We start from the raw sequence: 57,671 nt of genomic DNA, 5'->3' as shown, positions 1-57,671 counted from the left end.
AGTTCAGTTATAAAACGATCCTTGTTTTCACTGATATATGCCGATATGTCTTGCATTTAGTATAATTTAAATTGGATTCAAAGTTACAAAAAAGATGTTTTTTTGCTGCCTGATTATTTAGTGAATAAGATTTTTACTATATATTTGCACTCCTTTTGCAGAATTGTTGCAAAGAGGATACATTTTGAAGTATGCAGGCGTGGTGGAATTGGTAGACACGCTAGACTTAGGATCTAGTGCCTTGCGGTGTGAGAGTTCGAGTCTCTCCGCCTGTACAAAAGAAACCCTGACTTTTCTGTCAGGGTTTTTTGTTTTCTACAACATTTAAATTGTTTGGTTATCGTAGTAATAGAGGGTAATCTATCAATTAGAAGATTTTTCATTTTTTAATCGACTCTTGTCGCCAACTTTTCGTTTCAGAAGTAGCGATAACTAACCCGTTGTAAAGTTGAATTACGCTCTGCCCAATGCAAATCTTAATTCTATTGCCTTTTTCTTAAATACAACGTTATAATTCTTTTTTCGACTTGTCCAAATTGAAAGTTAAATTGTGTAATAACAATTCTTTCAACTCAATACCCAGTCTAATTTAGAAACTAAAGTTATACTGAGTTTGGTTAAGAGAAGCTACCGTAGGAGCAGGAGTATAGAATTATTAAAGAGGGGCTACCCTTAATATTTGGGGGAATGGAAAAAATTAGCAGTGTCTAGAATAAGTAATTAGAAGTTAATATTACTTGGAATTGAACGCTTAACCAATATCTATTTTATTAAAAATCGGGTCATTTTTTTTCATCAAAATATTTGTATATTTGGCGCACCAGTTTGGTTTTCCAATTTGGCGCACCAGTTGAATACTATTTATTATTTGGAGTGGAGCTTAATATTTCGAGTTTAAAACAAGTCATGTTTTTAGAGAGAAAATTGAAGCGAAGCATAACACGCTTTTTTTTCTTGCCTAATCTATTAATTAATATTAAATGAAATCTAAACACATAAGAATTAAAGATAATATTGAGGTCCAGAATATGATTATTTCAAAAATTAAGGATTTCATTAATTTAAAAAACTTGGAACCTGATGACAAACTACCATCGGAACGAGTATTATCAGAAAAGTTTAATGTAAGTCGAAGAAATATTGGAGAGGCAATTCAAAAACTAGAGTCCTATGAATTGGTAAAATCAGTCCCACAATCGGGGACTTTTTTGGCGGGTATTGGGCGAATTGCTATGAATGGTATCATAGAAGATATTATCGCATTGGAAAAGCAAGATTTTCTTTCTTTGGTGGAGACAAGATTGATGTTAGAGGCTAAATCAGTCAGCTTAGCTGCTGTTAGAAGAACAAACGATGATTTAAAAAATATTGAAGCTGCTTTAAGTAGATATAAAACTAAAATTCTCAGTGGGAATGATGCTTTGCAGGAAGATTTATTATTTCATTTGGCAATAAGTAAGGCAAGTAAAAACAGCTCTATTAATGCTTTCATGTTAAAAATTACCCCTAAAATCATTTCAACTTTTGAGAAGACGCGTGTAAATGATGAAGAAGGTTTTGCATTTGAAGTTGCAAAACATGAAGCCATTTTTCAAGCGATAAAAGATAAAAATGCTGAAGCAGCACTGAAGGCTATGGAATTTCATTTCGAAATGCTAGTTAATTTTTGCAAGGACTTTAGATAAAGGACCATGTACTCCTCAAACTAGAGCATTTCATAGTAGTTATCCATTCAACTGAAACAATATTTATGATTTCATTTTACGACAACATGGTCATTGTGGCCTACTTTATCTTGATGATTACCGTTGGTGTGGTATTCAAAAGAATGAATAAGAATACCAGTGACTATTTTCGTGGAGGGGGTAGTATGCTTTGGTGGCTAGTTGGGGCGACTACCTTCATGTCTTTTATTAGCGCGGTAACCTACACCGGTGCAGCAGGTAAAGCTTATGAAACCGGTACGTTCATTTTTATTGTCTACATGGCGAACGGAGTTGGGTTCTTTATAAGCTTTCTATATTTTTCAAAGCGTTTTAGACAAACTCGTGTGGTAACCGCCATAGAAGTGGTTCGCGAACGTTTTGGTAAAGCCAACGAACAATTTTTCACATGGATGGTCGTGCCTTTCGGGGTAATCCACGGTGGTGTTTGGTTGTACAGTTTAGGCATTATTATTTCTACCGTTTTTGGGGTCAGCATGGAAATGACAGTTCTCGCAGTTGGTGTTACCGTATTGGTGATATCCCTGTTGGGTGGTTCATGGGCGGTTGTAGCTAGTGATTTTATGCAGTTGATGATAATGGTGCCCGTTGCTATTATATTGGCGTTTTTGTCGTTGCGAGAACTAGGGGGAGTAGGCAACTTCATTGAGCAGCTACCAACCTCACAATACAATTGGTCAGAATTGGCCGATAGCAAAATTGTTTGGCTTTGGTTTATAGCATCGTTTTGCAAGCAGTTTTTTTCGGTTAATAACACCAATGACGGCTATCGGTTTTTGGCAGTAAAAGATTCTGAACAGGCTCGAAAAGCTTCGTTAATGGCATCTCTCTTGTTTTTTACAGTAACCATTATATGGTTTATTCCCCCAATGGCTGCGTCTATTATGTTTCCTGATATATCAGCCGTTGACTCCCTTAAACCCCTTGGTGAAAAAGCCGTAGATGGTATTTATTTGGCAATGGGAATTGAACTGCTTCCGGTTGGAATGATTGGAGTAATGATTTGTGCCATTTTTGCAGCTACCATGTCGTCTATGGATAGTACCCTAAACCGTAACGCCGGTATCTTTGTACGCAATTTCTATAAACCCATCCTTAGAAAATCAGCCAGCGATAAAGAGCTATTTCGAGTGTCAATGATTACCACGGTAGTGTTAGGGTGTTTGGTAATTCTTTCCGCAATTTTCTTTAGCGAGCTAGAAGGAATAAATCTGTTCGATATCAACATGCGACTGGGCGCAATGATTTCGCTTCCTTTTATGATTCCGTTGACTTGGGGTATTATTTTTCAAGACACCCCGCGATGGGCCGGATGGTCAACCGTTTTATTAGGAATGTTGATATCATATGTAATTCAAACACACATAGGTCCTGAAGCATTATTAGAATTTATAGGTGTAGATACGCCATGGTCTGCTCGTGAGTTAATTGATGTCATGTTCTTTTCTAATGTATTCGCGGTCATCATAATTTGTAGTATTTGGTTTTTGGGATCGCGGTTGTTTAGAAATACTTCTCCAGAGAATTATCATGAAGAGGTTGAACAATTTTTCGAAAAAATTAATACGCCTATTGATTACGAGAAAGAAAACGGTCATAAAGGGTATGATCAACAACAGTTTAAGATTTTGGGCAATATGTGTCTAGTTTACGGTACATTTTTGTTCTCATTGGTATTCATACCGAACGATTTTACCGGAAGGCTTTGCTTCGTTTTTATTGGCGGAATCATGCTTACTGTAGGATTCATTTTTAAGAAAAAATACAAAAAAGGTAAATTGAAATTATAATAAATGTTAGGATGAAAATAAAGGATATAAAAGTTTTTGTTTGCTGTCCGGGGCGCAACTTTGTTACTGTTAAGATTACTACAGAAAAAGGCACATATGGGTTAGGTGACGCTACTCTAAATGGTAGAGAAATGGCTGTTGTTGCGTATATAGAAGAACACATTACCCCGTGCTTAATAGGAAAAGATGCCCATCAAATCGAGGATATTTGGCAGTATTTATACAAAGGAGCCTATTGGCAAAATGGAGCTGTGAGTATTGCCGCCATTGCTGCTATTGATATGGCACTTTGGGATATTAAAGGTAAAATGGCCAATATGCCAGTTTATCAGCTACTTGGTGGCAAAAGCAGAAAAGGGGTCACAGTATACGGTCATGCGAATGGTGAAAGTATAGAAGAGGTTTTAAAGAACTTAGGTTCTATGATCGAGGATGGATACAAAGCGGTTCGCTTACAATGTACCATACCCAATACAAAAGGAACCTATGGAACTATGGAGGGCAAAAAAAACTATTACGAATTACAAGGCAATCGACCGCTACCACCAGAACAAGAATGGTCTACTACTAGATACATGAATTTTATTCCTGAACTTTTCAAACAGGCAAGAGAAAAATTTGGCTATGAAATAGAACTTTGCCATGATGTGCATAGCAGATTAACCCCTATTGAAGCATCTCGCTTATGCAAATTATTAGAGCCGTATAAATTGCTTTTTATTGAGGATGCTGTAACTACCGAAAATGCAGAAGGATATAAAGTCATTCGAGAACATACGGACACACCTTTAGCCACTGGTGAAAAATTCAACACCCTTTGGGATGCCAAAGAGATGATTGAAAACCAATGGATAGACTATGTCAGAACTGCTGTTACCCATGGTGGCGGCCTAACACCTTTAAAAAGATTGGCAGATTTCGCTTCACTATACCATGTACGTATGGCGCCACACGGAGCACCAGATCTTTCACCAGTCTGCTTAATGGCCCATATGCATTTTAATCTTTGGGCATCCAATTTCGGTGTACAGGAATTTGTTGGTTTCGGCACACCTGAACTTAATGAAGTGTTTAGCTACAAAATTGAACTAAAAGAAGGGCTACTCTATATGGATGACCAACCGGGTTGGGGCGTTGATTTCAACGAAGAAGCAGCTAAAAAATATCCTTACAAACGATCATATCTTCCAGTAAATCGATTGGAGGATGGTACGCTTTGGAATTGGTAAAACACAACCGACAGAAGAATTAAAAAAATAAAAGTGCACTAAAAGGACAGAAAGTTTAAAACATAAACATAGCGGGATGATAATAACATTTAGCGCTACTATGTTGCTAATGGCTCTGATTCCAAATCCGCTATGGAGAAGTATGATATTTGCAATTTGTTCACTTATCATATTTGTTATTAAATGAGTAAATAAGCGAAAAGTGGAGGTGCTTTAACGACTTAATTATTAATTTAAAAATTAAATGAAATGTTCTACGACAATCTAGTAATTGGGCTCTATTTTGTATTAATCCTTGCCATTGGAATCGTTTTTTCGCGAATGGCTAGTAAATCTACGAGTGATTATTTTCGAGGTGGCGGAAGAATGTTATGGTGGATGGTGGGTTCTACCGCCTTTATGGCACAGTTTTCGGCCGTAACTTTTACTGGCGCAGCAGGCAAAGCCTATAATGATGGTTTTGCAATTACAGCGGTTTATATTGGTAATTGCTTTGCATTTTTTTGTGCATGGAAGTTCTTTTCTTATAGATTCCGACAAATGAGAGTGGATACGCCTTCCCAAGCCATTAAAAGACGATTTGGCTCGGAAAATGAACTATTTTTTTCATGGGCCTTAATTATGTTATCCTTTCTAAATGCAGGTGTTTGGTTAAATGCACTTGGGGTTTTTTCAAGTGCAGTTTTTGAATCTGATATAGTTATAACAACTATTGCAATTGGTCTAACCGTCCTTTTTGTATCTGTATTATCTGGAGCTTGGGGTGTTGTTGCCTCAGACTTTGTTCAAAGTTTGATAGTTGTTCTAGTATCAGTAGCCTGTGCAGTCGTAGCCTTGGTGAAAGTTGGTGGCCCCATTAAGATGATAAATGATTTTCCAGGAGACTTTTTAATGGGGCCAGATATGAACTACCCCATTTTGTTGATAGGTACCTTTATCCTGTTTTTACCAAAAATGATAATTTCAATGATGAATCTGAATGAGTCATTTCGGTTTCTTAATGCAAAAGATTCCATCAATGCCCGTAAAGCGAGTTTAATGGCAATGGCTTTAACTGCAATGGGTATAGTTCTTTGGTTCATTCCTCCTTGGGCATCAGCTAGTCTTTATCCAGATGCAACCGCTGGTTATGCTGAACTTGGTAGTAAGGCAGCAGATGCAATTTATTTAGAGTTTGCTCGTAGGGCCATGCCTGTCGGAACTGTGGGGTTAATGATGGCTAGCCTTTTTGCCGCTTCTATGTCTTCTATGGACTCAGCACTTAATAAAAATGCTGGAATTTTTGTACGAAGCATCTATCAGCCTTTTCTTGCTAAAAGGAATAAGCAAACGGATGACAAAAAGTTAATGACAGTAAGTAAGTTGGTGAGCTTTGTAAGTGGGAGCATTGTTATCGTCACTGCGCTCTATTTTTCTTCATTGAAAGAACTTAGTATTTTCGAACTGATGATATCTGTTTCTACTATGGTCCAAATGCCGATGATGGTGCCGCTTATGCTCGGCCTAGTAGTAAAAAAGACGCCTTCTTGGGCACCATGGGCCACTATTGTAGTAGGTCTATTTGTTTCTTGGTTCATAATGAATGTGTTTACCGCAGAAGTATGTGGAGGCTTATTTGGTATCGAATCACTTACTAAACGAGAAATAGCTGACTTGAATATTATTTTAACAATAGCAAGTCATATATTTATCACTAGTGGTTTCTTTTGGGCAACCTCTCTATTTTACAAAGAATCTAAAGACAAATATAAAATCGAAACGGAGCACTTTTTTCAAGATTTAGAAACACCTGTTGTTGCAAGTGAAGATAGTGAAGTTGATAGGCAGCAACGTAATAAGTTAGGCGCCATTGTAATGGTCATGAGTGCAGGTATTTTTCTTATGGCATTAATACCAAACCCAATTTGGGGCAGGGCCATATTTATAGTTTGTGCCCTTTTAATTTTCATTTTTGGTTTTATGTTAAAACGCAGTGCAAAGAATGAAATTTCACCATCCAACCCAACTTAAAAAAACGAATATTTTATTTTAAAAACCAAGGAAAATGACCATATTCAAATTTGAAAAATTAGTAGAATTTACTTCAACAATATTAGAAAAAGCTGGACTAGAATCTGAAAAGGCAAAAATAGCATCCGGGATTATAGTTACCGCCGATGCTATGGGTCACAATACGCATGGAATAGCATTTTTACCTATTTATATTAAGGCATTGAAAGAGGGCGTAATGAATCCGAACGGACAACCCGAAGTATTAAAAGACACTGGGCCAATATTAGCATGGCAAGGAAAGCGTTTATCAGGTATTTGGTTGCTCGACACGGCTTTAAAGTTAGCAGCGAAACGGGCAAAGAAATTTGGTCTTTGCACCATAACCATTCAAGAAGCACATCATACAGGGTGTCTTGCTGCTTTTTTGCCTCAAATAACAGAACAAGATTTACTAGTTAAGATAGCGGTATCGGGTCCTTCAGGTAAAAACGTTGTTCCATTTGGTGGGAAAACTCCCGTTTTAACTCCCAATCCTATGGCTGTTGGTATTCCGACAAACGGTACCCCAATATTAATAGATATGTCTTGCTCGATTACAAGCAACACGATGGCTATGAAACTGCGGGAAGAAAATAAAAAATTTCCCGGTAAGTGGGCACAAGACGCCGATGGCGTTGCAACCGATGACCCTCTGGCTTTGTTGAATGGAGGTAGCCATCTTATGCTGGGTGGCAAGGAATATGGACATAAGGGCTTTGCACTCTCGTTAATGATTGAAGCATACACACAAGGTTTAGCTGGTTATGGTCGTGCGGACAAACCAACAGGATCCCAAGGAAATGTTTTTATTCAGATAATTGATCCAGAGGCATTTGCTGGAGTTGATGCTTTCAAACGACAAACAAGTCACCTTGTGAAAGCCTGTCTTGAATCTGACCCCGTTGACCCGGACAGACCTGTGCGCTTGCCTGGGTCTTCGGCCATGAAAGGTTTAATCGATGCCAAGCAAAACGGTGTAAAACTATCAAAAGCGATAGTGGCTAAATTAGAAACACTAGCTGAAGAATTTAATGTGGCGCTTGAGGGTTGAGCGGTATGATTAGCAAATTAATGGATGTTTTCTAACTGTTGTTTATAAGGTACCGAATACCATTATGATGCGAATTTCAAAAAATTAGAATACGATTTCTAATAGTTAGCTTTGGCTCATGTGGCTTAGGGAATGTTACCCTCAAACATGCCACAGATGATAGTGCAGGTGGAGAGAAGCATATTTTATAGTAACTCGCCATGGCGAACTATTACTTAGAAAAATCAGGTAGTGGACTCTCAAGTGTGATGGATAAAGACGGAGTTAATTGGATTGGCTTTCACAATGAAGAAGTTTTTGCGAATAAGGTACAAGTAACAATTCTTATTAAAGCGAAAAAAAGTCTTTCCGTTCCAGTTTCGCACGAAATCCTTGGAGCCGCACAAAAGCCCAAGGGGTAAAAAATCACTTGCCCTTTTTTCTCCCTGCTACAAAAAAAATCGAATATTTTCATATTCCTTAGATTTTTTAAACACCATATTAGACCAGATAAAATTACGTATTGGTTCCAAATAACCTCATATAGTTTGATAAGTTTTATAGTGTTAAGATATTTTGAGAATTTTTAATATAAATCGGAACTTAGGATCTAGTGCCTTGCGGTGTGAGATTTCGAGTCTCTCCGCCTTTACAACGAAAAGCTTCTCTTTATTGAGGGACTTTATTTGGTTGTAATAAAGCTGAAAGATTCTTAGTTATAAAAGTTTCTAGTGGAATATAAATTCTATTATCTTAGTCGAGATGGAAATAATTATACTTCTGTCCTAAGTTTAAATAATATTAATTATGAAATTGCTATATCTATTTAGTTTCTTTTGTTTCATTTCTCATATTGATGCTATTGCCCAAAATATCCATAAAAATAGAGTGGTTATTCTTACCGATATTGAGGCAGACCCTGACGACACTCAATCGTTAATTCGTTTGCTATTATATTCCAATCAAATAGATATAAAAGGTATTGTGGCTACTACGTCTTGTTGGCAACGTAGTAATGTTGCTCCGGAATCGATAGAAAGGGTTATTAATAATTATGATAAAGTTCAAGGAAACTTATTAAAGCATGAATCTGGTTATCCTACTGGGGAAAAATTGATGTCTTTAATAAAGAAAGGACTTCCAATATATGGTATGAAAGGTGTAGGAGAAGGAATGGATTCTGAAGGTTCTGAATGGATTATTAAAATTCTAGAAGAAAAAGACGACCGACCGTTGTGGGTTTCCGTTTGGGGTGGCGCAAATACTTTAGCCCAGTCGTTAGATAAAATTAGAAAAACCAAAAGTAAGAAAGAGGCGAAAAGATTAATTTCAAAACTAAGAGTTTATGCGATATCTGATCAGGATGATAGTGGAATTTGGATTCGAAATAATTTCCCAGCATTGTTTTACATTGTTACTCCTGGTGATTTTTATGCTGAAGCAACATGGACAGGTGTAAACACTTTTGTTAAGGGAATTGATAATAGTAAAATTAGTAATTCTTGGATGGCAGAAAATATTCAACAAGCACATGGGCCATTAGGTGCTATGTATCCAGATGTTGCTTATGGTGTAGAAGGAGATACTCCTGCTTTTTTGTCACTAATTCCGAATGGATTAAACGAGTCTGAACATCCAGATTGGGGTTCTTGGGGTGGAAGATATAGCTTGTATAAACCAGCTTTTTCAAAAGCTAAAGAAGGGAAGTCAATTGTAGAGATTGCGCCGGAAACAAGAGCTATTTGGACCAATACGAATGATTTGTATATACCAGCAGTGTCGAAAGATTATGGTAGAGCAAAAGTTCCGGATACCGTATCTTTTAATGATAATAAAGTAACCTTGTGGCGTTGGCGAGATGATTTTCAAAATGATTTTGCTGCACGAATGGACTGGTGTTTCATGAATTATGAAGAAGCAAATCACCCACCAGTTCCGGTTTTGTCTCATTCAGATAGGTTGACTGTGAAATCTGGGAAATTAATTAGCATGGATGCTTTAAATTCAACTGATCCAGACGGAGATAATCTAAGTTATTGGTGGTTTTATTATGCTGAAGAAAGCACGTACAAAAAAGAAATTGTTTTAGATGCTCAAAATATTCATCTTTTAAAATTTGGAGCTCCTAAAGTAGATAAAAAGGAGACACTTCACTTTATTTTAAAGGTATCCGATAAGGGTTCACCTTCATTATCTAGATATAAGCGAGTAATAGTAGATGTAATTCCATGAAATTAAAAATTGGTTACTATACTTAATATCATAGAATTGAAAGTTATTCAAACTTCGGAAGTATCAATAGTGGTATTTTAGTTTTGTATACCATATTTTTTATTACGGCTTCTCTAGTAAGGTTGTTAAAAAAACCATGCGTAGTTTTTAACAAGGCAATTAAACCAATATTGCTGTTTTCTTTTTCAAGTTTAATTAATGTTGACGATACGGAGCCTTGAGGATCTACTTCAAAAAATTGATGAGTTGTGTCTTTTAAAGAATTTCTTAATGATTCTTTGTTCGCTTGTTGCTCCGTAGTTACTACCGCATTCGATTTTATACGGGCAATGTTTAAAGTTGCGTTATTTATTTTAGTTATGGTTTTTAAAGGAGTCAATTCTAGAGCCTTGAAGGAATGTTTTAAGTCAGTGGCTATAACTATTTCTTTTAACTCCTCGCCTTTATAGTTCGGAGGAATTGCAATAACCGGGCAATTGTATACGTATCTAATAATGTCTAAAGTATTACTTCCAAAAAATACTTCTTTAATAGCGGAGCTGCCTCTAGTACCCATTATTACAAAATCAATTTCATAGTTGATTATCGTTTTATTTATAATGCTAAGAAGGCTATCCATTACCATGATGCTTTCGAAGCTATGATTCTTATTATCGCTGTTTTCCTTAAGTAACTTTACAGTTTTATTTAAATCTTCCGCTGCGGTAATTTTGGTATACGAAGAAGAAGGAGCAAATGTGTACGCATGTAGTATATAGAAAGTACAAATCTCATTTTTGAAAAGTTGTATTGCATAAGAAATAGCACTTTCAGCATTTTCAGAAAAATCGGTAGGTAAAAGAATATTTTTCATTTATAGAGTTTAAATTTTAATACTATTATTAGGGTAATCATTAAGTACTTAAATCTACTAAGGCTATCCGTAATAATATTTAAATATATTACACTCTTTAATTATAAAAAATGACATTAGTCATGCCATAAAAACTAGCTAACAATTAATAGGTATTAATGTTTGAAGTATGGCATGATAAGTATAGTCATTGTCTATTTAAATGTAAAGCTCGACTTTGACTATATTAAAATAAGAGTTAAGAATATCGGTAAACTTTTTCTAGCGTACGTCTTCCAGTTAGCATGAAGTCTCCTACGTAATCAAGTCTGTTTTCAGCATTTTGTAGTAAGGATTGAAAGTCAGAAGAAAAGAGAATATCTTCTTTGATTTCTTTACATAATTGGCATAATCTCGCACCTGTATTTAAAACGGTACCATGAAAAGCAATATCCCGTTTGTAATCACCTACCTCTGCTATGGCTACTGTACCAAAACTGACTCCGACCTTGAACTTAGGAGCCACTCCAAATTCCTTTTCAAATTCTGGCGCTGCCTTTAAAAGATTATCCCTAAACTCTACATATAATTCTATGCATTTTCGTGCAGCTTTGGTATCGGAATTACGCCAAGTCAATACCGCTTCATCACCAACATATTGATATACTTCAGCATCATAATTATCAATATGATGGGTTAGTTTAGTAAAGCATTTTTGAATAAGCCTACTGTATTTTAAATGCCCTATTTCCTCTGCGATTGTAGTAGACTGGTTGAGGTCTAGAAACATAAAAATTCGTTCGTCTTCCTTTGGTCTAAAGTAGGTTCCCTTTATAATATCGAACAAGTTTGTTGAACCGAATTTTCTGGAAATTTGCGCATAAAGACTAAAATGAAAACTAACTATGAAAAAATATACAACGTAAAAAATATTAAGTGATGCTCCCAAATAGACATAATGTGCATTAACGGCACTGTTAGGGCTTAGCGGTATCAATTCGGTTATCAAATAAGTACCGGCAAAATGAATTACATAAATAACTGCAAATTGCAAGATGGTCTTTACGATAACCACTATTGCAAATGGATAATCGCGTAGCATCATTCGCGTAAAAAAGACCTCACTAACACTTATTATCATACAATAAACTATGATAATAGGCAATACTATGGTAAGGGTGTATTGAAAATACGGAAGCCAATCTCCCCTTTCAAACACCTTTATATTTTGTACAATATCAAATGCCAAAATAGCAATGAACCACATTAACGCCAGTGTCAATATTCTAATGATTTGTTTTTTCTTCATGTGACATGGCGAAACCTAACCAATGTGGTGTCCTAATAAATGTTAGCTAATAAAAATGTTATTATAGAATTCTTTTATTCTTTTAAACTGTCTAAAGTTGGTGCCATCAACTGGTCGGTTCTATACAAGTATGTAATTTCTTTGTTCTCGAAATTAGTATAGGAATTTATAAGATTAGACTGTGCATTTTGTGCCATTGCCTGAGCATCTAACAAATCTGTAAGTCCGCTTAACCCATTATCATAATTATCACGGTTTACTTTTAAGTTTTCTTCTGCCAGTTGCTTGTTTTCTAACGCATAGGTTATTTGCTCATGAGCATTAACCAAATCGTACCAGCTTTGTGTAATAGCTACTTTTAATTGATCAATACCGTCTTCTCTATTGTTTTTGGTAATCTCTTCTTGTATTTTTTCTTGTTTTACTCTTTGCTTACCGCTACCCCACCAATTGGAAATAGGAATACTTAAGCTGCCAAAAGCAAACCCCGTAAATTGACTATCAAAAGAACTATCAACAGCACCAAATTCTTGTGCGCTTACTCCAACGGCAAAAGAAGGTAACAAATCTGCTTTCGCCATTTTAGTTTGCAAGCTACTCGCAGTTATCGATTTTTCCAGAAGTTGGTAATTGCTGTTTCCGCTAAGGTTCAAATCTGGCGAATCATACTTTAATTCTGGCGGAGTTATATTTTCAAAATCCGCATTAGCTACCATATCCGGTGCGTAGGCAACACCTACATATAATGCAAAATCTAACAACGCCAATTTGCGCATGTTCTCTACGCGACTTTTGTTCAACAACAATTCGCTACGGTTTACTTTCACCTGTAACAATTGATTTTTAGCAATTAAACCTGCCTCCAGTAAATCTTGCTGTTGTTTTAAAAGCTCATCTAAGTAAGCTTCGTTAGTCTCAATAACCTTTTGCTGTTCTTGCAATTGCACCAACTGCCAGAACTTATTTTCCGTTACCAGTAAAACGGAATCTACAGCCTGTTCTGCTCTAATTTGAGAAGTTTCTAATTGAATATCTGCCATTGCGTTAGAATTTCTAATACTTCCACCGGCATAAATGACCTCTGTTGCCGTGGCACTGGCACTATATAAATTATCTATTCCATTAGGTAAAATTCCCTCAATAGGACTAATTAAGTCGTTGGGAGCATAAAGTCCTATGGCGCTTGCTTCAACATTCGGAAAATAATTAGCTACCATTTCCTTTTTGAACGCTTCGGACTTCTCAATGGTCAATAAACCGTTCTTTATGGCATTACTATGTTTAAGTGCTGCCTTTTGGCTTTCCTCCAAAGTTATCTGCTGAGCAAAAGTGCTATGGAAACCCAAAAGCATCATCCCGATTATGGAAAACAACTGGACTTTATTTATAACTGTATTGTGTGATTTTATATACATCATTACTACGATTCTACTATTAAACTTCAGCTTTAACGATTTCTCCATCAACGGTCTCATTATCTTCTTTTCTAAAGAACAACCAGTATAATACCGGTAGTACAAAAAGAGTAAGTACCATAGAGAACATCAACCCAAATGCGATTACGGTTCCCAAAGGTCCCCATAAACTTGAGCGACTAACAATCATGGGTATTACCCCAACTGCAGCAGCAGAAGATGTCAAGAAAATAGGTCGCATACGTCTTTCGGCTGCAAGAATAGCCGCTTTCTTTACACTGTAATTATGTTCGTGTCTAAGCTCATCCGCATAATCGATTAAGATAATTCCGTTTCTCACTACAATACCACACAGTGCCAATAGCCCCAAGAAAGAAGTAAATCCGAAAGGATATTGCATTGATAAGAGACCAACAGCTGCACCGAAAATACTTAAAGGCATGGTAATAAAACTTAGAACCGCATGCATAAAACTCTTAAAGTGCCACAATAGAATCAAGAAGATTAGAACAACACTAAGCATCAAGGAAAGCCCCATTGGTTTGTTGTTTTCAATTTGAAGCTCGTACTCGCCTCCATATTCTATTCGTAAGGCTTCCGGAAACTCAATGGCATCGATATTAGGAATCATTTCTGCCAATACCTCGTTCGCAACAGCATCTTTGGTAATATCAACACGAACTGTTAAACAACGTATGCCATTTCTGTTCACGATGGTTTCTTGGTTCCATTCTGAAGATATGTCCGCTACCTGCCGTAATGGAATAGCAGCTCCTCTTTGCGGAGAAATAATTGATAATTGCTCTAGATCCGTTACATTTTGACGGTGTTGATTTTCACTTTTAATCGTTACGTCAATTGGGTAATCCTTTTCCCAAACTTCGGTAGCTTTTAATCCCGTTGTATTTACCGCAACCGCATTGGCAATGTCTCTATTGCTTAAACCCAGCCTAGCGGCTTCGTTATATTTAACGTCCATCTGTACCGCTTCTTTCATATCACCGTAATCGGTTCTACTCCAGATGGTATTTGGTGTTGCACGGGCTATATTGATAACAGTATCACTGTATTTTTTCAACATGTCAATATCCTCGCCATACATACGAACCTCAATTGGTGCATTTACACCAGCCATATCTAATTGTTTCATTCGTAAATAAGCCTGCGGATACATGTCTGCATACTTTTCATCGTAGTCGTTCAAAACTTCAACGGTAGCGTCATCAGTGATGGTAGTCACTAGAATCTGTGCATAATTTTTAGCAGGAAGATTAGGAGCATAAAGCGTGTGAAAACGAGGTGAACTCTGCCCAATGAAACTGGTGTAATCTGTAACACGTTCGTCTGCACTTAATATCTCTTCAAATTCGGTAACGACCTTTGCCGTTTCTTCCAAACTATTTCCAGGAGCTAAACTAATTTCTATGGAGAACTGGTTACGTTCTACCTTTGGGAACAACTGTTGACTTACGCCTCCAAAAAGTAAGACCCCAATAACTATAGCCGCAATACCGGAAAAGATAGTAATCCTATAATGCACCATGGCTTTATTAACTGCAGCATCAAAAAAGGACTGCAAACGATCAAGCATCGATTTTTTACCATCCTTGTCTTTATTCGCCGGATCATTATGAAGTCCCTTTTTAATAAAGATGGAATTGATCATTGGAACAATAAGAATTGATATCAATAATGATAAAGTCAATGCTATGATAATAACATATGGGAAGGCACTAATGAAATCTGATGCTACACCATCCATAAAGAACAATAACGGGTAGAATGTAGCCGAAATAGCCAAGGTAGCCGTAAATACAGATGGGAACAATTCTTTAGCACTACTTACTGCAGCTTCAGGAATGGACATACCCTCATCTAATTTCTCTACGTAGTTGTCAATAATTACAATTGGATCATCAACAACGATACCCAATACTACGATCAATGCCGCCAAGGTTACCGTATTCAGTTCAATACCTAAAAAGAACATGATGCACAAAGTAGCCGCAATGGTAATCGGTATGGTAGCCGCTGCTACTGATGCAACCCTAACCGGAAGCAACAATAAGGTCACCAAGATTACACCAATCAAAGCAAAACCGAATTCTTTCATAAAGTGACTGATAGAATGGTCTACTACTTCTGGCTGATTGGCAATTTTGGTAATCTTAATATCATCGGGCATTTCGCTGATAATCTTATCAAGTCGTTCATCAATTTCATCACCAAACTGAACAATGTTTCCTTTTTTTGCCATCTCCAAGGTAATAATCATACCCTTGGTACCGTTCATGGTCAAATATGAATCTGGATTATCATATTCACGCACCACACGGGCAACATCACGAACTTTAATAACATTACCGTTCGCTTCGGTTTTTACTACCTGGCGTGCAATATCCGATTCGTTCTTTATTGTAGTCTCAAGATATATAGGTCTTTCCTTGGTATAGCTCACCAAAGTCCCGGAGCCTAATACAGCACCTTGATTTTGTAAGCTTGCCGTAATCGCTTGTGGTGTTATGCCGTAACTCGCCAATTTATCTTGATCTACATACACAGCAATTTGCTCTGTAAGTCCCCCAGAATGCGAAATTTTCGCCAAATTATCAATCTGCCTGAATTCGTCTTCTATATCCTCTACATGGCGCTGAAGGTCTTTATAAGGTCTGGTTTCAGATTCAACACCCAAAACTAATGCAGCTGTACTACCAAAATCACTATTCACCATTACACCTTGTACTTCGCGAGGTAATTCTAACTGCTGAAAAATTAAAATTTCAGCCTTTAGCTTATTCCAAAATTGCTCTGTGGCGTTATGGTCAATCTTATCCGATACTTCAGCATAGATGTACATGAGTCCATCTTTTGAATACGAATAGGTTTTTGTTTTGTCAATTTCGTTATAACCGAATAAGAACTCTTCTACCTTAGAGGTCAATTCTTCTGCAACCTTATCGGAAGAAGCTCCCGGATAAGACCCGATAATCAGTCCTTGTCGTATCGTGAAATCAGGAAATTCGTTCCGTGGCATATTTAACAGCCCGTATATTCCCATAAGTACAAAAGATAATACTAGTACAAAAGGAAATGTAGAGTGTTTAAATGCCCAATCTATGGCTCCGCTTTTTTTCTTCATCTTCTGCTGTATTATCTGGAGTCATTAATGATTTCAACCTGTGTACTCTGGGTAAGCTTGTGGTAACCGGAAACAATAAGTTGGTCACCTTTTTTCAAACCCTTTGTAATAGCGATACCACCGTCATATAATTTACCGGTTTCCACATAGCGTCTATCTGCGCTATTACCATTTACAACATATACAAAACGCTTATCATCTTCAGTAACCGCAATACTTTCTGAAGGAATAATAATTGTTAGTTCCCCTTCTGCATTACCACTGTCATTATTTTCAAAGCTTACGGTACAGGTCATACCTGGTTTTATTTTCTTTTCGGCATTGTTCAATTTTACATAAGCCGTATATACGGGTGAACCTTGATTCGATTGAATAGAAATTTCATTAACAATACCAGAAATATCCATATCACCTAAAGAAGGGATTACTACAGAAGCAGTATCTCCTTTAGAAATAGTATTGATTTCACTATCAGGAATAGGCAGTACAGCTTTAACCGTCTTTATATTCACCAATTCAACTACAGGTTGCCCAGGTTGTGCCAAATCTCCGGCATCCATCATTTTATCGCTTATATAGCCATCCATAGGTGCATATAGTTTTGCGTGACGTACATTCTGATAGTTCATTTTTGCTGCTGCCTGCGCTTGCTCATATTGCGAACGTGCCTCTAACATTCTAATTTCTGCTACACTCCCTTTTTGAAATACCTTGTTTATACGCTCATAATTTTCTTTCGCCAAACGTTCTTGAGCCAACTGCTGTTCGTATTGACTGGAGTAAATAGTACCGTCTATTTGAGCGATCAATTGATTTTTCTTTACAAAATCTCCTATTTGAACCGGAACATTCAATACCGTTCCCGAAACCTGAAAACTTGCATTAATTGATACATCAGATTCAATAGTACCATAGTACTCTATATTTGCATCAGAATTAGTGGTACTGCTACCAACATTCATAACATCAACTTTGATTACTTTATTTGTAACCTTTTTTTCTTCGCTACCGCAACTTGTAGCCATAAGAAGAATTAAAGCAATTGAAACACTTTTTAGTGTTGCCCGTAGGTGTTTATCTTTCATATGAATAGGGATTTAAGTATCATTTTAGGTTTGTCAATTTTAAGAGTGCAAAATTAAGTCAGTTATAGGGTTGAAAATGGTAGGAACAAACCCATTTATGGTATTTTTAGAACATTATACAGTAAAAAAAGCCTATTTAGCTTATAAAATGGTAGTTTTAAATAAATAAATACCATTTTTTATGGAAGATATACCACAAATTGGAATACCGGAACTGTACGCTGATTACGCAAATCAAAAGAGTAGTACTCAGCCGAAATTTATTTTACTGAAGCCTGAAAATATGCCCGAATACATAAAAAGTGGCAATCCGTTTAGAAACGTTAACTACGGCATCTCATTTTTTGTGGAAAGTAATAGTGAGCTAAATATTGATTTCAATAGTTATAAACCCAAAAAAAACACGGTCTATTTTGGAAGCCCTGGGCAAGTTTTCGCTATTAATGGTGAGTTTACAGAAGGTATTGGCGTACTCTTTCAAGCAGACTTTATATTAAGACATGGAGCGCAACAATGGTTACAATCTTTACCTATTTTCAATAGATTTTTAAGTGAGCCTTTTATTGAATTATCAGAAGAAGATTTACTGATGTTTCAACGATTTATAAATAAAATGGACATAGAATATGTGAATGATGACTTTCTAAAATACGAAATGCTTGAAGCTCAACTCACCCAAATTCTCGTAAAACTATCAAGACTTTATCGAGCTTCAAAAGAAAACAAAGTAACTGTTGACACCCAGCATATGATGGCTTTAGAGTCTTTAATTAACAAACAGTTTAAAAACAATAGAAGTGTGGTAGATTATGCCGCTCAATTATATATGACACCGCAAAACCTTAACCGCATTACCAAAAAAGCTATGGGCAAGAGCGTAAGTGAGCTGATCAATGAAAAGTTGATTATAGAAATAAAAAGATATCTAGTATATACGGATATGAGTAGTGAAGAAATTGCTCATTTCTTCAATTTTTATGATAATTCATACTTTACAAAAACATTTAAAAAAGCTGTAGGCGTAACTCCTAAAGTTTTTAGGAAGAAACAAAAATTGGAACTCCAATCAAAAGCTGTTAGCTCTTAAATAATAGTAGATTTATAACGCAAAATTAACATAAACACTCAAGCGTTCATTGGCATTAACATTTCCACCAAAAAGATCTTGGGAAATAGGAATAGCAGCATTTGCACCAATTATGAATTTTCCAACTGCATATTCTGCGCCAAACGTACCGTTTAAAATCCGTCCATCAGTATCGGCTTGTGTTTCGTCATATTGTTCAATTTCTTCGTATATATCTCCAGAGAGACCGATAAAAGGCATTAATGCAGATTTCATAAATGGTATTCTGTAATAGGCATTGCCAGAATAATTAAATTGATTTCCATAACGGTAATCATTTTTGTTTTCTCCTTTTAAGTAATATGTGAAAATTGAGCTAAAGCCTATTTTTTCTCCACCATAATTATAACCTAATGAGAAAATACCATCTAAACTACCAGTACCAACTTGAAATCCAGGATTAACGCGATCAGTTAGTCGTTCTTCAAATTCACCTGTAGGTAATTTTGCGCCAATTCCTATTTGTATAGAATGATTAGAAAGTGGTTTTGTTACGGGGTAGGGTATAGAATCGTTAGTTTCCTTTTTGAAAAATTGCAATTTAAACCATCCAACAACACTAGCATCGCCTATTCCATTTAGAGCTTCGTCTGATGATCCATTATCGAATGTTCGATTTAAATCTTGAAAAGGCAAACTCGCCGTCGCATAGAATTTTTGAGTTAATGGTATTTGTGCCCATAGTTGATAGGTGTTTAAATATTCATGACTGCTCGGTGAATTCGTAAATATTCCATCTCTCGATTCAAAACTTTGATGTGTGTATCTTAGCCCAATAAAATTTGAATTGGAAAGTGTTCCAAAACCAGAACTCCCGCTACTCGTTGCGCATCCGCATAAATCACAGAAAGGTTTCATGAATAACATGTCATGATTATGAGTGCATGGTTCAGGTTCGGATGCTATACTTATAGAACATGCAAGAGAAAGTAGAAATATAGCTAGAGATGTTTTAATATTCTGCAAATCGTGTGTCGTTTAAAAATTCGTCGTCTGTAAATGTTTTTAAAAAGGCAACAAGTTGTACTTTTTCGTTTTCCGTAAGTGATATGCCAAAACTTCCGTCGTCTCTCAATAGACTTTCATCAACATTGCCATTATCTACCATGCCACTGTCGTAAAAGTTTAAAACAGCTTCAAGTGTAGCAAATCTACCATCATGCATGTATGGAAAAGTCTTTTCAATATTTCGTAAACTGGGCACCTTAAATTTGTATAAATCTTCGGGGTTTTCAAGTACATTGTAACGACCTTTATCATCTAATTTTGGATTTATTGGTAATCCAGTATTTCGATAACTCTGATCTGTAAATAAATCGGTAGAATGACATGAAATACATTTTTCTTGAAAAACACCTTGCCCTTGAAGCTCTGTTTCAGATAGTGTAGTGCCTGCTTCATTTCTAATGTATTTATCATACTTAGAATTTGATGAAACCATCATTAGCATAAATTGCGATAATGCTTTTAAAATATTTTCACTATTAATTTCACCATCTTCAAATGCCAATTGAAATTGCGATTGATAATAGGGGTCTTCTTTTAATTTTAATACGATATTAGATAGCGTTTCGCCCATTTCTAATTCACTAGTTATTGGAATAATAGGTTGTAAATCTAAATGAGAAGCAGCACCATCCCACATAAAATCAGAAAAGTAAGCTAGATTTTGAATTGGTGGTGAATTTCGAAATCCGATTCCACCATTAACACCATGACTTAAAGTATGCCCGTGATGGGTAAAGGCAAATGCTTGCTCGTGGCAAAATGCACAAGGAATTGCATCGTTAGATGAGAGTTTGCCTTCATAAAACAATTTTTTTCCTAAGTCAAAGCCGTCCTGTGTGACAGGGTTATTATCCAGGATATATTTTATCTCTGGAAAATTCTCTGGTTGCTCAACCTGTAAATAAGTTGGCGAATAGCTAATTTCTGGAGTGTCAGAATCACAACTCCATAAAAAAACCAAACAGCTAAGCAATAAATAGATTTTGTTATCCATAGCATAATGGTAAAAAGTGCCGCAGCTATATATACTGCGGCATATTATTTATAAACTATTCGTTGTGTACATGATGTACCATGAACATTCCTTGGATGTTATTGGCAATTACTGGAGTTGTAGCTTCATCAGTATGCACTTGGCTAAACCCTTCAGATAATACAACAGAAGTTGAGCCATCAAAAACTTGAGCAATATCAGCTTTAACGTGAACTTCAGGTGTGGATGTTTCTCTTATTAGAATAGTGTTAGGCATATCTAGGTTTACCTCGCGGTAGTTATCTAAACTCGTACCTACACTACCCATGTGAATGTTTAATGCTTCGTCAGTTACTGCGCCATCAGAGTAAACACCGTCCAAACGAATAAAGCGGAAACCAGTTGCCCAAGACCATAACATTTCTTTTTCTTGTGCCACAGCCATTAAATCTCCTTGTCCGTCTGCACCTTTTGCGTATCGTTCTTGGTCAATACCCACGCCAAATGATATTTTAGTGTAATCTGCAGCAGGTACATCAGTTAAAGTAATCCATATTTCACCGGCATTATTAGCATCAGCTTCATCAACTATAAAGGCATTCTCATCAACTGGATACATAAAAGTTGTACCGTCGGCCTCTGTTAATTCAATATTACTAACTAAATATTTTAGTGAAGTAACTTTATATGTTTCGTCTGATGATTTGTCATAAGAAACATCAAAGATGAAATCTTGGTCACCAACTCCATTGTCAAACTTTATTACTACATCGCCAGTTTGTCCGTCTAATAATCCATCGGAATCATCATCATTTGAGCATGATAATATGGTGGCGCAAAGTAATAGTGATGCGAAAATATTTGTGATTTTCATTTATAAGTATATTGTGTATTGATGATGGAGCGTATTGTAAAACCTCCATTCACCAATAGTGATTGTTTTAAAATTTAAATAGTATTTGGAAGACATTCAGCGAAATGCTGTAATGTAAAAGGAACTAAGAGGAGATAGGGGGTCTATCGTTTTTCGATAAATGAAGTAACTCGTAGTGATTCGTATAGATGAAATTTTCTAATGTTGTTGAATCATCGATGCTATTAAAAACTACTTCAGGGTAAGAAACAAAAAATACTGGTGTAATATTTGCTTCGCTAAAAATAGCTTTTTCTTTAGATTCTTTTTTTTGCGATTCCTTCTTTAGCATTGTAGCCAAATAGCATTTACCATTACATTCTAGTTTCGGCTTGTATTTGTTAATACAAAGTACTTCTTTTATATAGTCATTATTCGCGCCATAATCTACCCATACCGATATTACCATAGCCGGCTGGACATGGAAACATATAAGAAGTAGAATGGCAATGAATCGATTCAATGAAATGCTTTTTGCAAAGTTATTATTATTTTAAATATTATTTATGAAAAATGTCATTAACAAAAAAATATCACGTTTATTTGTGCTAGTTAAAGTATCCGCTATAAATTAGCGCTCTATATGTTGAAATTGCATAATTTTTATAAACTGCTAACATTCTTTTTGTTAGTAATAGGTTTGCAGACCACTAATAGTTATGGTGCTGTTTATGCTTCATCTTCAGATACAGGGATAATATCTTCAAAAATAGATTTATCATCGGTATACTTAAAAGCGGAAGCAAAAGTGCTTAATACCCATGGGCTAGAACTTTTAGCTGAAATGGCTGAGTTTGATAAGGAAGAAGAAGAGACTGCGGTAGAGAATGATGCTCATAGAGCTATGTCTCATGCATATTTTTCATCATTTTTATGTTATTCACTTTTAGATTTATATACTTCAGAAAAACAATTTGATACTCCAATAAACAAAGTATCAAATCAACTATATCTTCAATTCCAGGTTTTTAGATTGTGATTTTATTGAGATAGGGTTCTATATTTCTATGGACACTTACATTTAAACTTAAGAGTACAATAAGATTGAAATTAATTCTTTTTTGTGCTCAATTTTAATTATCCAATACATTTAAATTACATTCTAAATGAAGCCAATAATATTATTCTTGGTTGCAAACTTCTTATTTGTTAGTTGCAATCACCATAAAAAAGAGGAACATAAATCAATAAAGCATTTAGTTTCTAGCCCCATTAAATTAGATACAGTTATTACCAAAGATTATGTCTGTCAAATTCATTCAATTCGGCATATAGAAGTTCGTGCCTTAGAAAAGGGGTATTTGAAAAAAATATTTGTTGATGAAGGTCAACTGGTAAAAAAAGGTCAGCCCATGTTTCAAATTATGCCTAACGTGTATGAGGCAGAGTTATCTAAAGCAGAGGCCGAGGCTAATGTAGCAGAAATTGAATATAAAAACACAAAGCTATTAGCAGATAGTGATGTTGTTTCACCCAATGAATTGGCCATGTCTAAGGCGGAATATGCAAAAGCACAAGCTGAAGTTACAATGGCTAAAACGCACCTTGGATTTACCAATATATCAGCGCCTTTCGATGGTTTAATGAATCATCTGCATGTTAGAGAAGGAAGTCTCTTAGATGAGGGTGAAATGCTAACTAGTTTATCAGATAATAGTAAAATGTGGGTGTACTTTAATGTCCCAGAATCTGAGTATTTAGATTATATTATGAGTACCGCTAAAGACAGTAAGGAGTCGGTAAAGCTATTAATGGCAAATAATAAGCTGTTTAATCAGATTGGCATTGTAGAGACCATCGAAGGAGAGTTTAATAACGAGACTGGTAATATTGCTTTTAGAGCTACATTTCCAAATCCGGATCGTATTTTACGTCATGGCGAGACAGGGAGTGTAATACTTACGGTTCCTTTAGAAAATGCATTACTTATTCCACAAAAAGCCACTTTCGAAGTATTAGATAAAAAGTTTGTTTTTGTAGTTGATGACGAAAATAATGTACATCAGAAAGAAATTACAATAAGCGCCGAGTTACCACATCTTTTTGCGGTAGAAAAAGGTCTTGCAGAGAAGGACAAAATATTGTTGGAAGGTATAAGAATGGTCAAGAGTGGTGAGCATATTGATTATAAGTTTGAAAAACCACAATCGGTTTTGACACATTTAGCGCTTTACGCAGAGTAATTCAAATCTTCAAACTTCAACAAGATGTTTAAAAAATTCATTAAAAGGCCAGTATTGGCTATAGTTATTTCTGTGGTTCTTATTTTCGTCGGATTGTTGGCTATAAAACAGTTGCCGATATCACAATTTCCTCAAATAGCGCCAACTACGGTAAATATTTTTATTGCTTATCCTGGTGCTAGTTCAGACGTGTTAGTGAAATCAACACTAATTCCCCTTGAGACTTCAATAAATGGAGTACAGGGTATGCGGTATATTGCCTCTGATGCAACAAGTGCGGGTGAGGGCACATTACGTATTATTTTTGAACCAGGTACCGATCCAAACCAAGCTGTTGTGCGTGTAAAAACTAGGGTGGATCAAGTGATGCCACTGCTGCCTGAGTTAGTACAGCGCGAAGGGGTGGTAATAACACCCGTTCAGCCGAGTATGTTAATGTATGTGAACTTATTTAGCGAGGATAAGGGTAATGATGAGAAATTTCTTTACAATTATGCATACACTAAAATTATACCAGAAATACAGCGAATAGATGGTATTGCTAGTGCTCAAATTCTAGGAAGTAGAAAATATGCCATGCGCGTTTGGTTAAAACCAGATCGTATGCGCGCATACAATGTCTCAGCCGAAGAAATTCTTGAGGCTATGGAGGATCAAAGTATTTTGGCTAGACCAGGCCGATTAGGGCGAAGTTCTGGTAAACAAGCACAATCTCTTGAATATGTGTTGGTATACCAAGATAGATATAATGAGCCGCAACAATATAAAGACATAATTATAAAAGCTAATGAAGAAGGTGAGATATTAACCCTAGGAGATTTAGCCGATGTGGAACTCGGTAGCGAGTTTTTTGACATATATTCCAATCTCGATGGTAATCCGTCTGCTTCAATAGTTTTAAAACAAACATTTGGCAGTAATGGTAGTGATGTTATCGATTTGGTAAAGGCTAAGTTAGATGAGCTAGAAGCGGATTTACCTCCAGGAATTGATTATAAGATTAGTTACGACGTGTCTACTTTTTTAGATGCCTCTATAGAGCAGGTTGTGCATACTCTTAGAGATGCATTTATACTAGTGGCGATAGTAGTTTTTCTCTTTTTGGGAGATTGGCGTTCAACACTAATACCGATAATAGCAGTACCTGTATCGCTTATAGGTGCCTTTTTTGTAATGCAACTGTTTGGACTATCCATAAACTTGATTACACTATTCGCATTAGTGCTTGCTATTGGTATTGTGGTTGATAATGCGATTGTGGTGGTAGAGGCCGTTCATGTTAAAATGGAAGAAGAAAATCTCACACCCTATAATGCCTCGGCTGAGGTTTTAAAGGAAATTGGGGGTGCAATTATTGCCATTACATTAGTTATGGTTTCGGTGTTTATTCCTATTTCGTTCATGACGGGTCCTGTAGGTGTTTTCTATAGGCAATTTAGTATTACCATGGCAGGGTCTATTGTGATTTCTGCAATTGTAGCATTAACATTAACACCGGTGCTTTGCGCAATGTTGTTAAAAAACAATCATGGTAAGGAAAGAAGAAAGACACCTATCAATCGATTTATAGATTGGTTTAACAATGGTTTCGAAAAAATCACGGGACGGTATATTAAAATACTCGATAAAATAGTAACCCGAAGAATAATTACTTTCGGTATGTTAATCGCATTTTGTGCTGGTATTTTCTTAACCAATCAGGTTTTACCAGCTGGTTTTATTCCAAATGAAGATCAAGGAATGATCTATGCAATAATTCAAACTCCACCTGGTGCTACACTCGAACGAACAAATGAAGTAGCAAAAAAACTATTGAAAATATGTGAGGAGACCGAAGGTATTGAATCAGTTTCTTCATTGGCTGGGTATGAAATAATGACTGAAGGTAGAGGGTCTAATGCTGGTACTTGTTTAATTAATCTAAAACCTTGGGCTGAAAGGAATAATTCGGTTCATGAGATAATGGAAGAATTAGAAGAAGAGACCAAAGATCTTGGGGCAATCATTGAATATTTTGAACCGCCAGCTGTGCCAGGTTTCGGTTCTTCGGGTGGTTTTGCAATGCGTATGCTTGATAAAACAAATGGGACAGATTATCAAGAGTTTGAACGCATTAATAATGATTTCATGGCAGCTTTAAATGAGCGTGAAGAATTATCAGGTTTGTTTACATTTTTTGCTGCTAATTATCCACAATACAAGTTGAAGATAAACAATAAGGCTGCTATGCAAAAAGGGGTAACCATAGGTAAGGCCATGGAGAATTTAAATATTTTAATTGGTAGTACCTACGAACAAGGTTTCATTCGTTTTGGTAGATTTTTTAAAGTATATACCCAGGCGGCACCCGAATATAGAGGTATGCCTTCAGATTTAGCAAAATTGTTTGTTAAAAATGAAGAAGGCGAAATGGTACCATATTCAGCCTTTATGACAATGGAAAAATCATTAGGTCCTAATGAGATTACAAGGTATAATTTGTACAATTCTGCAGCAATAAGAGGGCTTCCCGCGCCAGGATTTACTAGTGGAGATGCTATTAAAGCTATTCAGGAAGTAGCAGCTGAAAACTTACCTCGAGGATATGATATAGCATGGGAAGGTCTTTCTTATGATGAATCTAGAAGAGGTAATGAATCTATTTACATTTTTATTATAGTATTAATTTTTGTGTATCTGGTATTGGCTGCCCAGTATGAAAGTTTTTTACTCCCATTAGCAGTTATACTTTCATTACCGGCAGGGGTGTTCGGTTCATTTTTACTGCTAAAGTTAATGGGACTTTCAAATGATGTTTATGCTCAGATAGGGGTAATAATGCTTGTCGGTTTATTAGGTAAAAATGCAGTACTAATTGTCGAGTTTGCAGTACAAAAAAGACGAGAAGGCGCTAGTATTAAAGACGCGGCTATTGAGGGTTCTCGAATGCGTTTTAGGCCCATTTTAATGACTTCATTTGCTTTTATAGCTGGTTTAATTCCCTTAGTTCTCGCATCTGGTGCAGGTGCAATTAGTAATAGAACTATTGGGGGCTCAGCAATGGGTGGCATGTTTTTAGGTACAATTTTAGGTGTTGTAGCTATACCTGGTCTTTATTATCTATTTGCCAAGTTAGCAGATGGTCGTGGCTTAATTAAAAATGAAACTGCGGAGCCAGTCTCTGAAGAAATCGTTCGTTCCTACGCAGAACAAAATGCGATGAAAAAAGAGGTGGGTGTGCTTAGAGAGCGTCTTCAAAAATTAATGTCAAGAAGCAAGAAAAACAAAAAAGATTAAAATGTTGAGAAATAATAAAAATTACATCGTATGTAGTCTTCTGGTGGTTATTATGCATTCTTGTGTTCCTACAAGGGAAGTTAGAGATGCTGAAGTAATAATGCCCGAAAGCTATAGTAATCAAATAGCAGATACGCTCACAAGTGCAACGGTTAAATGGAAAGATTTCTTTTCTGATCCAGAACTGAAAGATTTAATCGATATCGCTTTGGTTAAAAACCAAGAGTTGAATATTATTCTGCAACAGATAGCAATGGTGAAAAATGAAATTCGAGTACGAAAGGGAGAGTATTTGCCCTCTGTGAATTTTAACGCTGGAGCCGAAGTTGAAAAGGTAGGGGAGTATACTCGAAATGGAGCGGTTGAAGAGGGGTTAGATTTGGATGAAGAAGCATTTCCTGATCCTTTAACTAATTATTCAGCGGGCTTATTTGCTTCCTGGGAACTTGATGTTTGGAAAAAACTTCGAAATTCTAAGAAAGTTGCAGTAATGGAATATCTCGCTACGCAGGAGGGCAAAAATTTTATGGTAACTAATTTGGTGTCAGAAATTGCAGATGCCTATTACGAACTAATTGCGCTTGATAATCAGTTGGCTATTATAGAAGAAAATCTTGACATCCAAAAAAATGCTTTGAGAATTGTAAAACTTCAAAAACAGGCAGCTCGTACGACCGAATTGGCCGTAAAAAGGTTTGAAGCTGAGGTTTATAAGAATAGGAGTGAGCGTTATGAAATAAAGCAAGAGATTGTAGAAACCGAAAACAAGATTAATTTTTTAATAGGTAGACAACCGGTATCAATAAATCGTAATGCTATTGCTTTTATTGAGAAGGAAGTAGATACAGTATTCACGGGTATTCCTGCTCAGCTATTACAGTACAGACCAGATATAAAGCAGGTTGAGTATGAGTTAGCAGCAGCTAAATTAGACGTTAAAGTGGCCAGAGCAAATTTCTATCCTTCATTTGGAATTAATGCTGGTGTAGGTTTAGAAGCTTTTAAGCCAAAATTTTTGACTGAAACTCCAGAATCTTTGTTGTATAGTTTAGCGGGTGATGTGGCAGGTCCTCTAATAAATAGAAATGCTATTAAAGCTGAATATAATAGTGCGAATGATAGGCAGTTACAAGTCGTTTATGAATATGAAAAGACAATACTGAATGCGTATATAGAGGTAGCTAATGAACTGTCAAATGTTCAAAATCTTAAATTGAATTATGATTTAAAAATTGAACAAGTAGATGCACTTAATGCGTCTATAGAAATTTCAAACAAGCTTTTTCAGTCTGCTCGGGCAGATTATATGGAAGTTTTATTAACGCAACGAGATGCTCTTGAGGCAAAAATAGAATTGGTAGAGACTAAAAAGAATCAACTAATTGCTAGGGTAGGTGTGTATCGTGCTTTAGGTGGTGGTTGGAATTAATTAGCAAATGTTGATTAAGGTTTTGAATAGGGTTCATCTGAAAGGTGAACCCTATTCAATTTCATATCAAAGGTGAAGAACTTATTATTTTAATATACATAACTCTATTTCTAAAATATTGGTGATTTTACATTTTTAAGTGTATCAATGCCATTGTCTTATTGCTGAAAAAATATATCCGATTAAATGCACAATTATCGACGAACAGCATAAGTCATTTAAAACCAATAAAATAACTCGATGAATGACATTATTTTTTGTGATAAAAATAGATGCATAAAAGTATTACCTCCTTAAGATAATAAATGTCAAAATATCAAATAGTCAGGGTTTTGTAGTAAAATTTATGAATTTGATAATTTGGGTATTTCAGCGGGTGAATGGGCTTTAAGGTATGTGCAATATTACGACATAAGCATTGTTATACTGAAGTAGAAATTAACCTAAAGTGTTATGAATAAAAGAAATATACTATTAAGTTTTGCATTTATTGGATTGTTAATCCAAGGTGCTTTCGCGAATAATATCGAAAAAGAAATTGAAGATTTTGACATTGATTCAGTTCAATATATAGAAGATGAGGAAGTAATTGTATTAGGTTTTGATACAGCTGATTATCTTCCAGAAAACTTTGACCCATATGCATACTACTATAACCTTAATTGGGTTGAGTATGTAGAGGATACTGATATAGAAAACTTAGAGGTTAAGAATAACTTACCGGAAGATTTCGATGCCTATGCAAATCCTAAAGGGATAGAGGGAATTAACTATATTGATTTAAATGATGAAATCGTTTTAGATATCAATACCAATAAATATTTACCAAAAGGCTTTAATGCCTTCAAATAAAAAACAAATTTAAATTCTATACGGCCTCAACTAATAGTTGGGGCTTTTTTTATGGAAAAAAATTAAACTACTACCGTTAGAAGAAAAAAGGTATTACAAATTGAAACATCAAAATCAGTAATCCGATTGCAATAAAATTTAAGACGACACCCACACGGGCCATTTCATTTACTTTTATATAACCACTGGCAAAAACGATTGCATTCGGTGGCGTTGCCATAGGTAACATAAAAGCACAACTACTAGCCATAGTTACTGGAATTAATAGATATAGTATTGGTATTTCTAACCCAATAGCAATACCTGCTACAACTGGTGCTAATACTGCAGTAAGTGCTACATTACTCATTAATTCAGTCATAAACAGCATAAGCGTTATTAATAGAATAGCTGTAAATAATACACTAATATTACTTGTTGCAATAGCGCTAGATACCAAATCAACAATTCCACTTACCGACATTCCTTTGGCTAGTGCTAGACCACCCCCGAAAAGAATAAGAATGCCCCAGGCTAATTTTTGGGTGTCTTTCCAATGAATAATAAAATCTGCTTTTTTTAGATTATAAGGGAATGAGAACATAGTTATAGCCGCGGCAATACTAATTATACTGTCGTTTAATTTTAAGCTCGGGAAAATATCATTAATAACTGTTCTGAAAATCCAGAAAAAAACTGTGACACCAAAAATAGCAAGCACCATTTTTTCTTTTCCGCTCATAGGTCCCAGTTTATGTAATTCCTCATTAATAATATCTTTAGAGGCGCTAAATTTTAGTTGTTTGTTTGGGAACATTAATTTTACGAGAACTAAGTAGCTTATCCAAATCATAACCGTAGCAAAAGGCACTCCAATAACCATCCATTTTAAAAAGGATATTTCAATATTGTATTCGTTCTCTAAAAGGCCAATCATTACTGAATTTGGAGGGGTGCCAATTACGGTTGCAATTCCACCTGCGTTTGCAGAAAAAGCAATGCCCAGCATTACACATAGAGCAAAATTTTTATCACTCATAGTAAAGCCATCAGCATCATTTACCAATAAGCTAATCACCGACATAGCAATTGGTAGCATAACTACGGTTGTGGCAGTATTGCTAATCCACATACTCAAAAATGCTGTGGCAATCATAAATCCAAGTACTACTTTGTTGGGTGTGGTGCCAGTTAACTTGATAATATTTAAAGCAATTCGTTTATGAAGGTTAACTTTTTCTAATGCCAGTGCTAACACAAAACCACCAAAGAAAAGAAAAATTATAGGACTGCCGTAGTTAGCACCCACCTCTCCAATATCCATAATTTTTAGAATTGGGAATAATAAAAGCGGTAATAGGGCTGTTACCGATATAGAGACTGCCTCGGTTATCCACCAAATAACCATCCAGGTGGCAACTCCGATAACCGCGTCACCTTTTTCAGATATTAAATCGAAAGGTAAATTGAGAATAATGAGAAAAAGAATAGGGCCTATAAAAAGGCCTGCTTTTTTGCTGAATTCCATAAAATAATATAATGATGCTCTAAACTATGTTTTTTCTTTGGTTTTAGAAAGTATAAATTTCAAGTAGACAAAATTGTATCATATTAGTACACAATAGAGTCGGTTGGTAAGGTAGGAAGTTCATAACCACCGTAATCAATACTTATTTGACCTTTATTTAATGTTTTTATTTCTTGTGTTTTTATATTCGATTTATATAGATAAATATTTTGCAAACTTGGAAAGTCAGAAAATTTAGAGATATGTTCACGTTCAAAGTTTGTAGCGGTAAGATTTATAGTTTTTAAATTTTTTAAGTTAGCTATCTCCTTTATATTTTTTCCACTAATAGAAGTGTTGTCCAATTTTAATATTGTTAAATTCGGAAGTAGTGCTATCTTTTTAAATATGTTGTCTGATACTTTTGTATTCCCTATATCTAATCTTGCAATATTGGATTTAATAGCCAGCAGTATTTCAAAATCAGCATCGGTAAAATCAGGTTTGTTAATGCACGATACACTTAAGAAATTAGAAGATTTGCTAATCAAATCGACGTGAATTCCGGTTTTTTCAATCGTTATAATACTGTCTTGAGAAGCAGCAGTGATTTCAATATCAGGATAATCAAGGTTGTCTTTTTTGGAAAAAAATGACGAGAATAATTCTTTATTCAATCCAGAATTTTTTATCGACCCTTCAAAAGGATTACCTGTATCAATCCATGCGCCAACAAGTTTAATATCTTCTTTTGTAGGTTGGGTTTTACCTTCTGGTGGCATATGGTTGTCGTCATCCATAGGGAGTTTCATCCGGACAAATAAATCGCTATCTGAAGCATTTTTAGGGTTAATAATTTCACCATTTTCACCGCCTTTTAAAATAGCATCAGGGGTATGCAGTAGTAAGTCACCTTTAGCTTTTTTAGGATTATGACAACTTACACATTTGTTATTTAGTATAGGGTGAATTACATCTTCATAGATTTGAGCAGCCTCCCAGTTTTCTTCAGTGAGATTTATTTCTTTTGCTTCAAACGTTTCAATTCCTAGAGCTGATTTCACTGAATTTGGTAATGGTTCAACAAGATAATCTTCTCCATGAGTAATGTTACCACCTTGATGTCCCGTAAAGGAAATTAGGATAAAGAAAATAGTGGAGAGCATAATAATTGGCACTTTGGTTAAAAATGAAAAGTTTTTCACGCCACTCAATTTAAAATACATCAAAAAAGAAAATAATGCGGTAGCGATACCCGACCATAAATGCCATTTAATAGTGTCAAATCCATACCCTTCACCTAAATATTGAAGGTAACCTGTTATGCACGCAGCTATTGCACTTAATCCACCCCAAAAATAAGCAACGGGAATAAGTTGTGTGTATGTTTTTTTCTTGCGGTCTAGGAATTGTAATAGTAATCCAAAGATTAAAAATCCGATTGGTAAGTGCACTAATAGCGGATGTAATCTGCCTAAAAGTTGTTTTAAAACGTCCATTAACTAGGCTAAAATTTCTTTAATTACTTCTCCTTCTACATCTGTTAATCTAAAATTTCTGCCTTGAAATTCATATGTAAATTCTTCGTGATCAAATCCTAATTGTTGCAAAATAGTAGCATGCACATCATGTACAGATACTTTTCCTTCAATACCTGAGAATCCAATATCATCTGTTTTTCCATGACATGCTCCTTTTTTAATTCCGCCACCGGCCATCCACATGGTAAAAGCATCACCATGATGATCTCGCCCTTTATAAGCCATTTTTTTGTTACCTCGGTTTTCTTGCATTGGTGTTCTGCCGAATTCACCGCCCCAAACTACTAAAGTTTCATCAAGTAAACCTCTTTGCTTTAAGTCAAGTAAAAGTGCAGTAATCGGCCGGTCAATTTCTCGACATTTATTTCGTAGCCCCATGTCAATAGAACCGGATCTTACATTGCCATGGGTATCCCACCCCCAATCGAAAAGTTGAACAAATCGCACTCCATCTTCAACTAGTTTTCGTGCTAATAAACAGTTGTTAGCAAAAGATTCTTTGCCAGGTTCAACACCAAACATTTGTTTAATATTTTCGGGTTCGTTGTTGATGTTCATTACCTCTGGCACTGCAATTTGCATGCGATAGGCCATTTCATATTGATTGATTCGAGCTAAAATTTCAGGGTCAGCATATTTAAGATACTCCTGTTTATTTATTTTATTGATGGCATCGATTGTGCTCTTTTTTAAATCGCGTGTTACACCATCTGGGTCTTTGATATAAAGTACGGGGTCTCCTTTAGAACGGCATTGCACACCTTGATAAACGGAGGGTAAAAACCCACTTCCCCAAACACTTTTTCCGGCATCTGGAGTATTACCACCAGAAGTTAAAACCACGAAACCAGGCAAATTTTGATTTGCTGAACCGAGTCCGTAGGTAGCCCAAGATCCAATACTTGGTCTTCCAAGTCGAGCACTACCAGTATGCATAAATAATTGTGCAGGCCCATGATTAAACTGGTCAGTATGTACGGCTTTTAGAAAAGCAACTTCGTCGACTACTTTTTTAAAATGAGGCATATAATCAGAAACCCAATTACCAGACTCGCCTTCTTGTTTAAATTTTGCTTGGGGACCCATAAGTTTAGGTGTCCCTTTTATGAAAGCAAACTTTTTACCTTCTAATAGTGATTGTGGGCAATCTTGACCATCAAATTTCTGAAGTTCGGGTTTATAGTCGAACATTTCTAATTGCGAAGGTGCTCCGGCCATATGCAAGTATATAACCGACTTTACTTTTGAGCTGTATGGTGGTGCTAAAGTAGCTAGGGGGTTTAAATCGCGTTCAGAAAAAGCAGCTTGTGTTTTTTTCGGTGCAGTGGTTAACGGGTCGCATCCTGCAAAAATTGAGCTTAATGCAAGACCACCAATACCTTGGGCACAATTTTTAATAAAGTGTCTGCGCGTTTTAGCCTCTGCTTCTCGAGCTAATTTTTCTTGTATTAGTTTGTCAATAAGGTCTTTCACTGCTTAAATATTTTACCCTTTAGTTAAAAATTCATCCAAGTTCATAATTGCGTTAGCGACAATGGTTAAAGCACTTAGTTCTGCTGTTGGTTTTTCATCAAAATGCAAAAATTGACTAGTGCCTTCTGGATCTTCATTAAATGCAATTAAAGACTTATCATAGAGCTCATACAATGCTTCTAAAGTACTAGTTTGAATTTTCGAGTAGGTCGCTTTTTCGTAGGCAGCAGCTATACTTTCTTTTATATCCCCGACTACTTCATTTTTCTTCGCCAATTGATATGCTGCTTCTAAAAATACAGGGTCATTTAATGTAACTAATGCTTGTAATGGTGTATTGGTTACCGTTCTTCGAATGGTACAAACTTCTCTACTGCCAGCATCAAATGTTAAGAATGAAGGGTAGGGACTAGTACGTTTTAAATAGGTGTAAACACCTCTTCTGTAGCGATCTTCGCCTTTGCTCTCTTCCCACTTAGAGCCGTTATACACTGTTTGCCATACGCCATCTGGTTGAGGCGGCATAACCCCTGGGCCATACATTTTGTTGCTTAGAATTCCGGATACAGCAAGGGCTTGATCACGAATTGCTTCTGCACCGAGCCTTATTCTAGGTCCACGCGCATATAATTCATTTTCAGGATCTATTAGATACATATTAGGAGTGCTTTTCGAATCTTGTCTATAGGTGCCTGAAAGCATTATTTCTTTTATTAAAGCTTTAATACTCCAATTGTTTTCATTCATAAATCGAAGGGCAAGCCAATCTAAGAGTGCTGGGTGCGAAGGTGCATCAGATTGTGATCCAATATCTTCAATGCTAGAAACTAGTCCACGTCCAAATATTTGATGCCACACCCGGTTAACTAAAGTACGAGCGGTTAGTGGATTTTTTTTATCTACAATCCATTTAGATAATCCCAATCTATTTTGCGGCCATTCTTTATTGTAGCCATTTAAAGTTTCAGGAGTGCCTGGTTCTACTGTATCTGTTTTTGTCATAAAGCTACCTCTGTCAAAAACTTGAGTAGTACGTTTCATATACTCCGGATTCTCAGCTAAAATAGGCACCGTTACTGTTGTTGTATTTAATGTATTTACGAATTCAGTATTAATATCTTTCCATCCTGGTTGATTTTTACCAGGGATGTCTTGTATAAATCCAACCCAATATAAATTGAGAATATTTACTTCTTTATCCACTGAATTGTTTTGAGTTTCAATATATAGGTTTGTTTTTTCGTCAATCTCCTTAATGGGAAATTGAGTAACTGGTGTGTATTTTTCTTTGTTAATTATAAACTCTCCTACAATTTCTCCATCAGCATTGTCTTTTCGAATAGTCATTTTCGTACCGTTGTAATGTGATTTGTATTTGAGGTACACGAAATTGGCCTTATTGGTATATGCATTTTCCATAATTAGATTGCCATCATCCCAGAATACAACCGAAGCGTGGTCATCATAAACACTGTTTTTAAATTCTTTAAAAAAATGAGCTTTATAAACGGGTTCGGAAAAGTGAAGAAAATCTTTATAAGTTTTTAGGGTTTCTTTATTGCCGTATTTTGTAACCCAATTAAGAACCTTATCAACCTTTTTTTGTTGCGTGGGCGTGTAGAATTTTAAAACTGGGGTTTCACTTGGAGTGTCTTCATCTCTGGTATTATTAAAATACGCCATTAGATTATAATAATCTTTATGTGTAAAGGGGTCATAAGGGTGACTGTGGCATTGTACGCATTCCATAGTTGTACTTTGCCATACTGAAAATGTGGTATTAACGCGATCAATTACTGTGGCTACCCTGTACTCTTCGTCGTCTGTTCCTCCTTCATCATTGTTCATAGTATTTCTATGAAATGCAGTTGCGATTAATTGATCTATTGAGGGATCCGGCAGCAAATCGCCAGCCAATTGTTCAATGGTAAATTGGTCATACTGCATATTGGTATTGAATGCTTTTATAACCCAATCACGATATTTCCAAATAGATCGTCCCTGGTCTTTTTCATAACCTTTAGAATCGGCATATCGGGCTAGGTCTAGCCACCAGGTTGCCCATTTTTCTCCATAAGTATTTTTACTCAAAAGACTGTCTATATAATTTTCGTAACTAAGATTTCCATTTTCAAACTCCTTTAATAATGCGAGACTTGGAGGAAGTCCGGTAATATCCAAAGCCGCTCTTCTTGCTATAATATTTTTTTCAGCTGGTTCATTAGGAGTAAGTTGCTCACTTTCTAAACGTGCTAAAATAAAATTATCGATATTGTTTTGCAGAAAACTAGTTGTTGTATTTGGAGCAAAACCAGCTTCAGAAGCTATTTTAGGAATTTCAATTTTTTCGGGTAAGGAATATGCCCAGTGTTCACCCCATTTTGCACCTTCGTCTATCCATCTAGTTAATACCTCAATTTCATCATCTGATAGTTTTGGCTTTTCATATGGCATTCGAAGTTCTGGATCGTCTGTATGTAGTCTTTTAATAAATTCACTATTTGATGCGTCGCCAGGAATAATTGCCGGTTTTCCTGACTTGGTATTTGCAAAAGCTTCAGATTCGAAAAGCAGACTAAAGCCCCCATTCTTCTTTACACCACCATGACAGGTAATGCATTTGTTGTTAAGAATAGGTTTTATTTGAGTGCTGAAATCAACTGGGTCAGAAGTTTGACACGATTGAATCAGAAAAATACCAACGGCTATGAATAGCAGATGGATATATCTATTTGTAATATTTTTTAGCATTTATAAAAGTTAAGCTGGTTTGGCTAACCTTCATAAATATAGGGAATTTAAGCGAATTTTAACTTAATTCCACAAAAAGGCCATCTTCAGTTTTTTCAACTTTGGCTAAATTGTTTTTAGTTAATTCTTTAATCGATTTGTCCCATTTTTTGTTGGATAAGCCCGATTGTAATTTTAAATCATTTAGCAGGAGTTTTTCTGCCTTTTTGAGCGCTTCGAACACTATTTTTCCATCATCACTCAAATTAATTGCCTGCCCGGCTCGGGCCTCAGGGCGCATTTGTGGAAAGAATAATACTTCTTGAATCGAAGAATTATTCGTCATCAACATTACAAGTCTGTCTATACCAATTCCTATACCTGAGGTGGGTGGCATTCCATATTCTAAAGCACGAATAAAATCTTGATCGATAAACATGGCCTCATCATCACCTTTTTCAGATAACCGTAATTGCTCTTCAAAACGCTCACGTTGATCAATAGGATCATTTAACTCAGAATAGCAATTCGCTAATTCTTTTCCATTCACCATCAATTCAAATCGTTCAGTAAGCGCAGGATTATCTCTATGCTCTTTCGTTAACGGACTCATTTCTTTTGGATAGTCTGTAATAAAAGTAGGTTGCACATAAAAGTGTTCACATTTTTCACCGAAAATTTCATCAATGAGTTTTCCAACACCCATAGTGTCATCAACTTCAAGACCTAATTTTCTAGCAGTATCCCGTAGTTCAACTTCATCCATTCCGGCAACATCAAAACCAGTATGAATTTTAATTGCTTCTAGAATAGGAACACGAGCATAAGGTGCTTTAAATTCAATCTCATTTTCACCCACAGTTACTTTAGATGTTCCATTAGAATCAATGGCTATTTTTTCAAGCAATTGTTCGGTGGTGTCCATCATCCAATTGTAGTCTTTATACGCAACATACAATTCCATTACCGTAAATTCTGGGTTGTGCGTGCGGTCCATACCCTCGTTTCTAAAATCTTTAGAAAACTCGTAAACACCATCAAATCCGCCTACAATTAATCTTTTTAAATAAAGTTCATTTGCAATACGCAAGTATAGCGGAATATTCAATGCATTGTGGTGCGTTAAAAAAGGTCTTGCTGCTGCGCCACCAGGTATCGGCTGTAAAATTGGTGTTTCAACTTCAAGATATCCGCGTTCATTATAAAATTCGCGAATACTATTAGTAATCTTCGTACGCTTTACAAATGTTTCTTTTACATGTGGATTCACAACCAAGTCAACATAGCGTTGACGATAGCGCATTTCCGGGTCATTAAACTCATCAAAAATATTACCTTCTGCATCCTTTTTTGGTAGCGGTAAAGGGCGTAAAGATTTACTTAATAGTGTGAAAACCTTAACTAACACAGTTTTTTCACCAACCTGTGTTGTAAATAGTTCACCTTCTATTCCAATGATATCGCCAATGTCTAACAATTTCTTGTACACATCGTTGTAGAGAACTTTATCATCACCTGGACAAATTTCGTCTCTATTGAAGTATACCTGAATACGGCCTTCACTATCTTGCAACTCTGCGAACGATGCTTTACCTTGAATTCTACGAGACATTAAGCGACCAGAAATAATCACCTTTTTTCCTTCAGAATAATTCTGTTTTATATTTTCTGAAGTAGTATTTACAGGATATAATGCTGCAGGATATGGGTCGATGCCCAATTCTCTCAATTTGGTTAATTTCTCTCTACGTATGAGCTCTTGTTCAGATAATTGCATTTGCCGTATTTTAAGGCTGCAAATATAGGTACAATGCGCTAATTTTTCAATTGAGAAACGATTATTGGTAATAGGCGGTCTACGAATTTTTTGTAAGCAACTTTCGATGGATGTAAATCATCTGATGCGACAAGCTCTTTTTCTTCTAATCCTCTACGGGTAATATCTGTAATATCAATAAAACTGACTCCATTTTTGTCAGCTATTTGCTCCGCAAAAGAATTGTATTGGTCAATTTCCTTTGAAATTTTATCCCGATCAAAACCTTGACCAAAAGGGGTAAATCCCCAATCTGGAATCGATATAATTACTAACCGATCTTTATTGTTGTTGGCTAATTTTAATGAACGCTCAAAGAGTTCTGTAAATTCTTTTTCGTATTTAGTAAAAGCCAAACCTTGGTATTGATTATTTACACCTATTAATAAAGTAACTAAATCATAAGAAGAATCTAGGGTATTTGTTTCAAGAACGTTTAAAAGTTCATCGGTTCGCCAGCCTGCGGTCGCAATAATTTTATGATTTACAGAAACATTTAAATTGTTGCTTAATTCAGAAGCAAGTTGAGTTGGGTAGTTTGATTCCAAAGCTACACTCGTACCTATAGTATAGCTGTCTCCTAATGCTAAATAATTAATGGTTTTTATTTGCGCCCCAGTGTTAATAGGCTCTATTTTGTTATTTACTTGGGAAGGCAAGACTTTTTTGCTGCATCCAATAGCTAAAAAGCTAAATAGCAGTACGTACACTAATCCAATGCGTTTGTTTAATAGTATCATATTACTATTTACGACGTTTTATTTAGAAGGTTCACTTTGGGGTAAAATAGCTAAAAACCTTTAAAAAATTATTTTTTGAATTAATTATCTAATAAATCAATCTAAATGAAGTGATTTCGGATAATTTGGGGTGTACGGTTTTTGGGTGACAATTTTCTTTATGTCAGCTTCTAAAGTTTCTATTGGACTCTCGATAATTCTATTAGTTTCTCTACCATTTTTATAAAATATAAAAGTCGGCACGCGAGTAATATTTAAACCCCATTCTTCACCCGTAGGACTTTTTTTATAGAAATCTTTTCTTTTGTCTACCGCAACTATTTTTAAATTTTCCATTGCGAAATTTGCCGATTCTAAAATTTTTATAAATTGAGGTACTTCACGTTTACTGTCACCGCACCAAGTGCCCATAAATAAAAGTATTTTGTAATCGCTCAGTTCTTCTTTAATAGTATTTATGATGCTAAAATCCACTTTATAATTGGTGTAATTCAAGTTGTACCAACTTTTATATGTCTTTGATTTAAGGTCTTCTAAACTTATTTTGCCAACTAAAAAAGGTTGTTGATTTTCTATTGTTATTTCTTGATTGAATTCTTGTGCTGTATTGATTGTTATAATAAAGAGAAATAAAAAGGTAAGGACTATGGTTTTCATAAATTTCGGTTTTAGATTATTGCCGAAAGTTGCTGAAAATGTGGCTTTAAAAATTGTTTGGTGGGTTGGATTTAAGTACTAGTACCCCGGTTTAATTTTGTAAAGTAGTTGAATTTGCGCTAGCTCAGAAGTTGTTTGATTTCTTCTCGCGAGCTAACGTTTAGTTTTTTATAGAGATTATTAATGTGAGTTTTTACAGTGCTGAGGCTAATAAATAGATCTGCAGCTATTTCTTTATTGGTTTTATCATTTAAAATTTCATCAACGATTTTTTGTTCTTGTGATGTAAGTTTACCAAGAGCGTTATTCTTTGCTTTTTGTGATGACGTTTTTCGTTGCCAGATTAAATAGATATTTAAGAAAATTGAAAGCCCGAGAAGGATTCCCAATAACCATTTCCAACTTGTATTTTGTGGTGTGTTTTGGGAATGTAGCAATTTGTCTGAAGCAATTTCAGATTCGTACAATTGGGTGAATATTTCATCGGGATATTTTTCTTGCAGACGTTTCGATAATTGTGAATAATAAGAATTATCAACTACATCTTTTATATAATAGGAGTAGGTTTCATTTCTTTTGTCAGAAAGGAAGTCAAAAATATATAGTTCAGCTAGCGGTTCATTTAATGTTAGGCTAAAAGATTGAAAATTAGAAAACCATTTTTTAGAGTTTAGCCTTTTGTTTGCAACACTATGAAATTCATTAAAATCGAAAGCCATTTCTTCTTTCATGATATCAATTTCAAGAAATGCAGACGATTTTTTATTGGTAGAATTAATTTCACATAATATTTGATCAGCAAAACTTGTTGGAAAACTTACAGTATCATTATTGTTTGCGATAAAGAGAACACTTTTACTGTTTTCGCATTTTCCAAAAAAGTGATTAGAGTTTTGCGTAAGAGCATCACATTCATCAAGATGAATGCGATATATTCTATTCGTCAACGAAAGATTATCTCCTACAAATGAAAAATATCCAAGGGAATCAATGGTTGTTTTTTTGATAATTTGATCGAATGAAATACGTGATAGTTTTCGATAATCTTCAATTACAGAAAGGTATACAGTTTTACCATGATTATTCTCATCAATCTGGCCGCTGAAATTATATTGCGCGCTTATTACGGTGGTAAAAGTCAAGAAAAATATAAATAATTTCAATTTCATGAAGTAAGTTTGAGCCCCTAAAATAAGCGAATTTGTAACAAATTGGTTATTCTAGCGACCTATAAGTACATCAATCATTTAGTCTCGATGAAAATTGAGTATAAAATCAAATTGTAATGAGTTTTTTTAGAGTACTATTAGCTATAATATTTCCGCCCTTATCTGTAATAGGTAAAGGTTGTGGTTCTTTTTTAATTGTTTTGTTGTTGACGTTCTGCGGTTGGATTCCAGGTGTGATAGCAGCATTAATCATATTAAATAATCCGAATTGATCACTGTATCTTTGCTATTATGAATAAGCAGGTGCACGTACAAGATTTAGGATTGAAAGACTACAAGGAAACTTGGGACTTTCAAGAAACGCTGTTTCAAAAAACGGTTGACCTGAAAATTAAAAACCGCCGCGAAGATTCAGAACACGAAACTCCCAATCATTTTTTATTTGTAGAACACCCTCATGTATATACTTTAGGGAAAAGTGGTGATATGAGTAATCTTTTGGTTGATGAACAGCAATTGGCAGAAAAACAAGCCAAGTTTTATAAAATAAATAGGGGAGGTGATATTACCTATCATGGTCCGGGTCAAATAGTAGGTTATCCTATTTTAGATTTGAACAATTTTTTCACAGATATACATAAGTATTTACGGCTTTTGGAAGAAATGGTAATTCTGACCTTATCCGAATACGGATTAAAAGCAGAACGATCAAAAGGTGAAACAGGAGTTTGGCTAGATGTAGGCACACCATTTGCACGTAAAATTTGTGCAATGGGGGTAAGAGCTTCTCGATGGGTGACGATGCATGGTTTTGCATTGAATGTAAATACTGACTTGGGTTATTTTGATTTAATGATTCCGTGCGGAATAAAAGACAAGGCCGTAACTTCATTAAATGTAGAACTAGGACAGAAAGAAGTTGATGTTACTAAGGTGAAGCGAAAATTACTCAATCATTTTGAAGTGCTTTTTGAGGCTGAGATAATGAAAGAAAAAACCTCGGCTTAGTGCCGAGGTTATTAAAATTTAAAATATTTTATTATTCGCTTTGAGCATCCACCACCCCTTTGTCCAACATTTTGGTAACCTTTATCTTAAGTTCTTCTTTTTTGGTAGCATCTAAACTAGTAGCGTAAACGTCATACATTTCTCTAATTTGTTCTTTTAATTCTGCTGATATATCCATATTCTCTAACATTTCAAGATAATTATCGGCACCTCCAGTTGGGTTTTCACTATCGCTCATTCCAGCGAGTTTAAAAACATCGCCATACATTTTGGTTTGTTCATCGAGTATATTCATTTGTTTTAAGGTGTCTGTTTTAGAAATATCCTTAGTTGACTGTGCATTACAAGCTGTAAATGCACCTAAAAAGCAAACTAGTAATAATGTGATGATAGTTTTCATAGTTAAATAATTTTGTCTTCGATTAGATTTTATGAAGTCAATACAATTAGCAACAGTAATATTATTGCTCCTAGGGCGGCAAAAAGTAAATGTTTTAATACTTCTAGTTTTTCATAATTTTCCATTGTAGTATATTTTTAATTCGCTTTTTTATGTAAGTATTTTCTATAGGGTTAACATAGATTGTGATTTTTTCGAAAAAAAATATTGTAGTAAAAACACTACAATAGTCGATGTTCGTTGCAATTATCACATATTAAGAAGTTCAGCGCCAACAAAAAATGTTAAATTAGCTTCGTCCATTGTTAACCTTCTCAATTGAAACACATTAAATGGAAAATGAAATAGCAGCGATAACACTTGAAGACTTAAGAAAAGGTTCAGATGCAGTACTTAAGAAAGTATATGAAGAGAACCGAGACAAGTTTTTAAATTTTGCCAGACGTTATAATTTAACAGAGGAAGAGAACATAGATGTTTATCAAGATGCATACGTCATTTTTTATGAGAACATAATGAGTGGAAAGTTAGAAACATTGACTAGTAGTATTTCTACCTATCTATTCGGAGTTGGAAAATATTTGATTTTTGATCAAATGAGAAAGAATAAAAAAACAGTAGGCGAAAATTTTGATTTATCTAGAGTTGGTGAGTCCGACGAGTTAGTAAGTACTTTTGAAATGGAGAAGCCTGGTCTAACCACAGAACAGCAACTATTGAAAAAATATTTTAGTACACTCGGAAAGAAATGTCAAGAATTATTGACCCTGTTTTATTACCGTGGTTTTACCATACAAGAAATTATGGAAACTGGCGGATACAATAGCGAGAATGTCGTAAAAAGTCAAAAGTCTCGTTGTATGAAAACCTTAAAAGAAAGAATTACAGAAAATAGGTAAATGATGGATAAAGAACAGTTGCTTTTAGATTATTTCGCAAAAAACTTGACCCCCGAACAAGAACAACAATTCAATGAACTGTTGTCAACCGATTCGGAATTCAAGCAACAATTCGATTTTGAAAAAGATTTGCAAATTGTCATACGTGATAAGAAATCTAACGATTTAAAGTCGAAACTAATAGATTTTGAAAATGAGCGAGTAAAAGATGTGCCGGTAAGGACATTAAAGCCCAATTATCGAAAATGGGCTATGGCTGCTTCAATAGCTTTAGTCGTAACACTCGGTTGGTTAGGATATAACAATTTTTCTGGTCCTAATTATAGTTCAATGTACGAAGAGAATTATCAAGAATACCCAAATACGGTTTTTGCGATAACCAGAGGGGAAACAATAGAGTCTATTGAGCGAGATGCTTTTGTGGCGTATGAATCTGGTAATTATCAAAAAGCTATTGATGAGTTTAATAAAATTCCTTCTGATAATCGCGAAGAATATTTGACCTTATATATAGGTTTGTCCTATTTAGGACTAGGTGATGTACAGGAAAGCAGGCTTTATTTTGATAATTTAATTTCATCAAATTCAGAATATACACCAGAGGCGCTTTGGTATTCAGCCTTAATTGCAATCAAAGAAAAAGATAAAGAAAGTGCTGTGAATAGTTTAAAAGCACTCACTTCTAAGTATGATTTTCAAAAAGATAATGCTCTGGAGTTGATTAAGGAATTAGAATAGTCCAAAACTGTTTTTGCAATATTGAATAGTGCTTTAAAGTTATGATTTTAAGTTACTTCGGTTTTTAAAAGGCTTCTTTCTAAGAAGTCTTTTTGCAATATATGCACTTTTAAATTTAATTTTCTGTCTCTTTTGAAGGATTATACCTTCAAATAATGAAAAATAATGAATTCTAAACCACTAGTTTCTTAAGATTTCTTATATTTCGATGCACTACTTGTTAACCCCACAAAGATTCTCCCATTAAGTAGTAGCATTCTTAAAATTAACTATATATCGAACTGCAAAATAGCGGCCTACATCGTAGTGCTATGATGACTATGGTCATGCTATTTTGTACTGAATAAATATGTCATTTTAAGTTTGTTGAAATAAGTCAACCTAAAAATTAAATTATGAGAAAGAGTGTATTAGTAGTACTTGCAATTGGGGCTATCGGTCTACAAAGTTGTACTAAAGATTTTTGGAAACATCATGGACATGGTCACGGTCATGACGATGATGATATTATTAGAGTTGTTGTTGATGAAGGATTAGAAGACCAAGGGCCAAATATTATTATGTCTCCCAATAAACTAGTTATTAGTTTTGATTCTGGTTTAAGTCCAAATCAAAGACAAGAAATTCGAGAAGACTTTTCAGTTACGGTAACAGAGAGTTGTAATTGTGGCGATACCAATATTGAACGTTGGACCATCGATACGAATGAATTAGAAATTGAAAGAGCCGTAAGTAGATTAAGAGGTAGTTCAGGGGGGAATGATGTAGAAGGTGATCAAGATTTTGAAATTGTTTTACCAAGAGTATTAGGTGATTTTGCTGGTCCAAATGATTTTGATCAAGGTGAACAAGAGGGAGTTGTTGAATTTGTGCCAGAAGGAGATGAGGTTAATATTGCAGTAATCGATACCGGTCTCGATTATATTACCTATGATTTTGGGACAAGTCCCTTTTTGTATAATGCAGAGCCGAGTTGTTTTGACACCTATTCTGGATGGAATTTTATAACAGAAACGAACGATGTAATTGATCGTCATGGTCATGGTACTTATGTGACAAAACTAACGATGTCGGTACTGGAAGATGCAGGAGTCGAATATAATATTTTACCTCTAAAAGTTTTTAACGGTAGTGGCGAAGGCTCGTTATTTAATGTAATCTGTGCGCTGGGTTATGTACGTGACATACAAAGTAATGGCGGTGATATTAATATTGTAAATGCTAGTTTCGGTGGAGCTATGTTACAAGAAGACATTGAGCAACATGTTGTTTTAAATCAAATTTTAGAGGATTTGAAGAGTAAAGATGTTTTAGTTGTTGCTTCAGCTGGGAACAAAGGGGAGGATAATGATGCAGGAGCAATAGGACATTTTATTTCGGGTAATTCTGCGGAAAATATTTTTGCAGTTGGTGGCTATGATGATACTAGTGGAAGCATAGAGGTATCTTCAGAATCAAACTTCGGTAATAAAAGTATTGATGTCGCTGTTCCTTTTGGAGGCTATGGGGTAGAGCTTCTCAATGCTTCAAATGAAGTAGTGCAAGCTACATTAACGGGTACTTCCTATGGTGCGGCTTATATTAGCGGTTTTGCAGGAAATTATTATATCATGCAAGGTTCGGAAGGCGTAGATTTAAAAGACGATATATTAGACGATAGTAACTTTACGGATACCGAGTCTGGTTTAGATGGTAAAATAAAAGACAGTAAAGCCATTATAGTAAATTAATTAATGCTATATAAAGTATTAAGCCTATGCAAATTGCATGGGCTTTTTACGTTTATTATATTTAACATATGAAGAACTTAATGCTGTGTTTTTTATTGCTATCTACATTTTGTTATGGACAACATGATCAATTATTGAACATTATAAATTCGGATGCTGAAATTGAAGTGATACAGAAAAAGATAGATTCGTTTTTCTTAGTACATCAAAAAAGTTCGTCAAAAAGTATTTTGGCAGACTGCTACCATGATTTAGGTAGTAAATGGTACTATTCAATTTGGCACGAAAATGGGAAGATTGAGAATATTCAGAATGCTATTGAAGTTACTGAAAAGGCATCTGCTTTAAAAAAGAACTTAGATAGTTTAGACTACGATTCCCTAAAGAAGTCGTTGTATAATCTAGGGTATTTTAATTCAGTAAATGGTAATATTTTTGAGGCTATTGACGCTTATACTGATTTGATTGATTTAGGGAATGATGAGAGAAGAACACAAAATGCAAGACGTGAACTTGGAAGGTGCTATCGCTTAATTGGAGATTTTCATAAGTCTATTGAGAATTTTCAAAAGGTATCCGATTTTTATAAAAATGATTCACAAAATAGCTATAAGTATATTGATGCCAATATAGATATAGCCGGTACCTATGAAAAAATGGGTTATGAAGAATATTCAGTTGAAATAAAAACTCAAGTTGAAAAAGTAGATACTTTGTTTAAAATTCAAGCAGTTGATAGCGATATTTACCAACAACTTCAGACAATGCAAATTGAAGGGAATCGGTTGCTGAGTATAGGCAATTACAATCAAGCAATTCAATACCATTCAAAAATGCTTGGTGAGCATTTAGAGCTGTCATCATATGATTTAGCACGAGTTTACAATAGTATTGCATTTTCTCAAATGAAACTTGAGAATTTCGATTTAGCTAGAGAAAACCTATATAAAGCTATAGAACTTGATTCAGCTTATAGCGATCCCTATGAAAACCTAGGAGATTGGCATCTAGCGCAAAATGATTACAAAAAAGGCCTCTATTTTTATCAAAAAGCAATTGTCATGGCTTCTGGTGAGAAAAAGGAAATCATGTATGACAAACTACTTGCAAAAAGTGAGTTAGAGCTTGCCTCGAATAAAGTTTCAATTTTAAATCATATTGTAACCAAGGCCAATGGTTGGATGCAATATTATGAGTACGATGGTAACACAAGTCATCTAGATTATGCTTTAAAAACCTTCGATTTAGCGGATCAATTGGTTGATATTATTCGTGCAGAGAGTTCGGAAGAACAGTCCAAATTGTTTTGGCGTGAAAAAGGATCTTCTTTATATATGAAGGCAATTGAAGCTTGCTATCATTTAAAAAAGCCAGCGCGCGCATATTACTTTATGGAGCGCAATAAAGCACTACTATTATTGGAAAATGTTACCAACGAACAAGCAAAAGAAATTGCAAGCTTACCAGATGCTATTGCCAAACGAGAATTTGAATTAAAGCGCGCCATTTTTCTGGCTGAAAATAAACTACAAAATAGTGAATTGGCTGAGGAAAAGAAAGCCGAGCTGAAAGATGAAGTCTACAAAAGCAAAAGACGGTTCGAACAATTTTCAGATTCAATGATTGTGAATTTTCCGAATTACGCTAACCTGAAAAAGAATGTAGAAATACTATCACATCAGTCTTTTAAAAAATCTTTTGTTTCTGAAGATGAGGTTGTTTTACAGTATATTTTAAACGACGAACAAGGTTTTGGGCTATTGACAACTAATGCAGAAACTGTTTTTTATGAGTTAGAAAATATAGAAGGACTTAATGAGAGCATAATAGAATTGTACGGGCAATTGACCGATTTGGTTTCTAGTCGAGAGAAAATTAAAAAATTTAATACAAACTCTAATTTCGTTTTTAAGGAGTTAATTCCCGATAAGGTATATCAAAAAATAAAAGGTAAAAAGTTGACCGTTGTTAGTGATTATATTTTACAACAACTTCCTTTTGAAACTTTAGTAACTAATGCGGATACAAGTCATTATTTGATAGAAGATACCGATATCAGATATGCATATTCCATGTCTTATTTAGATGCTAAAAATCAAATTACGATTCATCCAGAAAAAGAACTTTTAGGCATAGCACCTGTTAGTTTTGCTGCATTACTACTGCCTGATTTAGCATTTAGCGGAGAAGAAGTTACGGAAGCACAAAAAATATTTGAAGGACAATCTTTCTTGCATGAAGCGGCGACAAAACAACGGCTATTAGATAATTTAAATGATTATCGGATTATTCATCTTTCTACCCATGCCGATATTAGTGAGAAACAGAATCACTGGATAGCACTTAATGACGAAAAATTGTATTTAAATGAAATATATGCAAATAAAAACCAGGCAGATATGGTAGTTTTAAGTGCATGTAATACCTCATTAGGTGAACTTAAAAAAGGCGAGGGTGTAATGAGTTTGGCAAGAGGGTTTTTTCACTCAGGAGCAAAAAGTGTGGTCTCATCACTTTGGACAACAAATGACAAGGCTAGTAAGGATATTATGACCGCCTTTTATAAAGAATTGAATAAAGGATTAACAAAATCCGCTGCACTTCGAAATGCTAAAGTGGAGTATATTAATAAATATAGGGGCACAAATATTTCGCCGGCATATTGGGGGGCGCTAGTTGTTATTGGTGATAATTCACCCATTCAAAATGTGGGTCTTTTAAACGGTAATTTAAAATGGGTGATATTGTCTTTGCTGTTTTTAGCAGCTATTTTTGTATGGTTACGAAAACGAAGGTCCTAAGTTTTTTATTTGCTATACTTAGTTAATTCCATTTTATTTTCTAGGTTGCCATTTTTCTTATAGGTTTCACTTTTTATCATACCTACACCTTCAGCCAACCAAGTTTTGGTTTGGAATTCTATGTTGGCTCCCATTGCTTTAGAAGTGTTTAGTTCCGAAAGAATATAACAGTCAAAGGTTCCTGCAGATGTCGTTACACTTTCTTTATTCTCCACTTTTCTATTAGTTCGGTCCACGGATACATTCATATTAATCCCAGACATACTCATAGCCATAGTAACGTTAGCATCTGGTAATTCTTGACCCACATTTAAATCATTTGGAATCTCAATATCGGTGCCGGATATGTCCATTTCTAGCCCCATTTCTGTATACTGCTTCATCATTTGTGATGGAAAAAGAGATTCATAATCTAATTTTACAATACCGTTTTCGCAACTGAACGTATAGTCGGTTTCAAATGCTTGTTTACCTTTTTTGTCTTTGAATTTTAGATTAAAAGTAGCTGCTGTGGCAGTGCCTACTGAGCGAACTTCTGAAATGAGGTAATTAATAGTGCCGTCAACTTTTCCTTTTTTATCCAAATTTGTATATTCAAATGTGCTACCTTCTTTTAGCGGATAAAACTTGCTGCAGCTCTCTTGAGCAAATGATACGCCAATAAATAAAAGGGATAGTATTACTGTTAATGAGATATTTTTCATTGTTTTGTGTTTTTTAAAGTTTAATAAATTCTACGCGTCGGTTTTGCGCCTTTCCATCCGCAGAAGAATTATCTTCCACTGGTTCTGATTCGCCTTTTCCGTCTGTTGATAATCTTTCTGAAGATACATTATAAATAGTAACTAAGGCATCTTTTACAGCTTCGGCTCTTTTCTGGGATAACTGCATATTTTTATTGTCATCACCATCGGCATCAGTGTGACCTACAATTTTAAGTTTTAGTGATTTGTCTTGTTGTAGTACTTGATAAATCTGACGGATTATACCCATAGATTGTGGTTGAATAGTTGCTGATCCGCTATCAAATAAAATACCATTCGTTGAAATTTTTCCATCTGCAAGTAGTTTTCTTCGTAAGTCTATACCGCCTTTAGCAATCTTTATGTTTCCAATAAGTATAGATTCTTTTTCCGTGTCAGTGCCACGTAATTTAAATTTAATACCCTGCATTTGCGTATTAGAAGGAAGTAGTCTAGGAACATCAATAAATTTATTTTCGTTTATCCATAATCTAAATCTTTCTTTATTAACTGCTACAGAGATATGGTGTTTTTCAGAAACTATGCTGCGGATATCAGCATTAACTTCATTTCGAATTACTCTTTTAGAGGCAATATTATTTTCTACAACTACACCTCGTCCAATAAATTGACAAAAAGAGTATTCCACCATTCCAAAATTTGTTCCTTTTTTAAAGGTGTTATTGTCGCTTACTACAATGCCAAGATACGATTGTGATGAGGTATTTTTATCTAAACCTGTAGCTAGTACATCAAATTCTAATGTGAATTCTTCAGGTAAATTTGTTGCATCCGGAATATATGCGGTATTATAGCCAGGAAGAAGTTTAAGCCATTTGTTAGGGTACTCATCAAGCGTAACTAATTCTCCACTTCCATTAGTGTTCCATCGAGCAGGAAAGTCTCCTATAAAATCGTTAGAAAAGTCATCAACGAATATTGGAGTGTCACCAGGTACAAAGTCGAACTTGCTGTAAACCTTAATAGTTTGAGCAGTATTAGCCTTTGCAGTGCCAGATGGACTAGTCTCATTTTGGTCATTAGAAACGGAGTCATCAGTTTGTGTGGGATTTTCGTTTTCCGTAGGTAATGGTTGTTTTTGCTTTCCATTTCCCTCTCCTGATTCAAAAATACTGTCTAAAGCTTGGTCTGTTTTTTCTGATGTTTCTTGTTCTACTCTACGTTCTACAGTTCTTTCGGCAGCTCTTTCAGCGGCTTTACCTAATTTTTTCAGAAATTGAGCTTCACTAGTTTGGGAAACTAGGAGTAGACCAATAATGAGCAAAAATTGTTTTAAATAAGATGTGCTTTTTTTCATTTTAATCGGGGTTTAGTCAATATATAGTTTAGGGTTAAGCAAGATTGGAGCTTAACTAATTATATGATTTAATGACAAAAATTTGTAAAAGGTTAACATCAAAACTAAATGATGAATTCTTTTTATAATGAAAACTTGTATTTCTTGGACTTGAAAATTGTCTAAATGGTAGCAGAATATGTATGAATGGTAAAAAAGTGCTTATTCCTACATGTAAGAATACGGAGCTATAGGAGGATTTTGAGTTCAAGCTGCTCAGGAAGCATTCTAAAACTTTTTCGATGATATTTTGTTATCCCAAATTCTTTAATGGCTTCACGATGTTCTTTAGTTGGGTAGCCCTTATTTTTTTTCCAATTATACATGGGGTATTCCAAATGAATTTTTTCCATGTAAGCATCTCGATATGTTTTAGCCAATACTGAGGCAGCTGCAATGTTTAAATATTTGGCATCGCCTTTAATAATACATTCGTGAGGGACTTCTTTAAAAGGTTTAAATTTATTACCGTCTACAACAATAAATCTAGTTCCTGATTTAAATTGAGCTATGGATTTATGCATAGCCAAAATCGATGCGTTTAAAATATTGATTTCGTCTATTTCTGTTGGATAAACATGTGCTACTCCATATTCGATTGCCGAGGCCTCTAATAATGGTCGTAATAAATTTCTTTTATTTTCTGAAAGTTGTTTGGAGTCGTTAAGAATTTCGTTTTTAAATCCTCGAGGGAGTTTAATAGCTGCAGCAGTTACGGGCCCCGCAAGACAACCTCGCCCGGCTTCATCCGTGCCTACTTCATCGAAGAATTTAAAATATCTTTTTAGCATTAAAATTTTCTAACAAATTTAAATTCTTGCTAAAAGTTTATTCCAAACGTCATCATTAACAACAATACCATCTTTCATATGCTGAGCTCTTCTTTTCCTGGTCTGACTACCAGGATATTCAATAGTGCCACCTTCCTTTTCAGGTATGGCATTTGTAACATGATTAATAATCTCATCAACCAATTCTTTATGCTTGTTGTCAGTATTCATTTGTTTAGCATCGAAACAAATAAATACTTGTGAAAGTCCATATTCAGCTTCCATCTCACCAATTTTAGCAGTAGACTTTCCAGATGATAATAACGTTACAAGTAGGTCAACTAAGATTGAAAGTCCAGACCCTTTCCAATAACCGGTAGGTAATAATCTTTTAGAATCTAAAATCGCTTGTGGATCCGTGGAAAGTTCACCTTCTGAAGTATATCCGCCAGGAAAAGGTAAATCTTTCCCATTCATAGCTAAATTTTCCATTTTTCCATAAGAGAATTGAGATAATGACATGTCGAGTACTATATGGCCTTCTTCCTTTGGAACAGCAACAATTAATGGATTGTTACCTGTATTTGCTTCTTTTGCCCCCCATGTGGGCATATTAGGAGAAGTATTTGTAAAACATAATGCTATGCATCCGGCCTCAGCAGCCATCCATCCATATGTTCCTCCACGCATCCAATGACTTCCATTTTGTAATGCAACGCAACCCATTCCAGATTCTTTAGCTAACTCAATTGCCCGTTTTATACAGAAATCTGCATTTAAAGGCCCAGCTCCTAATTTGCCATCCCATCTTTCAAAACTTCCCAAGGCTAATTCTCGTTCTGGTTGAACTCCTAATTGAACATAGCCATCAGTAATTGTTTTAATAAAAACAGGAAAGCGATTGATACCATGTGAATGGTATCCATCTGCAGTTGAATCGGCAAATATTTTGGCACATAATTCAGATTCTGATTCTGAAAATCCGCTATCAGAAAGAATCTGTTTAAAAACATCTACAAGTTGAGAATAGGTAACAAGAGCCATAATAAATTATATACGAATTAATAAATAGTAAATTAATAAAGGTGAGGTCATTTACAGCGTAAGTATAGCTTTTACAACTCCAGTTTCCGGCTTTAGCCACGAATCGAAATTCTCAATCATTTCATCAAAAGAAACTTCATGCGTAACATATGCTTCTGTTGGGAATACACCACTTTCTAAAACCTCTTTTACTTTAAGCATATCTTCGATAGTAGCATTCCTGCTGCACATTAATGTAGTTTCTTTACTATGGATGAAAGGATGGTTAAAAGTTAAATCACCTTTATGATGACCAACAAGTACATATTTACCACCATGTGCCATATAATTCACTCCAGATTCCAAAGCTCTTTTATTTCCTGTAGCATCAATAACCACTGTTGGAAGTTCATTGTTGTTACAAGCCAATAAATTTTCTAACGGATTATCAATAGCATTCACTAAATGTTCAACCCCAAATGCTTCTTTTGCAAAATTTAGTCGTTGATCATTTACATCCATGGCTATAACATTGGCTCCTGCAACTTGTGCTAATTTAATTATGCCAAAACCAATAGGTCCACATCCAATAACTAAAACAGATTCTCCTTTTTTAATATCAGCCCTTCTTAAACTGTGGGCGCCAATAGCCAAAGGTTCCACTATTGCAATTTCTTTATCATTTAAAGATCCAGCAGGTAATAGAATGTCTGTTGGTAAACTAACAATTTCTTGCATTCCACCGTCAGTATGTACACCTAATACAGCAATATTGGTGCAGCAATTCGTTTTGCCGTTTCTACAGGCAACACAATTTCCACAACTTAAATAAGGCATGATAATAACATGGTCACCAACTTTTAAATTTTGCTCATTTGCATCAATTTCTAAAATCTCAGCTGCCAATTCATGGCCCAATATTCTAGGATAAGTAAAAAAAGACTGGTTTCCTTGGAAAGCATGAAGGTCAGTTCCACAAATGCCAACTTTAGTGATTTTGAGTAAAGCTTCACCAGCTTTGCGAGCTGGAGCTTCTTTTTCATCCATTAAAAATGTACCAGGCTCTTTACAAACTATATATTTCATCTGTTTTTTCTATTTTGATTAAAGATTTGTGCTCTATAAGAAAATGTTATACTCAAAATTTTAGAATGTCTAAAGTATAAGTTTATGTTGCAAGTCGCAAAATAAGTTGAAATAAAACAGAATTCATTTAGAATGGCTATAATTTTATAGCTAAAAATAGATCTTCTTTATTGTTAATTATAGTTTGGTATTAGTTAGTAAAACTTTCACACCGCATTAACATCAAAAAAATTAACTTTGTCCTTTTAAAGAGCTTTTCTAAATTTAAGTTTAGAATGTATTTGTGCTATCGAATTAAACCTGTTAGTAGAGCAGGTCGAGTCTAATTTCCTCCATAGGAGGATACATTTATGTTAATGAGATATTTCTTATTCTTTATTTCTTTTTTTTTCGGAGTTTCTCTTTTGGCACAAGAAGGACAACGTCCACCAAGAAAAGAAAAGGATTCAACGCAAGCAGAAAATAAAGGAAGACCTACACCATCAGGAGATAAAGAAAAAGAAGAAATAGAAATCTCAATTAAAGATTATAAAATTATTTCTCATTCCCGTGATACTACCTTTCTAGATACTACCTTAACTATACAAAAAGAATACAAATACAATTATCTGCGAAAAGATAATTTTGAATTAATGCCTTTTGCAAATATTGGTCAACCTTACAATAAATTGGGTGTAGATTTTGAACGTTCAAATATGTTTCCAAAAATAGGGGCGAAGGGAAAGCACTACAATTATTTTGAAACTGAAGATGTTGACTATTATAATGTACCTACCCCTGTTACAGATTTGTTTTTTAAAACCACACTTGAAGAGGGTCAATTGTTAGATGCTATGTTAACTTTTAATACTTCTCGTCGATTAAATTTTTCCATAGCATATAAGGGGTTTCGGTCATTAGGTAAGTATCAATACAATCAGGCAAAGTCAGGTAATTTTAGAACTACCGCTAATTATGAAACTAAAAATAGACGATATAATATAAGAGGTCATATAGTTGCGCAGAGTATTGAAGGGGAAGAAAACGGAGGTATAAATAGTAAGGAAGAACAATTTGAATCTGGCAATACAGAATATTCTGATCGAAATCGAGTAGATGTTTTATTTGCCGATGTTACTAATAAAATATTAGGGAAGAGATATTTTTTTGACCATCAATATAAACTATTGCGAAAAACAAAAGATTCGAGTAGAACAGAAAAAACATCTTTGGCAATAGGTCATGTTTTTAATTATGAAACCCGTTATTATCAATTCGATGATGGGGCAGAAAATGAATATTACGGTTCAGCGTTTTTAGATGAAATTAGTGACAGAGCTAGACTCAAAACAATGAACAATGAATTTAATATGAAATTCAGCAATGCAAAGCTTGGAATCTTAGAAGGAAACCTATCCTTATATAACTATAATTATTACTTCAATAGTAGGTTAATTACTGATAATCAAATTATCGAGAACCAATTAAAAGGAGAGGAAGTTATTCTGGGTGCTAAATATAGAAACCAAATTGGAGGTTTTAAACTTAATGCGGATGTGAAGTATACGCTTTCTGGAGATTTAACGGATAACATAATGAAAGCTACTGCTGAATATCGTTTAAATGAAAACATTAATTTAAAAGCTACAGTGCACGCATCTGCAAGAATGCCAGATTTTAATTTTTTATTGTATCAAAGTGAATACGCCAATTACAATTGGCAGAATCCAGATGTTTTTGAAAATGAAAAGGTCAATGGAGTTCAATTCGATTTAGAATCTAAATTCTGGGGTAACCTTTCTTTAAATTATTCTACAATTGATAATTATTCATATTTCGGGGTTGATCAAAATGAAATAGAAGACGACTATGAACAGTCTGCGATTAAGCCTTTTCAAGAAAGTGGCGTAATCAATCACACCAAACTTAAGTATAATAAAGAGTTTAGGTTGGGTGGTTTTGCATTAAATAATACTGTAATGTATCAGAATGTTTCACAAGCCAATCAGGTGTTGAATTTACCACAAGTAGTTACAAGAAACACTTTGTATTTTTCTTCAGATGTGTTTAAAAAAGCTATGTATATTCAAACAGGAATAACATTAAAGTATTTTACAGCATATAATATGGATGCATATAATGCTGTTTTGGGTGAATTCTATATTCAAAATAATGAGGAGTTGGGTGGTTTTCCTATGCTCGACTTTTTTATAAATGCAAGAGTACAGCAAACAAGAATTTACTTAAAAGCAGAACATTTTAATTCTAGTTTTGGCAAGACTAACAATTTCTATGCTGCTCCGAATTATCCATATCGAGATTTTGTAATCCGTTTTGGGTTAGTTTGGAATTTCTTTTCGTAAATTATTTCTTAGGTAATTGCTTTTTTCTAGGCTTCAAATTGTCTTTTTTTAAAAAAAAAGAATTTCATTTTTTTTCTTAGTGCTTAAGAAAATTGCAATGAATCTTGGAGGATTTTAAATATGTTTTGCTCATAATTTTTGAGTACTTCGGTAATGGCCCTTTGTGATAAGAATGCATTTATATTGGTAAAGCAATCATTGTGTGATTTTTTTCAAATTTTTATTAGTGTGTAACAAGCTGTAATGTAGGGGGTTGAAATTTATTTCAAAAATTATTTTAAAATAGTTGTTTGATAACTAAAAAACAGTGTTACATTTGCGCCCCGCTAGCGAGATATTTAGGTATTGAGTTAGTTGGAAATTGCGAAATAAACGTTCATAAAAATTGTGCTGAATTGTGTTAAGATTGGGGAATTAATTTTTTTCAAAATAAAGTTTGGCAGATCAAAAAACAGTTTTATATTTGCACCCGCTTTGAGGCAAACGTTTTGAGGCGATTGATAAAAGTTCATATACATATTGTAGAGACAAATTAGGTTTTATATTTCGATATAAAGTTTAATTGAAAAGATAAACAGCAGCTCTAAAATTTATTTTAGAGAGTTTAAGAATTAGATCGAGAAACAGGGCTGGGAGAATTATTCATAAGTTGAAGCTTTAACATATTTAAGAATCGACAATGAAGAGTTTGATCCTGGCTCAGGATGAACGCTAGCGGCAGGCCTAACACATGCAAGTCGAGGGGCAGCGGGAGTAGCTTGCTACTTGCCGGCGACCGGCGCACGGGTGCGCAACGCGTATAGAATCTACCCTTTACTGAGGGATAGCCCAGAGAAATTTGGATTAATACCTCATAGTATGTTTTTATGGCATCATATAAATATTAAAGGTTACGGTAAAGGATGACTATGCGTCCCATTAGCTAGATGGTAAGGTAACGGCTTACCATGGCTACGATGGGTAGGGGCCCTGAGAGGGGGATCCCCCACACTGGTACTGAGACACGGACCAGACTCCTACGGGAGGCAGCAGTGAGGAATATTGGACAATGGGCGAGAGCCTGATCCAGCCATGCCGCGTGCGGGAAGAAGGCCCTATGGGTCGTAAACCGCTTTTATACAGGAAGAAACCTATTTACGTGTAGATAGCTGACGGTACTGTAAGAATAAGGACCGGCTAACTCCGTGCCAGCAGCCGCGGTAATACGGAGGGTCCGAGCGTTATCCGGAATTATTGGGTTTAAAGGGTCCGTAGGCGGGCCATTAAGTCAGGGGTGAAATACTACGGCTCAACCGTGGAACTGCCCTTGATACTGATGGTCTTGAATAATGGTGAAGTTGCCGGAATATGTAGTGTAGCGGTGAAATGCATAGATATTACATAGAACACCGATTGCGAAGGCAGGTGACTAACCATTCATTGACGCTGATGGACGAAAGCGTGGGTAGCGAACAGGATTAGATACCCTGGTAGTCCACGCCGTAAACGATGGATACTAGCTGTCCGGGACCTTGAGTTCTGGGCGGCCAAGCGAAAGTGATAAGTATCCCACCTGGGGAGTACGTTCGCAAGAATGAAACTCAAAG

At 35.2% G+C, this 57,671-nt stretch carries 44 protein-coding genes, 1 tRNA gene and 1 rRNA gene (1 of these 46 running past the window's edge); 22 read left to right on the top strand and 24 right to left on the bottom strand.

Translation table 11 applies throughout. The annotated features are described in order from the left end of the window. A protein-coding gene (locus tag ABJF52_RS03980; RefSeq protein ID WP_348146608.1) for a dipeptidase crosses the window boundary here: on the bottom strand, window positions 1-56 show its 5' end (the start). Its footprint begins 1,336 nt before the window's first position; the window shows 56 of its 1,392 coding nt (coding positions 1-56); its start codon is at window positions 54-56; its stop codon lies beyond the left edge, outside the window. Between the two features lie 137 nt (window positions 57-193). On the opposite strand from ABJF52_RS03980, the gene ABJF52_RS03975 reads away from it, so the two are divergent. The 8 genes from ABJF52_RS03975 (at window position 194) to ABJF52_RS03940 (ending at window position 10,036) form a co-directional block, all read left to right on the top strand. Further along, window positions 194-275, top strand: a tRNA-Leu gene (locus ABJF52_RS03975). 705 nt (window positions 276-980) lie between these two features. Continuing rightward, entirely contained in the window at window positions 981-1,685 is a 705-nt protein-coding gene (locus ABJF52_RS03970; RefSeq protein WP_348146605.1) for an FCD domain-containing protein, read from the top strand. Between the two features lie 65 nt (window positions 1,686-1,750). Then, complete coding sequence (locus tag ABJF52_RS03965; protein WP_348146602.1) at window positions 1,751-3,514, top strand: hypothetical protein; 1,764 nt, start codon at window positions 1,751-1,753, stop codon at window positions 3,512-3,514. An 11-nt stretch (window positions 3,515-3,525) separates the two neighbouring features. Then, window positions 3,526-4,743: a D-mannonate dehydratase ManD gene (gene manD, locus ABJF52_RS03960; RefSeq protein ID WP_348146599.1), complete on the top strand. Its 1,218-nt coding sequence runs from the start codon at window positions 3,526-3,528 to the stop codon at window positions 4,741-4,743. A 249-nt stretch (window positions 4,744-4,992) separates the two neighbouring features. After that, window positions 4,993-6,753, top strand: coding sequence for a hypothetical protein (locus ABJF52_RS03955; RefSeq protein ID WP_348146596.1), 1,761 nt, complete (start codon window positions 4,993-4,995; stop codon window positions 6,751-6,753). Window positions 6,754-6,787: 34 nt separating this feature from the next. Continuing rightward, window positions 6,788-7,825: an Ldh family oxidoreductase gene (locus ABJF52_RS03950; RefSeq protein ID WP_348146593.1), complete on the top strand. Its 1,038-nt coding sequence runs from the start codon at window positions 6,788-6,790 to the stop codon at window positions 7,823-7,825. Window positions 7,826-8,025: 200 nt separating this feature from the next. Further along, entirely contained in the window at window positions 8,026-8,226 is a 201-nt protein-coding gene (locus ABJF52_RS03945; protein WP_348146590.1) for a hypothetical protein, read from the top strand. A 385-nt stretch (window positions 8,227-8,611) separates the two neighbouring features. Beyond that, window positions 8,612-10,036, top strand: a complete 1,425-nt coding sequence (locus ABJF52_RS03940) for a nucleoside hydrolase-like domain-containing protein (protein WP_348146587.1) — start codon at window positions 8,612-8,614, stop codon at window positions 10,034-10,036. Window positions 10,037-10,079: 43 nt separating this feature from the next. Here ABJF52_RS03940 and ABJF52_RS03935 read toward each other — a convergent pair whose 3' ends face one another. The 5 genes from ABJF52_RS03935 to ABJF52_RS03915 form a co-directional block, all read right to left on the bottom strand. Next, window positions 10,080-10,889: a universal stress protein gene (locus ABJF52_RS03935; RefSeq protein WP_348146584.1), complete on the bottom strand. Its 810-nt coding sequence runs from the start codon at window positions 10,887-10,889 to the stop codon at window positions 10,080-10,082. Window positions 10,890-11,127: 238 nt separating this feature from the next. Further along, on the bottom strand, window positions 11,128-12,177 hold the full coding sequence (locus ABJF52_RS03930; RefSeq protein ID WP_348146582.1) for an adenylate/guanylate cyclase domain-containing protein: 1,050 nt from the start codon (window positions 12,175-12,177) through the stop codon (window positions 11,128-11,130). Window positions 12,178-12,251: 74 nt separating this feature from the next. After that, complete coding sequence (locus ABJF52_RS03925; protein ID WP_348146581.1) at window positions 12,252-13,595, bottom strand: TolC family protein; 1,344 nt, start codon at window positions 13,593-13,595, stop codon at window positions 12,252-12,254. Between the two features lie 16 nt (window positions 13,596-13,611). Then, window positions 13,612-16,731, bottom strand: coding sequence for an efflux RND transporter permease subunit (locus ABJF52_RS03920; RefSeq protein WP_348146579.1), 3,120 nt, complete (start codon window positions 16,729-16,731; stop codon window positions 13,612-13,614). An 11-nt stretch (window positions 16,732-16,742) separates the two neighbouring features. Then, entirely contained in the window at window positions 16,743-17,816 is a 1,074-nt protein-coding gene (locus ABJF52_RS03915; protein ID WP_348146576.1) for an efflux RND transporter periplasmic adaptor subunit, read from the bottom strand. A gap of 181 nt (window positions 17,817-17,997) precedes the next feature. Here ABJF52_RS03915 and ABJF52_RS03910 point away from each other — a divergent pair, with 181 nt between their 5' ends. Further along, window positions 17,998-18,903 (top strand): AraC family transcriptional regulator, encoded by a 906-nt coding sequence (locus ABJF52_RS03910; protein ID WP_348146573.1) that lies wholly within the window; start codon window positions 17,998-18,000, stop codon window positions 18,901-18,903. A gap of 12 nt (window positions 18,904-18,915) precedes the next feature. Here ABJF52_RS03910 and ABJF52_RS03905 read toward each other — a convergent pair whose 3' ends face one another. From ABJF52_RS03905 to ABJF52_RS03890, 4 genes are all read right to left on the bottom strand, one after another. Then, entirely contained in the window at window positions 18,916-19,800 is an 885-nt protein-coding gene (locus tag ABJF52_RS03905) for a hypothetical protein (RefSeq protein ID WP_348146570.1), read from the bottom strand. A 94-nt stretch (window positions 19,801-19,894) separates the two neighbouring features. Then, on the bottom strand, window positions 19,895-20,944 hold the full coding sequence (locus ABJF52_RS03900) for a cytochrome c peroxidase (protein ID WP_348146567.1): 1,050 nt from the start codon (window positions 20,942-20,944) through the stop codon (window positions 19,895-19,897). A gap of 55 nt (window positions 20,945-20,999) precedes the next feature. After that, window positions 21,000-21,797 (bottom strand): MbnP family protein, encoded by a 798-nt coding sequence (locus ABJF52_RS03895; RefSeq protein ID WP_348146564.1) that lies wholly within the window; start codon window positions 21,795-21,797, stop codon window positions 21,000-21,002. Window positions 21,798-21,921: 124 nt separating this feature from the next. Continuing rightward, window positions 21,922-22,299 carry a hypothetical protein gene (locus tag ABJF52_RS03890; RefSeq protein WP_348146561.1) on the bottom strand — a complete coding sequence of 126 codons (378 nt, stop codon included), beginning with the start codon at window positions 22,297-22,299 and terminating at the stop codon, window positions 21,922-21,924. Between the two features lie 120 nt (window positions 22,300-22,419). Between ABJF52_RS03890 and ABJF52_RS03885 the strand changes: the two genes are divergently transcribed. The 5 genes from ABJF52_RS03885 (at window position 22,420) to ABJF52_RS03865 (ending at window position 29,576) form a co-directional block, all read left to right on the top strand. After that, window positions 22,420-22,815 carry a hypothetical protein gene (locus ABJF52_RS03885; RefSeq protein WP_348146559.1) on the top strand — a complete coding sequence of 132 codons (396 nt, stop codon included), beginning with the start codon at window positions 22,420-22,422 and terminating at the stop codon, window positions 22,813-22,815. Between the two features lie 127 nt (window positions 22,816-22,942). Then, a complete protein-coding gene (locus tag ABJF52_RS03880) occupies window positions 22,943-24,019 on the top strand; it encodes an efflux RND transporter periplasmic adaptor subunit (protein ID WP_348146556.1) in 1,077 nt (358 codons plus the stop codon). Between the two features lie 24 nt (window positions 24,020-24,043). Then, window positions 24,044-27,295, top strand: a complete 3,252-nt coding sequence (locus ABJF52_RS03875) for an efflux RND transporter permease subunit (protein ID WP_348146553.1) — start codon at window positions 24,044-24,046, stop codon at window positions 27,293-27,295. A gap of 1 nt (window position 27,296) precedes the next feature. Beyond that, window positions 27,297-28,724, top strand: a complete 1,428-nt coding sequence (locus ABJF52_RS03870; protein ID WP_348146551.1) for a TolC family protein — start codon at window positions 27,297-27,299, stop codon at window positions 28,722-28,724. Window positions 28,725-29,177: 453 nt separating this feature from the next. Then, on the top strand, window positions 29,178-29,576 hold the full coding sequence (locus tag ABJF52_RS03865) for a hypothetical protein (RefSeq protein WP_348146548.1): 399 nt from the start codon (window positions 29,178-29,180) through the stop codon (window positions 29,574-29,576). A 76-nt stretch (window positions 29,577-29,652) separates the two neighbouring features. Here ABJF52_RS03865 and ABJF52_RS03860 read toward each other — a convergent pair whose 3' ends face one another. The 8 genes from ABJF52_RS03860 to ABJF52_RS03825 form a co-directional block, all read right to left on the bottom strand. Then, entirely contained in the window at window positions 29,653-31,083 is a 1,431-nt protein-coding gene (locus tag ABJF52_RS03860) for a DASS family sodium-coupled anion symporter (protein ID WP_348146546.1), read from the bottom strand. An 83-nt stretch (window positions 31,084-31,166) separates the two neighbouring features. Further along, the gene (locus ABJF52_RS03855) at window positions 31,167-32,561 is read right to left on the bottom strand and encodes a c-type cytochrome domain-containing protein (protein WP_348146543.1); all 1,395 of its coding nucleotides are present in this window, start codon (window positions 32,559-32,561) and stop codon (window positions 31,167-31,169) included. 3 nt (window positions 32,562-32,564) lie between these two features. After that, the gene (locus ABJF52_RS03850) at window positions 32,565-34,076 is read right to left on the bottom strand and encodes a DUF1501 domain-containing protein (RefSeq protein WP_348146540.1); all 1,512 of its coding nucleotides are present in this window, start codon (window positions 34,074-34,076) and stop codon (window positions 32,565-32,567) included. Between the two features lie 12 nt (window positions 34,077-34,088). After that, the gene (locus ABJF52_RS03845) at window positions 34,089-36,827 is read right to left on the bottom strand and encodes a PSD1 and planctomycete cytochrome C domain-containing protein (protein WP_348146537.1); all 2,739 of its coding nucleotides are present in this window, start codon (window positions 36,825-36,827) and stop codon (window positions 34,089-34,091) included. Window positions 36,828-36,885: 58 nt separating this feature from the next. Further along, window positions 36,886-38,583: a lysine--tRNA ligase gene (lysS, locus tag ABJF52_RS03840; protein ID WP_348146534.1), complete on the bottom strand. Its 1,698-nt coding sequence runs from the start codon at window positions 38,581-38,583 to the stop codon at window positions 36,886-36,888. A 38-nt stretch (window positions 38,584-38,621) separates the two neighbouring features. Further along, complete coding sequence (locus tag ABJF52_RS03835) at window positions 38,622-39,362, bottom strand: SGNH/GDSL hydrolase family protein (protein ID WP_348146532.1); 741 nt, start codon at window positions 39,360-39,362, stop codon at window positions 38,622-38,624. Window positions 39,363-39,458: 96 nt separating this feature from the next. Further along, the gene (locus ABJF52_RS03830) at window positions 39,459-40,019 is read right to left on the bottom strand and encodes a thioredoxin family protein (RefSeq protein WP_348146529.1); all 561 of its coding nucleotides are present in this window, start codon (window positions 40,017-40,019) and stop codon (window positions 39,459-39,461) included. A gap of 119 nt (window positions 40,020-40,138) precedes the next feature. After that, window positions 40,139-41,188, bottom strand: a complete 1,050-nt coding sequence (locus ABJF52_RS03825; RefSeq protein WP_348146527.1) for a helix-turn-helix transcriptional regulator — start codon at window positions 41,186-41,188, stop codon at window positions 40,139-40,141. Window positions 41,189-41,304: 116 nt separating this feature from the next. Between ABJF52_RS03825 and ABJF52_RS03820 the strand changes: the two genes are divergently transcribed. Beyond that, complete coding sequence (locus ABJF52_RS03820) at window positions 41,305-41,460, top strand: YqaE/Pmp3 family membrane protein (protein ID WP_153755708.1); 156 nt, start codon at window positions 41,305-41,307, stop codon at window positions 41,458-41,460. 19 nt (window positions 41,461-41,479) lie between these two features. Continuing rightward, a complete protein-coding gene (gene lipB, locus ABJF52_RS03815; protein ID WP_348146525.1) occupies window positions 41,480-42,196 on the top strand; it encodes a lipoyl(octanoyl) transferase LipB in 717 nt (238 codons plus the stop codon). Window positions 42,197-42,227: 31 nt separating this feature from the next. Here lipB and ABJF52_RS03810 read toward each other — a convergent pair whose 3' ends face one another. Beyond that, on the bottom strand, window positions 42,228-42,596 hold the full coding sequence (locus ABJF52_RS03810; protein WP_348146523.1) for a hypothetical protein: 369 nt from the start codon (window positions 42,594-42,596) through the stop codon (window positions 42,228-42,230). A gap of 332 nt (window positions 42,597-42,928) precedes the next feature. Here ABJF52_RS03810 and ABJF52_RS03805 point away from each other — a divergent pair, with 332 nt between their 5' ends. From ABJF52_RS03805 to ABJF52_RS03790, 4 genes are all read left to right on the top strand, one after another. Beyond that, window positions 42,929-43,495 (top strand): sigma-70 family RNA polymerase sigma factor, encoded by a 567-nt coding sequence (locus ABJF52_RS03805; protein WP_348146521.1) that lies wholly within the window; start codon window positions 42,929-42,931, stop codon window positions 43,493-43,495. Continuing rightward, entirely contained in the window at window positions 43,496-44,233 is a 738-nt protein-coding gene (locus ABJF52_RS03800) for a tetratricopeptide repeat protein (RefSeq protein ID WP_348146519.1), read from the top strand. It abuts the gene before it with no gap. Window positions 44,234-44,628: 395 nt separating this feature from the next. Next, window positions 44,629-45,963 (top strand): S8 family serine peptidase, encoded by a 1,335-nt coding sequence (locus ABJF52_RS03795; protein WP_348146517.1) that lies wholly within the window; start codon window positions 44,629-44,631, stop codon window positions 45,961-45,963. 68 nt (window positions 45,964-46,031) lie between these two features. Then, window positions 46,032-48,764, top strand: coding sequence for a CHAT domain-containing tetratricopeptide repeat protein (locus ABJF52_RS03790; RefSeq protein ID WP_348146515.1), 2,733 nt, complete (start codon window positions 46,032-46,034; stop codon window positions 48,762-48,764). 5 nt (window positions 48,765-48,769) lie between these two features. On the opposite strand, the gene ABJF52_RS03785 is transcribed toward ABJF52_RS03790, so the two are convergent. The 5 genes from ABJF52_RS03785 to ABJF52_RS03765 all read right to left on the bottom strand — a co-directional run bounded on the left by ABJF52_RS03785 (window position 48,770) and on the right by ABJF52_RS03765 (window position 53,743). Next, on the bottom strand, window positions 48,770-49,468 hold the full coding sequence (locus tag ABJF52_RS03785; protein WP_348146513.1) for a hypothetical protein: 699 nt from the start codon (window positions 49,466-49,468) through the stop codon (window positions 48,770-48,772). A gap of 13 nt (window positions 49,469-49,481) precedes the next feature. Continuing rightward, a complete protein-coding gene (locus ABJF52_RS03780) occupies window positions 49,482-50,825 on the bottom strand; it encodes an OmpA family protein (RefSeq protein WP_348146511.1) in 1,344 nt (447 codons plus the stop codon). Between the two features lie 227 nt (window positions 50,826-51,052). Continuing rightward, window positions 51,053-51,655, bottom strand: coding sequence for a ribonuclease HII (locus tag ABJF52_RS03775; protein WP_348146509.1), 603 nt, complete (start codon window positions 51,653-51,655; stop codon window positions 51,053-51,055). A gap of 18 nt (window positions 51,656-51,673) precedes the next feature. Next, window positions 51,674-52,678 (bottom strand): 3-dehydro-L-gulonate 2-dehydrogenase, encoded by a 1,005-nt coding sequence (gene yiaK / locus ABJF52_RS03770; protein ID WP_348146507.1) that lies wholly within the window; start codon window positions 52,676-52,678, stop codon window positions 51,674-51,676. Window positions 52,679-52,729: 51 nt separating this feature from the next. Continuing rightward, window positions 52,730-53,743 (bottom strand): zinc-binding alcohol dehydrogenase family protein, encoded by a 1,014-nt coding sequence (locus tag ABJF52_RS03765; RefSeq protein ID WP_348146505.1) that lies wholly within the window; start codon window positions 53,741-53,743, stop codon window positions 52,730-52,732. A gap of 356 nt (window positions 53,744-54,099) precedes the next feature. On the opposite strand from ABJF52_RS03765, the gene ABJF52_RS03760 reads away from it, so the two are divergent. After that, window positions 54,100-56,085, top strand: coding sequence for a putative porin (locus tag ABJF52_RS03760; protein ID WP_348146503.1), 1,986 nt, complete (start codon window positions 54,100-54,102; stop codon window positions 56,083-56,085). Between the two features lie 676 nt (window positions 56,086-56,761). After that, window positions 56,762-57,671, top strand: a 16S ribosomal RNA gene (locus ABJF52_RS03755); the annotation flags it as partial.

It is taken from the genome of Aurantibacter sp. (genome assembly GCF_039941195.1).
In the GTDB taxonomy this organism is placed as follows: Bacteria; Bacteroidota; Bacteroidia; order Flavobacteriales; family Flavobacteriaceae; genus Aurantibacter_A.
The sequence above is the reverse complement of the archived record's forward strand: the minus strand, read 5'-3'. Positions and strand labels throughout refer to the sequence as shown.

What these genes read in the sequence shown, in the direction of transcription:
- ABJF52_RS03970 (WP_348146605.1), top strand. Translation starts at nt 981, where the DNA reads ATGAAATCTAAACACATAAGAATTAAAGATAATATTGAGGTCCAGAAT.
- ABJF52_RS03965 (WP_348146602.1), top strand. Translation starts at nt 1,751, where the DNA reads ATGATTTCATTTTACGACAACATGGTCATTGTGGCCTACTTTATCTTG.
- manD (WP_348146599.1), top strand. Translation starts at nt 3,526, where the DNA reads ATGAAAATAAAGGATATAAAAGTTTTTGTTTGCTGTCCGGGGCGCAAC.
- ABJF52_RS03955 (WP_348146596.1), top strand. Translation starts at nt 4,993, where the DNA reads ATGTTCTACGACAATCTAGTAATTGGGCTCTATTTTGTATTAATCCTT.
- ABJF52_RS03950 (WP_348146593.1), top strand. Translation starts at nt 6,788, where the DNA reads ATGACCATATTCAAATTTGAAAAATTAGTAGAATTTACTTCAACAATA.
- ABJF52_RS03945 (WP_348146590.1), top strand. Translation starts at nt 8,026, where the DNA reads ATGGCGAACTATTACTTAGAAAAATCAGGTAGTGGACTCTCAAGTGTG.
- ABJF52_RS03940 (WP_348146587.1), top strand. Translation starts at nt 8,612, where the DNA reads ATGAAATTGCTATATCTATTTAGTTTCTTTTGTTTCATTTCTCATATT.
- ABJF52_RS03935 (WP_348146584.1), bottom strand. Translation starts at nt 10,889, where the DNA reads ATGAAAAATATTCTTTTACCTACCGATTTTTCTGAAAATGCTGAAAGT.
- ABJF52_RS03930 (WP_348146582.1), bottom strand. Translation starts at nt 12,177, where the DNA reads ATGAAGAAAAAACAAATCATTAGAATATTGACACTGGCGTTAATGTGG.
- ABJF52_RS03925 (WP_348146581.1), bottom strand. Translation starts at nt 13,595, where the DNA reads ATGATGTATATAAAATCACACAATACAGTTATAAATAAAGTCCAGTTG.
- ABJF52_RS03920 (WP_348146579.1), bottom strand. Translation starts at nt 16,731, where the DNA reads ATGAAGAAAAAAAGCGGAGCCATAGATTGGGCATTTAAACACTCTACA.
- ABJF52_RS03915 (WP_348146576.1), bottom strand. Translation starts at nt 17,816, where the DNA reads ATGAAAGATAAACACCTACGGGCAACACTAAAAAGTGTTTCAATTGCT.
- ABJF52_RS03910 (WP_348146573.1), top strand. Translation starts at nt 17,998, where the DNA reads ATGGAAGATATACCACAAATTGGAATACCGGAACTGTACGCTGATTAC.
- ABJF52_RS03905 (WP_348146570.1), bottom strand. Translation starts at nt 19,800, where the DNA reads ATGAAACCTTTCTGTGATTTATGCGGATGCGCAACGAGTAGCGGGAGT.
- ABJF52_RS03900 (WP_348146567.1), bottom strand. Translation starts at nt 20,944, where the DNA reads ATGGATAACAAAATCTATTTATTGCTTAGCTGTTTGGTTTTTTTATGG.
- ABJF52_RS03895 (WP_348146564.1), bottom strand. Translation starts at nt 21,797, where the DNA reads ATGAAAATCACAAATATTTTCGCATCACTATTACTTTGCGCCACCATA.
- ABJF52_RS03885 (WP_348146559.1), top strand. Translation starts at nt 22,420, where the DNA reads ATGTTGAAATTGCATAATTTTTATAAACTGCTAACATTCTTTTTGTTA.
- ABJF52_RS03880 (WP_348146556.1), top strand. Translation starts at nt 22,943, where the DNA reads ATGAAGCCAATAATATTATTCTTGGTTGCAAACTTCTTATTTGTTAGT.
- ABJF52_RS03875 (WP_348146553.1), top strand. Translation starts at nt 24,044, where the DNA reads ATGTTTAAAAAATTCATTAAAAGGCCAGTATTGGCTATAGTTATTTCT.
- ABJF52_RS03870 (WP_348146551.1), top strand. Translation starts at nt 27,297, where the DNA reads ATGTTGAGAAATAATAAAAATTACATCGTATGTAGTCTTCTGGTGGTT.
- ABJF52_RS03865 (WP_348146548.1), top strand. Translation starts at nt 29,178, where the DNA reads ATGAATAAAAGAAATATACTATTAAGTTTTGCATTTATTGGATTGTTA.
- ABJF52_RS03860 (WP_348146546.1), bottom strand. Translation starts at nt 31,083, where the DNA reads ATGGAATTCAGCAAAAAAGCAGGCCTTTTTATAGGCCCTATTCTTTTT.
- ABJF52_RS03855 (WP_348146543.1), bottom strand. Translation starts at nt 32,561, where the DNA reads ATGGACGTTTTAAAACAACTTTTAGGCAGATTACATCCGCTATTAGTG.
- ABJF52_RS03845 (WP_348146537.1), bottom strand. Translation starts at nt 36,827, where the DNA reads ATGCTAAAAAATATTACAAATAGATATATCCATCTGCTATTCATAGCC.
- lysS (WP_348146534.1), bottom strand. Translation starts at nt 38,583, where the DNA reads ATGCAATTATCTGAACAAGAGCTCATACGTAGAGAGAAATTAACCAAA.
- ABJF52_RS03835 (WP_348146532.1), bottom strand. Translation starts at nt 39,362, where the DNA reads ATGATACTATTAAACAAACGCATTGGATTAGTGTACGTACTGCTATTT.
- ABJF52_RS03830 (WP_348146529.1), bottom strand. Translation starts at nt 40,019, where the DNA reads ATGAAAACCATAGTCCTTACCTTTTTATTTCTCTTTATTATAACAATC.
- ABJF52_RS03825 (WP_348146527.1), bottom strand. Translation starts at nt 41,188, where the DNA reads ATGAAATTGAAATTATTTATATTTTTCTTGACTTTTACCACCGTAATA.
- ABJF52_RS03820 (WP_153755708.1), top strand. Translation starts at nt 41,305, where the DNA reads ATGAGTTTTTTTAGAGTACTATTAGCTATAATATTTCCGCCCTTATCT.
- lipB (WP_348146525.1), top strand. Translation starts at nt 41,480, where the DNA reads ATGAATAAGCAGGTGCACGTACAAGATTTAGGATTGAAAGACTACAAG.
- ABJF52_RS03810 (WP_348146523.1), bottom strand. Translation starts at nt 42,596, where the DNA reads ATGAAAACTATCATCACATTATTACTAGTTTGCTTTTTAGGTGCATTT.
- ABJF52_RS03805 (WP_348146521.1), top strand. Translation starts at nt 42,929, where the DNA reads ATGGAAAATGAAATAGCAGCGATAACACTTGAAGACTTAAGAAAAGGT.
- ABJF52_RS03800 (WP_348146519.1), top strand. Translation starts at nt 43,496, where the DNA reads ATGATGGATAAAGAACAGTTGCTTTTAGATTATTTCGCAAAAAACTTG.
- ABJF52_RS03795 (WP_348146517.1), top strand. Translation starts at nt 44,629, where the DNA reads ATGAGAAAGAGTGTATTAGTAGTACTTGCAATTGGGGCTATCGGTCTA.
- ABJF52_RS03790 (WP_348146515.1), top strand. Translation starts at nt 46,032, where the DNA reads ATGAAGAACTTAATGCTGTGTTTTTTATTGCTATCTACATTTTGTTAT.
- ABJF52_RS03785 (WP_348146513.1), bottom strand. Translation starts at nt 49,468, where the DNA reads ATGAAAAATATCTCATTAACAGTAATACTATCCCTTTTATTTATTGGC.
- ABJF52_RS03780 (WP_348146511.1), bottom strand. Translation starts at nt 50,825, where the DNA reads ATGAAAAAAAGCACATCTTATTTAAAACAATTTTTGCTCATTATTGGT.
- ABJF52_RS03775 (WP_348146509.1), bottom strand. Translation starts at nt 51,655, where the DNA reads ATGCTAAAAAGATATTTTAAATTCTTCGATGAAGTAGGCACGGATGAA.
- yiaK (WP_348146507.1), bottom strand. Translation starts at nt 52,678, where the DNA reads ATGGCTCTTGTTACCTATTCTCAACTTGTAGATGTTTTTAAACAGATT.
- ABJF52_RS03765 (WP_348146505.1), bottom strand. Translation starts at nt 53,743, where the DNA reads ATGAAATATATAGTTTGTAAAGAGCCTGGTACATTTTTAATGGATGAA.
- ABJF52_RS03760 (WP_348146503.1), top strand. Translation starts at nt 54,100, where the DNA reads ATGAGATATTTCTTATTCTTTATTTCTTTTTTTTTCGGAGTTTCTCTT.